Consider the following 57671-nt stretch of genomic DNA (forward strand, 5'->3'; position numbering starts at 1 on the left):
CCGTCAGAGCCCACCCCCGGTCCCGCTCGCACAGCTCCCCCACCAGGGCGCCGCTGACCCGCCAGGCCGCCCCTCGCCCGGCCAAGAGCGGGTACTCGTACCCGCCTGGAGCCTCTCCGTCACCGTCGTCTCCGAACCTGTCGTCGCGTCCCTCACCCAAGTGCCAACGCAACAAGGTGAGATCTTCGGGCGGAAGGGACGCAGGAAGATCGAGACTGAGCTGCAGCTCGTAGTAGTCACCCATGCCGGAAGGCTAAGAGGCAGGGGGAAAAGCCGCTGCCGCTGCCGCTGCCCTCAGGACTTGAACCCGATCACCCCGAACCCGGGTCGCGACGCCGCGTGCCGCAGCCACTGAAGGACCTGCATGACCGCCTCCACGACTTCCGGCTCCAGCGGCGGCGGCTCCGCGCCCGCCGCCTTCGTCGCTTCGAACTGCTCCAACGCCCGGAGACACTGCTCGTGCCTCCACTCACCGCAGCCGGGCATGTACGTCGACGGCAGCGGGGCCGGCAGACCGCCGTACCCGAACTCCTCCACGGACACCGCGGTGATCCCGAGTGCGCTCAACCCCTCGTCAACGACCGACAGCCAGTCGCCGCGATGCGGGGTGAAACAACTGTTGTCCAGGAACGACCCCGTGAGGGAACACAGGCGCTTGTACGCATACCCGTACTGAAAGGCATGCTCCTTGTCCTCACCCTCACCGAACGGCCCCCCGTGCACGACGGCCCGCAACGCCTCGTACGCCGTCGGCGCCCCGTCCTCGATCTCGGACGCGAACCACTCGTCGTCCCGCGCCAGGTCGTCCCCGAACTCGCTCCGCACGACATCCAACAACTGCTGGTCACCGGACCCGACCAGCGCCCGGGTGGCAGCCACGTCCAGCAGATACACACTCAGAGAAGAACTCATGCCCTCAACGTAGCCGTGGCCACTGACAACGCCTCAGACAGAACCCGTAGCGCGAACTCGCCTCACGGTGTCCATGTCACTCCCGCGGAGGGCGGGAAGTCGGGGTAGCCCTGTCCCGTCCATGCCGCACCCGTGACCTCGGTGCCGGGGTCGGCGAAAACCGGCGCGCACGTCTCGTACGAGGCTCCGGGCGGGAACTTCTTCGTCTTCGGATAGGAGTCGCAGGTGGCAAAGGTCCCGATGACCAGGAGCTGCCGGGCGGCGGTCCCGTCGTCGAGCAGTCCGCTGGGCGGATCGACAGCCGCGTGGGAGAGATCGTTCTTGCCCGCGTTCTTGATGGTCGCCCGCACGTAGTACGGCGTCATCTTCTTGGCGTCGTCCCCCAACCCCAGCGAGGCCACATCAGCCTTGCTGCCCTTCTCGATCCCGGTGACGGTGACCTCGAGAACGCCCGACTTCGTCCCTCCTTCGTAGCGGAGCAGGACCGGCTCCCCAAGCTTCGCCTTCGCCCCCGCCTTCGCCGTACCGTCCTCGTTCACGCTGGACGTGGGAGACGGCGAGGACTGAGGCGAAGCGGAAGAGGGGGCACTCTGCGCAGGCTTGTCGTCGGTGGGACCCGCCCCGTCGCCGGAACCACAGCCGACGAGGGTGAGCAGGAGAAGGGACGAGGCCGCGCGCGGCGCCGACGGACGACGAATGCGGGTAATCATGCCGGGGAGCGTATCTGTTGCGAGAATTGCCCCTGGCGGGGTGGTGCCACGTCGGCTCGCGCGCTCTCGGCGGTGCCGCCAACGATCGGCTCACATGTCGATCTCGCCCTCCCAGGCGAATTCCAGCAGCGCCTTGGGCAGATATTCGGACTCGACCTCGATGGGGATGCCGCGCTCGCGGGCGAAGCAGGCGATGGCGAGAGGGCCGAGGGCGACGAGACCGTCACTGTTGACCGCCCGTTCGTCGTCGGCGCTCCAGTACAGCTTGTGGTGTCGCAGGGCGTCCACCAGTGCCTCGTTGAACTGGTCGTGATCCCCTCGCAGCATGCGGTAGAAGAGAATGATCGGCGGGGACAGGAGATGCGTCATCACCTCTTGGTCGGCGTACCGGGCGGCATTCGGGCCGGTTCCGTCGACGGCCTCGACCAGCTTTGCGGAGACGTCTCCCTCGCGGAGCCAGTGACGTTGCAGGGTTTCCACCCAGGCATAGATGTAGTCGTCGAAGACCGCACCTGAGGCACGTAGCAGAGAAACCGGTACGTGGGCCAACTGCGTCAGACGCTCCTTGTCACGGCAGATCAGCGCCAGGTAGTACGAGTTGACCCAGGTTCCTGCGTTCAGATGGGACTGGGGGCCGGTGGCGGGGAGGCGCCAGTCCTTCTCCTTGATCCGACACACCACCGTGGTGCCCTCGTCAGCGACGGCGGCGGCGAACAGCGCGGATCCCAGTTGCATGGCCGTGACCCAGGCCTCCCAGGTCTCGAACATCGTCGCTTCGGCATCCGCGGCACACCGCGTCTCAGCCAGGATCAGCGTCGACTCCATCACCTGCGCCCGGGCGATGTCGGATTCCTCGATGACCTCCAAGAGCCAGGAGGCGGTCTCGTCGAGCGACCGGATACCCGAAGCCTTGTCGGCCATGGAGTGGTCGTGGCGAGGAATGCTCGTGACCACTGGTTTTCTCCCCATCAGTAAAGGTTGAAGTGCTCAAGCTTCGCACCAGCGTACGAGCCGGTGCTCTCGTTGGCCTTCACCATGACGTACTTGAGTTTGCGGCCCACAAGCGCTCGCAGGATGTCACCCGCGATGTCACCGTTGGTCACCGTCTCCCCGGCGCTGTTGCGCACCGGATTGCCGGCGCTGTCCCGCGCCGGCAGTTCCGAGTTCTTCTGCATCTCGCTGATGATGGTCAGGACGTAGTCCTGCGTCCCCTGTTTGACCATCCAGCCCTTTGCGGCACCGGCACCCTTTCGCCACATCAGCCCGCTCTGCGGTGCTTTCGCCTCCACGATCAGCAGACTTCCGTCGTCGAGCCGGTAGAGCTGGTCGAACATGTTGGCGCCGTTGGAGGTCTTGGGCAGGTCGATCCACTGGGCGTCCGGATACTTGTTCGGGATGACGTGCCGCGCGGCCGCTTCTTCGCCCAGCGCCTCAGATATGGAGCTGTTGTTCGGTCGGTCCGGCATCGCCTGCCGAAACGCTTCCTGCGCGTCGGCAAGAGCCTTGGCATTCGCCTTCGTGGGATGCGCCTCGTACGTCTTCTCGGCAGCCGTGAGGTCCTTGGACAGCTGACGGTTCCTCGCCGCGTCCTCAAGGTGGTCGATCTCATGGGCGGGGGCAGATCCCCAGTCGTACGTCCCGTCGTCCGCCCAGCTCCGCTCGCCCGGTTTGGACGGAAGGGAGTCCTTCGCGATCCAGTTGCCGTGCTCGTCCTTAGCCAGGATGGGCAGCGGATCGCCGTTCTCGTCGGTCGCCTTGGTGCTCCAACGGTGGCCGTCCGAACGGTAGTACTTGTCGAACCAGGTCTTATCGGGGTCGTTCGCCTTCCTGATCTGTTCCTCGACGATCTTCTTCGCCTCTTCCGGGGTCCGCTTCGGCGGCTGCTCTCCCTCGTCCGCGCCCCCGGCCCCGTCGTCAGCCGTATGCCCGGCCCCGGCAGCTTCATCACCGGTCCGGCCCCCATCCCCGAGCCCGTCGTCCCCGTTCCGCCCGAGATCGTCCAGGCCACCGCCACCGCCACCCCGGCCGCCACCTGTGCCGCCCGTATCACCGCGGCCCACCGGCGGGTTCTCGCCGGTACGGCCCCCGGAACCGCCGAGGCCGTCACCCCCGCGGCCCCCCACCGCCGCAGTGTCCCCCGCCCGTGTCCCGGCCCCGGCGCCCACCAGCTCATGCTCGCGGGCAGCCCTCGGTGCCCCGGCCTCCCCCGCCCGCTGCTCCGCCGTCCGCTCGTGCCGGATGGCATCCAGGGACTCCCGTACCGTCCCGTCCGCGTTGTGCATGACCAGGGTCTTGGTGTCGAGGTAGACGACCTCGCCCTCGGGGGTGGTCATGCGGACGGAGTTCTCGGGGGTGAGGCCGGCCGGGAGGTCGTCGGCGATGTTCGGCGGGTCGGCGATCTGGTACGTGCCCTCGCCCAGCCGGATGTGCGTGCCGTTCGTGATGCCCCGCAGCCCGGCCATGACGTCACTGATCTTGACGGCCGTTCCGCCGATGCCCTTGGCGATGTACGTCATCGGGTCGACGATCCGCCCCGCCTTGCCCGCGAAGGAGATGGCCTTCGCGATCGCACCGGCCTTGCCGGTCGCCGCGACCGCTCCGCCCGCCCCGCCCGTGAAGACGGTCGTCAGGACGTTGAAGGTGACCGCTCCCGCCGCCCGGGAGGGGTTCTTGCCCCACTCGTCGTAGGCGATCAGCGCCTTGCCGGTCTCCACGACGGCGGTGCGGGAGTCGCGCAGCCAGGAGGGGAGCTTGTCGGCCGGGGTCAGCCAGTACGCCGCGCCGAGCGGCGTTCCCGTGATCAGGATGCCGGTGGCGAGTTTGCCGAGGCCGACCCAGGCCTGGCCCGCCGCGTCCCAGCCGTTGAAGCCGACCAGCGTGCCCAGGCCCTTGATCGTGCCCCACACACCGTCGACGACGAAGCCGACCGTGAAGTCCCAGGCGTGCTCATGGAAGTAGTACCAGGGGTTGGACTCCTCGACGACGTCGCCCCACGGCAGGCCCGCGGCGTTGTTGAGGTCCTCGGCGCGGTAGCCGTACGTGTTCTCTTTGTCCGACCCGTCGCCGACGGCGAGCGGCTCGCCGCCGACCAGCGCGACGATCTTGTTGTAGCAGGCCCGCTCGGCGGCCTGGAAAGCGGTCCAGGCCGCGTTGACCGCGTTGCGTCGGGCGGTGTTCTCGTCGATGAGATCGCCGTCCGCGACCCAGTCCTCGTCGTCCGCGACGCGCCGCTCGAACGCCGCCGCCTCCTCGCGCAGCGAGTTCAGCCGGTCCACCAGCGGCCGGACCTCGGCCGCGTAGTCGAGCAGGGCCTTTGAGACGGTGCCCAGCTCGGTCTGCAGGTCCTGCCCGGCCACCGCGACCGGCGCCGTCGTCGCGAAGAGCTGGTCGGCCTCGGGAGCCTTGTAGAAAGGTTCCAGCAGATTGAAGTTGGCGTCGATCAGCAGCCCCGCCGCGCCGACCGCCATCCCGTCGAACGCGATGTCACCGGCGTCCTTCTCCAGTTGCTCCAGATTTCCCGTGAACTCCGGTATCTCGGCCGAGACAACGGGCCTGTCCTCGCTCACGCCTACCCCCGTGGACGCCTTAGCAGCAGATACGTTCCCTCAACCCGGCCTTCCGCCCGCACACCTGACGCCGCGACACCGGAACACCCAGTCGATCATTTGTACCAAAATTGCGATCGCGATCCCATGCACTTCTGGCCAAAGCTCGCCCTTCAGAGGCACCCCGGCCCCCACACACGACCCTTACGTCCCCATCAGGCACACTCGAACCCACGAAGAAGGGGTGAGCCAGGGTCGACATCCCGTCAGAAGCGGGACAGGCCCGGCCTCCTGAGGTCACAGAAGGGGAATAACGACGGAACCACACCACAGGTTCCGCTTGATCCTCATTGCCCGGCGTGACCTGCCGTGATACACAGAGTGACGATACGACCCTTCGTTTACCGTTCCGCGCCCCCCGTTAGGGTCCCGCGCGGGCCGGCGGCAAGGGATCCGTACGAAACCCGCCAATCAATGACGTCAAGTCGACATACGACAGCGTCATTGTCGGCGAGAATGGGCCCGACCTCTGCGCAACCGCGCGGAGGCGTGCGGAGCGGACGCCGAGGCGTACGTGCCGCACACAAAGCGCACAACCAGCACAGACACACAGACACACAGACACACAGAACTACCCACTAGGGGCGGTGACTTACATGTTCGTTGCGGCCGACAAGGGCGACATCACCACCATCATCGGCGGAATCGCCCCGGACTGGGGGCCTTTCGGCGACCTGGGCAACGAGGCGCGCGTGATGATCGAGGTCGTGATGGCGGTCGCCATCCTCCTCTGCCTCGGCATCGCGATCTGGGGTGCGGCCAAACAGCGCATCGGCGCGACCGCCCTGCGCGACACCTTCAGCGCCGAACAGGGCAAGGGCCTCATCATCGCCGGCCTCACCGGCGTCTTCATCATCGGCTCACTGGGCACGCTCTTCACCATCGTGTACGGCATGGCCGTGTAGCGCGGCCGCCGGCACCCGCCCCGGCCGGACCACCGGCCTCGCCCGGTTCCCCTCCCACCCCACCCGTCCGTCGTGCCCACCGGCTGAGGTTGCGTTTCCCTGATGTCGAGTCTCCACACCGCGCCCGCGCGGGAACCAGCGCGGCTACCGTCGTACTGCTACGCCTTTCGGTACGACGTCGAAGTTGAAGGGGCGACCGCGGCATGAGTCTCGGCGACGAGCACGGGTACCGCGAGTCCTCGCGCTCCGGGGACGACGGGGCGTACGGGGGGTACGCCGGCACCGGCCAGACCCGGACACGCCTCCCCGAGGGCGACGGCGCCCCCTATGGCGGCGCGCCACGCCGACCTCGCTCCTCCTCCAGAAGCCTCGTCACCGTCGTCGGCGTGGTCGTCCTCCTCATCGCCGCGATCGCCTTCGCGAACCGGGGCGGCGGAGGCTCCGACACGTCCGGAGGCTCCACCGCGGACAAGCCGGAAACGGCCCCTACGGCGGCTTCGGGGGAGCGGCCGGTCACCACGAAGACCGGCGGCATCCCCTCCGGCTTCGCCCACGACCAGCAGGGCGCCGAATCAGCGGCGGCCAACTACTCCGTCGTGCTGGTCTCGGCCGACATCCTCAAGCCAGAGCGGCGGAGCGAGATCGTGCGGCAGGTCTTCGTCGCCGAGAAGGTGGCCGACCTGGCGGACAAGCTCAACAGGGCCTACGACTCGAACTTCCTGGCCGACGTGGGCTTGGACGCGGAGGGCAACGCGCCGTCCGGTAGCACCTACGTCTCGCGCACCATGCCGGTCGGCACCAAGACCACCAGCTACTCGGACAGCACAGCGACCGTTGATGTCTGGTGCACTGGCGTGTTCGGCATGGCGTCGGAGGAGACCACCAGTCCCGTCACCAGCGACTGGTTCACCATGACCCTCAAGCTGCGCTGGGCCGACGGTGACTGGAAGGTCGACAGCTTCGCCCAGAAGGAAGGCCCCGCGCCGGTCAACGGTGACAACAAGGTCTCGACGGCTGACGAGATCTCGAAGGCCGTCGAGGAGTACGGAGGGTTCACTTATGCCCGGTAAGTCGCACCACGTACTCAAGGTCGCCGCAGTTCTCACCACCGTGCAAACCGCGGCCGTTCTGCTGGCCACCAAGGCAGCCGCCGCGCCCACACCTACGCCGTCGCCCTCACCCTCGGACGACCGCTGTGACCTCATTGTCGGCCCCGCCAAGGACTACTGCGAACGAGGCGCCGGCGAAAAAGCCGACACCAACACCCTCCCCAACGACGTAACCACCACCCTCGACCCCCTCTCCTCCCTCGCCCAAGGCTGTGCCGACGCCGCCTCCTGGACCGTCGACAAGCTCTCCGAAGCCGTCAACGAGACCGCGAACGTCGACTTCACGAACATGACGTTCCTGAAGCACTACGCGGTCGTGTTCGCCGCCTCCGCCATCCTCACGCTCGTGCTGTGGCTCCTCGCCGTCACCAAGCGGGCCGTCCGCGGCGTGCCGTTCACCACGGCCATCTCGGAGGCCATCGGCTTCCTCTGGCTGACCGTGCTGGCCTCCGCCTTCACCCCGCTCATCCTCTACACCATCGTCTCGGCCACCGACGGCGTCAGCGACATCATCGCCAAGACCACCGGCAACCAGACGGACACGTTCTTCGGCACGTTCTCCGAGGCCCTGAAGAAGGGCAACGACATCGGCGGCGGCCCCATCATGCTGATCCTGGTGTCGCTGGTCTCCATCGTCGCCGCCGGCGTGCTGTACCTGGAGCTGTACCTGAGGGCCGTCCTCCTCTACGTCGGCGCCCTCCTCGGCGTCGTCGTCTACGCCGGCCTCGTCGACAAGGACCTGTGGGGCCACGTCCGCCGCTGGGCGGGCATCATGATCGCGATCATCCTGGTCAAGCCCGTCATCGTCATCGTGCTCGGCCTCGCCGGCGCCCTGACCACCGAGGACGGCCCAGACTCCCTCGCCGCGGTCGTCTCCGGCCTCGCCATCATCCTGCTCGCCATCTTCGCCTCGGCGATGATCTACCGCTTCGTCCCGGGCTTCGGCGACGAGATCGCCAACTCCCGCAACAACCGGATCATGCGCGGCGCCGAGGGCAAGGCCGCCGCCGTCATCAGCTCCCCCGCCACCCTCGTCGCCCAGGGCATCAAGACCCACAGCTCCCGGGCCGACAACAACGGCGGAGGCGGCGGCAGCAGCACCCCCCGCCCGTCCAACCCCGCATCCGGCGGCGTGGCCGCCCACAGCTCGCGCAGCGCGAGCGGAGGCGGCGGAACTGTCCCCTCCGCCGCACCCCCGCCCCGTTCGAGCCCCATCAACACCCCGCACGCCGGCAACACCCGCAACAGCAGCAACAACCGCACCGGAGGTGAAGGGCGTTGACGACCGATTCCCACCTGTCCCACGCGATCACGCCCCGCCGTACCTATCTGATCGGCCGCGCCCGGCCGAACGCGATCATCGGCCGGAACCGCGAGTCCGGCGAGATCGCGCTGATCATCGCGGGCGCGTTCCTCGGCATGATGTGCGGCCTCCTCGTCCCGGTGCTCGTCCCGCGCATCGCCCTGCTGACCGGCTTCCCGATGCTGGCGCTGGCCGCCGTGTACATCCCGTACAAGCGGCGGACCTTCTACAAGTGGTTCGAGATCAACCGCAGTTACAAGCGCAGCCTGCGCAAGGGCACGACGTACCGTTCCGCCAACATGGAGGCCGGCACCCGCCTCGACGGCCGTGAGGTCGAGGTCGGCCCCCCGCCCGGCATCGGCCGCATCACCTGGCTCGCCGCCCCCTTCGGCCCCGACGAGATCGCCGTCCTGCTGCACGCCGACCGCCGGACCGTCACCGCCGCCATCGAGATCGAGGGCCCGGGCGTCGGGCTGCGCGACTCCGAGGACCAGGAAGCCCTCGTCGACCGCTTCGGCACCCTCCTCAAGCACGTGGCCAACGGCGACGGCTTCGTCACCCGCCTCCAGATGCTCGCCCGCACGCTCCCCGCCGACCCGGACGCCCACGCCAAGGACGTCGCCCAGCGCGGCGACGACCGCGCCCCCGGCTGGCTCCAGCAGTCGTACGACCAGCTGCAGTCCATGGTCTCCACCAGCAGCGAGCAGCACCGCGCGTACCTCGTCGCCTGTATGCACTACACCCGCGAACTGGCCGCCGAGGGCCACGCCATGGCCCGCGCCGCCCGCCCCCACGGCCGCAAGCTGGACAAGGACGCCGGCCTCGCCGTCGTCATGGCCCGCGAGCTGACCGACATCTGCTCGCGCCTGCAGGAGGCCGACATCCGCGTACGGCAGCCGCTCGGCCAGGGCCGCCTCGCCTCCCTCATCCACTCCATGTACGACCCGGACCACCCCATCGACCACATCCAGGCCATGACCAAGCGCAACGCCTGGCCGGCCGAACTGGACGCGATGGAGCCGGACTACCTCCAGGCCAAGACCCGCGAGTCCTCCACCCGCGCCCCCTGGTGCCACGCCACGGCCTGGGTCAAGGAGTGGCCGATGACCCCGGTCGGCGTCAACTTCCTGGCGCCCCTCCTGGTCCACACCCCGGACGTCATCCGCACCGTCGCCGTCACGATGGACCTCGAACCCACCGAGGTCGCCATCGAGCGCATGCTGACGGAGAAGACCAACGACGAGGCGGAGGCGTCCCGCGCCGCCAAGATGAACCGCACGGTCGACCCGCGTGACGTGGCCTCCCACTCCCGCCTCGACCAGCGCGGCGAGGACCTCGCGAGCGGCGCCGCCGGCGTCAACCTCGTCGGGTACATCACCGTCTCCTCCCGCTCCCCGGAGGCACTGGCCCGCGACAAGCGGACGATAAGGGCCTCGGCCGGCAAGTCGTACCTCAAGCTGGAGTGGTGCGACCGCGAACACCACCGGGCCTTCGTCAACACGCTCCCGTTCGCCACCGGAATCCGAAGGTAGGGCCATCGCGATGCGGGACCATCCGATCCAACCGCACCTGGAGGTGAAGCGCTGATGAGGGACCCGATCTCCGCCCTCACCGACGCCTTCACGTCCTTCCTCTTCGGCAAGGTCGAGACGACCCGCCTGCCGGTCCGCACCTCCACCGGACAGGCCCAGGCGGTCTACCTCCCGACCGCCGCCCCCGGCCTCGGCGACTCCGGCGTGATCATCGGCCGCGAGGTCTACTCCGGGAAGGGCTACATCTACGACCCCTTCCAGCTCTACGGCCAGCAGCTCCCGGCTCCGCACTGGCTCGTCCTCGGCGAGTCCGGCAACGGCAAGTCGGCCCTGGAGAAGACGTACGTCCTGCGGCAGCTGCGCTTCCGCGACCGCCAGGTCGTCGTCCTCGACGCCCAGGGCGAGGACGGCGTCGGCGAGTGGAACCTCATCGCGGAGGAGCTGGGAATAACTCCCATCCGCCTCGACCCGACGGCCGCCCTCGACATGGGCATCCGCCTCAACCCCCTCGACCCCTCGATCACCACGACGGGCCAGCTGGCCCTCCTGAGGACGATCATCGAGGTGGCGATGGGCCACGGACTGGACGAACGCTCCGGCTTCGCCCTCAAGGTCGCGCACGCCTACGTCAACGAGACGATCGTCGAACGCCAACCGGTGCTCACCGACATCGTCGAGCAACTCCGCCACCCCGAACCGGAGTCCGCGGAGGCGATGAACGTCGCCATAGACGACGTACGGGCCTGGGGCCTGGACGTGGCCCTGGTCCTGGACCGTCTCGTCGACGGTGACCTTCGCGGCATGTTCGACGGCCCCACCACGGTCGGCATCGACCTCGACGCGCCCCTCATCGTCTTCGACCTCTCCCACATCGACCGCAACTCCATCGCCATGCCCATCCTCATGGCGATCGTCGGCGTGTGGCTGGAGCACACCTGGATCCGCCCCGACCGGAAGAAGCGCATCTTCCTGGTCGAGGAGGCCTGGCACATCATCAACAGCCCGTTCGTCGCCCAGCTCTTCCAGCGCCTGCTGAAGTTCGGCCGCCGCCTCGGTCTGTCCTTCGTCGCGGTCGTCCACCACCTGTCCGACGTCATCGACGGCGCGGCGGCCAAGGAGGCCGCGGCCATCCTGAAGATGGCGTCCACACGGACGATCTACGCCCAGAAAGCGGACGAGGCCCGGGCGACGGGCCGCGTCCTTGGCCTGCCCCGCTGGGCGGTGGAGATCATCCCCACCCTCACCCCCGGCATCGCCGTCTGGGACGTCAACGGCAACGTCCAGGTGGTCAAGCACCTGATCACCGAGACCGAACGCCCCCTCGTCTTCACCGACCGCGCGATGACCGAATCCTCCGTCGACCACCTGCTGGACGACGACGCCCTGCACGCCGCCGAACTGGAGGCGGAGGAACGAGCGGCAGCGTTCGTCGAGCAACAACTGAGCGAGGTCGACGGATACGGCTCCTCCGAGTCGACGGTGGCCTGAGCGGAGCGGCAGGACAGCGATGAGCCGGAACGAGCAGGGCCAGGACGAGGAAACGGCGTGAACGACGGCGGAGCGTACGGCGCGAACGAGGGCCGCGTGTACGGCGACCGGGCGTACGGAGCGGACAACGGCCGGGCGTACGGCGTCCGGGCGTACGGCATCCTGCGCCACGGCGTGTACGGCGGCGTGCGGTGAGACCGGACGAGCGGCGCCCCCGGCAGGGCGGTGGCGGCATCCCCGACGGGCTGCTGATCGCCCTCCTGGGCTTCCTGGTGAGCGTGACCCTGCTGGTCTGGTCGGCCACCGGTCTGGCCGGCCTCTTCGCCCACGGCGCCTGGCCGGACTCCGTCACCTTCACCCGCACCCCCCTGGCCGTACGCAGCCTGATCTCCTCCCCCCAGGACCTCCCCGCCGCCTGGCCGGACACCCCCGCCGCCCAGCTCTCCGGCTACGGCCTCTTCTGGGGCCTCCTCATCAGCCAGCTCATGGTCCTCCTCGTCCTGGCCGTCTTCACGATGGGCACCCTGGCACGCTGGCGAGCCGTACGAGCGAGGGACAAGGCGGCACGGGCCCAGGCGCAGGGCACCCCGACGGTGGGACCACCGGCCCAGCACCCCGGCCACGCCGCACGACACGCCCCGAGCCACACCGCCCCACACGCCCCCGGCCACGCCCAGAACACGACCCCGACCGCCGCCCCTGTGGAACAGTCGTCCCCGCTCCAGCCGTACACGGGAGACCCCACCGCCCAGCACGGGGCCCCGCCCGCCGGCGCGTCCGCGCAGCCGCACACCGCCACCCCGCCGCACACCACCACCCCCAGCGGCGGCGGCCTCGCCCCACCCGCCGGATTCACCGGCCCGAACCCGAACCCGAACCCGACGCCGACCCCGATCGCCACTGCCGCTGTCCCCACCCCCTCCGCCCCGGCCGCCGAGGTCGGGGCGACACTCGACACCGACGCCACCTGGGCCAACCCGGCCCCCACGGTCGTCCTCGGCCCCACCGAGTCTCGTCGCCCGGTCGCCGCGCAGGCCGTACGGGACGCCGAAGGCCCCGCCCTCGTCGTCACCTCCGACCCCACCCTCTGGTCGGACACGAAGGACGCCCGCGCCAAATTGGGCCCGGTCCTCCTCTACGACCCCGCACACCGCTGCGACACCCCGGCCCGCCTCCACTGGTCGCCCATCTCCGGCTGCGAGGACAAGCCGACGGCGCTGGCCAGGGCCATCGCCCTGCTCGCCCCCATCCGCCCCACCGCCAGGATCGACCAAGCGGTGGCGGACACCGCCGAGACCCTCCTGCGCAGCTACCTCCACGCCGCCGCCATAGACACCCGCACCATCCGCCACCTGCACCGCTGGGCCCAGGGCAGCAACGTCCAGGAAGCGGTCCGCACCCTGCGGACGAACCCGAAGGCGGCCCCCGGCGCGGCGGGTGAGCTGGAGTCGGCGCTCACCTCGCACCCCGAACGCCGGGACATCGCACAGCAGTTGACGGCCCGAGCCCTCTCCGCCCTGTCCACGGTCAACGTCCGCGAGGCATGCGCCCCGAACCGAGCCGACTCACTGGCACTGGATTCCTTCGTGCACGAAGGGGGAACGCTCTATGTGGTCGGCGACCCCATCGAGGACCCCAAGGCGAACCCCTCCGCCATGCCTCTCCTGACGGCCCTCGTCTCAAGCGTGGTCGAGCGCGGCCGGCGCATGGCCGAACGGTCATCCTCCGGCCGCCTCGACCCACCACTCACGCTGGTCCTGGACGACGTGGCGGCCGTGGCCCCGCTCCCCCAGCTCCCCGTACTCCTGACCGGCGGCGCCGACCAGGGCCTCCCCACCCTGGCCCTCCTCCGCTCCCGCGAACAGGCCCGCTCCCGCTGGCCCAACGCCGAACTCCCGCTGCCCTGACTACGGTCGGGCGGTCGGACGGTCGGACGGTCAGGAAACGCCCTCGTCCGGCACCGCGTACCCGGCCACGGACGGCCACCGCACCGTCAGCACCACCGACTCCTCCTCGGCGACCCAGGAGTGGTCCACGCCGCGCCCCCAGACGACATAGTCGCCCTGCCGCTCCAACACGACGCTACGGCCGGGGAAGTCGACCCGGAAACGACCGCTGATCAACACCTGCAGAGCGGTTCGTTCCTCACCCTGGACCCACTGAGCGCGCGTGTCACCCCGCGGATGGACACCCCACTTGATCTCCACCGCCTCACTCCGCCGCGGATCCCCCTCCGCCTTGAAGTGCCCGAGCAGCCAACCCCGGTCCAGCGCCGCGTCCTTGCCCGCATTGCCCACATACACGCTGTCGTCCATGCCGCCGAACGCTAACACCCGTGCCGCACGCCGCCCGCCCCACGCCCTACACCTGCGCCCACTCCAGTACGTACTCCAACTCCCGCCCCTCGTCCCCCTCGACGGTCACTCCACTGCCCACGAACCCGACCCGCCGGTAGAACGCGGCGGCCCGCCCGTTGCCCTCGTTCACGAACAACCGCACCCGTTCGACCCCGGCCGACCGGGCCCACCCGACGGCGACCGCGAAGAGTGCCTCGCCCACGCCCTTGCCGCGATGTCCGTCCCGCAGGAACACGCCCACCAGATGCGCCTGCCGCCGCTCGACGACCCCACCGAAGAAGTCCCGCACCCCGGCCTCCTCCACGAGCACGGTCACCGTCCCGACCCACTCACCGGCCACGCTCTCCACCACGAACTGCCGGCGCTCCCGAACCCCCTCCGCAGCCCCCTCCGTCCGCTCCTTCCAGAAGCCGTCCGGCCGCGCCGCGGCCTCCTCGTACGTCTCCAAGAAAGCGAGATGAGCCACCGGGTCCCGCAGCGCTGCCAGCCGCAACTCCCGCACCTCATGCCATTCCTCGGCCCGGACGGACCGGATCCGGTACCCCTCGGGAAGAACGGGGCTCTCAGCACGCGCAGGCAGCTTCATGCGGGTCACGGTAGTACCGGGGTACTACACCCTTCATCGGATTTCCGGCCCCGGTCGCACGCCCCGAGCCCGCCCCACGTACGAGGATGCCCACGTGACGAGCGACGGCACCGAACGCGACACCAACACCGGCACCGAGACCGGCACCGGCAACACCTGGCAGCCGGCCGGCCCGCAACCCCTCACCCAGTACTTCCGCCGCCTCACCCAGCGAGCCCGGGACCTGGACCACCGCCGTCCCCTGCTCTGGGACCTGCTCGTCACCGGGTTCTTCGTGACCGCCGCCCTCATCGACTACACCAGCGGTGGGTGGCGGAACATCACCGACAACCCCACCCTCCCCGGCTGGCTGATCCTCACCCTCTCCCTCGGTTTCACCCTCCCGCTCCTCCAGCGCCGCACCCGCCCCTTCGCGGCCCTTCTGACGACGCTGCCGTTCGCCCTCGTCAACACCTGGACCGGTGCTTCCCTCCAAGCCGGGGAACTCTGTCTGCTCACCGTCTTCCACGTGGCCCTGCGCACCCGCCACCGCACCCTGCTCTGGTCCTACGCCCTGGCCGTCCTGCCCTACGTCGTAGGCGGCCTCCGCCACCCCGACGAACAGGGCCTCGACCAGAACATCGTTCCCGCGGCGACGGCCCTGGCCCTCGCCGCGGTCGCCGGCATAGCCGTGCGCACCCGCAGGGAGTACCTCGCCTCCCTCCTCGAACGCGCCCGCCAGCTGGAAGTCGAACGCGACCAGCAGCTACGTCTCGCCACCGCCGCCGAGCGCGCCCGGATCGCCCGCGAGATGCACGACATCATCGGCCACAACCTCTCCGTCATCACCGGCCTGGCCGACGGCGGCCGTTACGCGGCCCCGAAGGACCCCGCGCGCGCCACCGAGGCCCTCACCGCCATCTCCACCACGAGCCGCCAGGCCCTCGCGGAACTACGCCGCCTCCTGGACGTCCTGCGCGACGACCCCGAGGACTCCTCGGCCCCGGCCCCGTCGGCAGATCTGACCCCCCAGCCCTCCCTCACCGACCTCGACCGCCTGCTCACCGGCGTACGGTCCGCCGGCCTCCCCGTCCACAGCACCGTCCGCGGCGCCCCGGCCCTGTCGCCCGGCCGCCAACTCACCGTCTACCGCGTCATCCAGGAAGCCCTCACCAACACCCTGAAACACGCGGGCCCGGGCGCCACGTCCCGCCTCCTCATCTCCTACGAGGCTTCCGGCGCCGTCTCCCTCACCCTCACCGACACCGCGCGCACCGCCCCCGCCCAGCCCGCCTCCACGAACGGCGGCCGCGGCATCCCCGGCATGCGCGAGCGAACAGCCCTGTACGGCGGCACACTTGAGGCCGGCCCGCTCCCCCACCCGCGACGCGGCTGGCGAGTCCACCTACATCTCCCGGAGGAATCCCCGCAGTGACGACCGTCCTCATCGCCGACGACCAGCCCTTGCAGCGCCTCGGCTTCCGCATGCTCCTGGAGAGCCAGGACGACATGACGGTCGTCGGCGAGGCCCCGGGCGGCAGCGAGGCGGTCCGTCTCACGGCCGAGCTCCACCCCGACGTCGTCCTGATGGATGTCCGCATGCCCGGCCTCGACGGCATCGAGGCCACCCGCCGCATCGTCTCGGCGGGCGACCGCACCCGCGTCCTGATCCTCACCACGTTCGACCTCGACGAGTACGCCTACGCCGGTCTCCGCGCCGGCGCCTCCGGCTTCCTCGTCAAGGACGCCCTCCCCGAGGAGCTCCTCTCCGGCATCCGAGCCGTGGCCTCCGGTGACGCGGTGGTGGCGCCCAGCCTGACCCGCCGCCTCCTGGACACCTACGCCCGGCATCTGCCCAAGCCCGGAGAACCCATCGCCCCAGCGCCCACGGACCCCCGTCTCGCACCCCTCACCGACCGTGAAAGGGAGATCCTCTCGGTCATCGGCAAGGGCTGGACGAACGCCGAGATAGCCACCCGGCTCCATCTCGCGGAGTCGACGGTCAAAACCCACGTCGGCCGCATCCTCGCGAAGACCGGTTCACGGGACCGCATCCAGGCGGTGATCCTGGCGTACGACACGAAATTGGTGGAGCCGTCCGATTCCTGATTCCCGGAAAGGGCCCGTAAATGCAGAAAGCCCCCGCCGGGTCTCCCGGCAGGGGCTTTCTCAACAATTGTTCGGCGGCGTCCTACTCTCCCACAGGGTCCCCCCTGCAGTACCATCGGCGCTGTAAGGCTTAGCTTCCGGGTTCGGAATGTAACCGGGCGTTTCCCTCACGCTATGACCACCGAAACACTATGAAACTATGAATACCGCACCATCCCTCGTGACCATGAGAAATGGGGTTGTTCGTGGTTTCAGAACCAACACAGTGGACGCGAGCAACTGAGGACAAGCCCTCGGCCTATTAGTACCAGTCAACTCCACCCGTTACCAGGCTTCCATATCTGGCCTATCAACCCAGTCGTCTACTGGGAGCCTTACCCCATCAAGTGGGTGGGAATACTCATCTCGAAGCAGGCTTCCCGCTTAGATGCTTTCAGCGGTTATCCCTCCCGAACGTAGCCAACCAGCCATGCCCTTGGCAGAACAACTGGCACACCAGAGGTTCGTCCGTCCCGGTCCTCTCGTACTAGGGACAGCCCTTCTCAATATTCCTGCGCGCGCAGCGGATAGGGACCGAACTGTCTCACGACGTTCTAAACCCAGCTCGCGTACCGCTTTAATGGGCGAACAGCCCAACCCTTGGGACCGACTCCAGCCCCAGGATGCGACGAGCCGACATCGAGGTGCCAAACCATCCCGTCGATATGGACTCTTGGGGAAGATCAGCCTGTTATCCCCGGGGTACCTTTTATCCGTTGAGCGACGGCGCTTCCACAAGCCACCGCCGGATCACTAGTCCCGACTTTCGTCCCTGCTCGACCCGTCGGTCTCACAGTCAAGCTCCCTTGTGCACTTACACTCACCACCTGATTGCCAACCAGGCTGAGGGAACCTTTGGGCGCCTCCGTTACCCTTTGGGAGGCAACCGCCCCAGTTAAACTACCCATCAGACACTGTCCCCGATCCGGATCACGGACCCGGGTTAGACATCCAGCACGACCAGACTGGTATTTCAACGACGACTCCACCCGAACTGGCGTCCGAGCTTCACAGTCTCCCAGCTATCCTACACAAGCCGAACCGAACACCAATATCAAACTGTAGTAAAGGTCCCGGGGTCTTTCCGTCCTGCTGCGCGAAACGAGCATCTTTACTCGTAGTGCAATTTCACCGGGCCTATGGTTGAGACAGTCGAGAAGTCGTTACGCCATTCGTGCAGGTCGGAACTTACCCGACAAGGAATTTCGCTACCTTAGGATGGTTATAGTTACCACCGCCGTTTACTGGCGCTTAAGTTCTCAGCTTCGCCACCCCGAAGAGTGACTAACCGGTCCCCTTAACGTTCCAGCACCGGGCAGGCGTCAGTCCGTATACATCGCCTTACGGCTTCGCACGGACCTGTGTTTTTAGTAAACAGTCGCTTCTCGCTGGTCTCTGCGGCCACCCCCAGCTCAAGCAGCAAGTGCTATCACCAGGTGTGGCCCCCCTTCTCCCGAAGTTACGGGGGCATTTTGCCGAGTTCCTTAACCATAGTTCACCCGAACGCCTCGGTATTCTCTACCAGACCACCTGAGTCGGTTTAGGGTACGGGCCGCCATGAAACTCGCTAGAGGCTTTTCTCGACAGCATAGGATCATCCACTTCACCACAATCGGCTCGGCATCAGGTCTCAGCCACAAGTGCGACGGATTTACCTATCGCACGGCCTACACCCTTACCCCGGGACAACCACCGCCCGGGATGGACTACCTTCCTGCGTCACCCCATCACTCACCTACTGCAAGTCTGGTTCGTCGGCTCCACCACTCCCCTTCACCCGAAGGATCCGGGACGGCTTCACGGACTTAGCATCGCCTGGTTCGATGTTTGACGCTTCACAGCGGGTACCGGAATATCAACCGGTTATCCATCGACTACGCCTGTCGGCCTCGCCTTAGGTCCCGACTTACCCTGGGCAGATCAGCTTGACCCAGGAACCCTTGGTCAATCGGCGCAAACGTTTCTCACGTTTGTATCGCTACTCATGCCTGCATTCTCACTCGTGAACCGTCCACAACTCGCTTACACGGCTGCTTCACCCGGCACACGACGCTCCCCTACCCATCACGATCCCCGTTGGGGGTATATATCGCAATGACACGACTTCGGCGGTACGCTTGAGCCCCGCTACATTGTCGGCGCGGAATCACTAGACCAGTGAGCTATTACGCACTCTTTCAAGGGTGGCTGCTTCTAAGCCAACCTCCTGGTTGTCTCTGCGACTCCACATCCTTTCCCACTTAGCGTACGCTTAGGGGCCTTAGTCGATGCTCTGGGCTGTTTCCCTCTCGACCATGGAGCTTATCCCCCACAGTCTCACTGCCGCGCTCTCACTTACCGGCATTCGGAGTTTGGCTAAGGTCAGTAACCCGGTAGGGCCCATCGCCTATCCAGTGCTCTACCTCCGGCAAGAAACACACGACGCTGCACCTAAATGCATTTCGGGGAGAACCAGCTATCACGGAGTTTGATTGGCCTTTCACCCCTAACCACAGGTCATCCCCCAGGTTTTCAACCCTGGTGGGTTCGGTCCTCCACGAAGTCTTACCTCCGCTTCAACCTGCCCATGGCTAGATCACTCCGCTTCGGGTCTTGAGCGTGCTACTAAAGTCGCCCTATTCGGACTCGCTTTCGCTACGGCTACCCCACCCGGGTTAACCTCGCAACACACCGCAAACTCGCAGGCTCATTCTTCAAAAGGCACGCAGTCACGAGACACCAAGCAAGCTTGATGTCCGACGCTCCCACGGCTTGTAGGCACACGGTTTCAGGTACTATTTCACTCCGCTCCCGCGGTACTTTTCACCATTCCCTCACGGTACTATCCGCTATCGGTCACCAGGGAATATTTAGGCTTAGCGGGTGGTCCCGCCAGATTCACACGGGATTTCTCGGGCCCCGTGCTACTTGGGTGTCTCTCAAACGAGCCGTACAGATTTCAGCTACGGGGGTCTTACCCTCTACGCCGGACCTTTCGCATGTCCTTCGCCTATCCATACGGTTTCTGACTCGTCCTGTTGCCGGCAGACAACAGAAGAGAGATCCCACAACCCCGTATACGCAACCCCTGCCGGGTCTCACACGCATACGGTTTGGCCTCATCCAGTTTCGCTCGCCACTACTCCCGGAATCACGGTTGTTTTCTCTTCCTGCGGGTACTGAGATGTTTCACTTCCCCGCGTTCCCTCCACACTGCCTATGTGTTCAGCAGTGGGTGACAGCCCATGACGACTGCCGGGTTTCCCCATTCGGAAACCCCCGGATCAAAGCCTGGTTGACGACTCCCCGGGGACTATCGTGGCCTCCCACGTCCTTCATCGGTTCCTGGTGCCAAGGCATCCACCGTGCGCCCTTAAAAACTTGGCCACAGATGCTCGCGTCCACTGTGCAGTTCTCAAACAACGACCAACCACCCGTCACACACCACCTACATGGTGCTTCACCGGGGCCGGCAACTGAAGGAAAGTTCATTCCCTCAGACACCCAACAGCGTGCCCGACCAGATTCCGTCCGGAGATCATGTTTTCCACGCTCTTGCGAGCAGTACTAACAGCCTCCGGCCCGTGAAACCGGCCGAATAATCAACGTTCCACCCATGAGCAACCACCGTCGGACGTTCGCCGACGTTGTGGCCCTGGATCTCTTGCGAGATCTAGATGCTCCTTAGAAAGGAGGTGATCCAGCCGCACCTTCCGGTACGGCTACCTTGTTACGACTTCGTCCCAATCGCCAGTCCCACCTTCGACAGCTCCCTCCCTTGCGGGTTGGGCCACCGGCTTCGGGTGTTACCGACTTTCGTGACGTGACGGGCGGTGTGTACAAGGCCCGGGAACGTATTCACCGCAGCACTGCTGATCTGCGATTACTAGCAACTCCGACTTCATGGGGTCGAGTTGCAGACCCCAATCCGAACTGAGACAGGCTTTTTGAGATTCGCTCCGCCTCACGGCTTCGCAGCTCATTGTACCTGCCATTGTAGCACGTGTGCAGCCCAAGACATAAGGGGCATGATGACTTGACGTCGTCCCCACCTTCCTCCGAGTTGACCCCGGCAGTCTCCTGTGAGTCCCCATCACCCCGAAGGGCATGCTGGCAACACAGAACAAGGGTTGCGCTCGTTGCGGGACTTAACCCAACATCTCACGACACGAGCTGACGACAGCCATGCACCACCTGTACACCGACCACAAGGGGGCGACCATCTCTGGCCGTTTCCGGTGTATGTCAAGCCTTGGTAAGGTTCTTCGCGTTGCGTCGAATTAAGCCACATGCTCCGCTGCTTGTGCGGGCCCCCGTCAATTCCTTTGAGTTTTAGCCTTGCGGCCGTACTCCCCAGGCGGGGAACTTAATGCGTTAGCTGCGGCACCGACGACGTGGAATGTCGCCAACACCTAGTTCCCACCGTTTACGGCGTGGACTACCAGGGTATCTAATCCTGTTCGCTCCCCACGCTTTCGCTCCTCAGCGTCAGTAATGGCCCAGAGATCCGCCTTCGCCACCGGTGTTCCTCCTGATATCTGCGCATTTCACCGCTACACCAGGAATTCCGATCTCCCCTACCACACTCTAGTCTGCCCGTATCGAATGCAGACCCGGGGTTAAGCCCCGGGCTTTCACATCCGACGCGACAGACCGCCTACGAGCTCTTTACGCCCAATAATTCCGGACAACGCTCGCGCCCTACGTATTACCGCGGCTGCTGGCACGTAGTTAGCCGGCGCTTCTTCTGCAGGTACCGTCACTTTCGCTTCTTCCCTGCTGAAAGAGGTTTACAACCCGAAGGCCGTCATCCCTCACGCGGCGTCGCTGCATCAGGCTTTCGCCCATTGTGCAATATTCCCCACTGCTGCCTCCCGTAGGAGTCTGGGCCGTGTCTCAGTCCCAGTGTGGCCGGTCGCCCTCTCAGGCCGGCTACCCGTCGTCGCCTTGGTGAGCCGTTACCTCACCAACAAGCTGATAGGCCGCGGGCTCATCCTTCACCGCCGGAGCTTTCCACCACCAAGAGATGCCCCTAGTGGTTGTATCCGGTATTAGACCCCGTTTCCAGGGCTTGTCCCAGAGTGAAGGGCAGATTGCCCACGTGTTACTCACCCGTTCGCCACTAATCCCCACCGAAGTGGTTCATCGTTCGACTTGCATGTGTTAAGCACGCCGCCAGCGTTCGTCCTGAGCCAGGATCAAACTCTCCGTGAATGTGTACCCGTAATCGGGTGCAAACCACGAGAGCGGAACCACCGGAGGAATAGTCCGATGGTTCACAGCGTCCTCGCTGTGTTTGTTTCAAAGGAACCTCGTCCCAGCTGATGCTGGAGACGGGGTATCAACATATCTGGCGTTGATTTTTGGCACGCTGTTGAGTTCTCAAGGAACGGACGCTTCCTTTGTACTCACCCGAGTTGCTCTCGGGCTTTCCTCCGGGCAGTTTCCCTTCGGTCTTGCTGTCTTGCGTTTCCGACTCTATCAGACCGTTTCCGGTTCCGATTTCCTCGGTGCTTTCCAGGTTTCCGCTTCCGCGTTTCCCTTTCCGGCGGTTCCGACTCTATCAGATCCTTTCGGGCCTGATTCCCAGTCAGCGGGAGTTGTCTTCGCGGCTGTTGGGCCGTTCCGACGTCCCAAACCTTAGCGGATCTGTCCGGCAGTTCCCAATCGGGCCTGTCGAACTCATCCGAACCCAAATCGAATTGAATTCGGGCACACCGAATTCGCCCCGGTTGGGAGATCGAGCTGGTTGGTTTGGGTGCCGCTCGAAGCGGCGGAGGTGCTGTCGCAGAACCGTTACGGCTCCGCGGCAACCCGAAGAACTCTACGGATCACGGGGTGGACTGTCAAGCTTCCCCCAGGTGACCCACGGCCAAACCTCGGCCGCCCCCAAGCGTACGGCCTCAGTCGAGGTCGGTGAGACGTCCGCCGGCGTCCGGCTGGGCGTGCTCGACGCGGCGGAGGAGTCGGGTCAGGACCTCGCCGAGGACGGTGCGTTCCAGCGGTGAGAGGTCCTGGAGGAGGTCCTCCTCGAAGACGGAGGCGAGGCGCATGGCCGCCAGCCACTTCTCGCGACCGTCGGGGGTGAGCTCGACGATGACGCGGACGCGGTTGTTCTCGTCGCGCTCCCTCGTCACCAAACCCTCCGCGACCATGCGGTCGATGCGGTGGGTCATGGCGGCCGGCGTCAGACCGAGTCGCTTGGCCAGCTCGCTCGGGCCCATCCGGTACGGGGCGCCGGAGAGGACGAGAGCCTTCAGGACCTCCCACTCGGCGTTGCTGATGCCGAGCTCCGAGGTCTGGCGGCCGTAGGCGACGTTCATACGGCGGTGGAGCCGGGAGAGGGCCGAGACGATCTTCTCGACCTGGGGGTCGAGGTCCTGAAACTCGCGCTGGTAGGCGGCGATCTGCTCTTCGAGTGTCGGCTCGGCGCTGCCGGAGGTGCCTGGGGTGTCGCCCATGGGACCGCAGTATGGCACGCCTCGCTTGGCATCGAAGTCCTTCGGAGTGTAGTGTTTAGGTTCTAAGTTTTAGCTTCGAAGTCTTCACTGCTAACGCCTGTTCGGGCGGGCGGGGGGCTTCCCTTACCTAGACAGGTGAATGTGACCAGGGGAATGGGCGCAGCGATGCGCCGGATTCATGTGGGCAACGCGCTCGGCGCGTTCGGACTCGGCTTCACCGTCCCGTATCTGTACGTCTATGTGGCGCAGGTGCGGGACCTCGGCGCCATGACGGCGGGGCTGGTGCTGGCGGTCTTCGCCGTCGCCGCGCTGATGGTGCTGCCCTTCGCAGGGCGGGCCATAGTCCGGCGCGGGCCTCTTCCGGTGCTGCTCACCGCCCTGGCCACCGCCGCCGTCGGGTCGCTGGGCCTCGGCCTGGCCGCCAGTGCGACGACCGTGCTGTCGTCCGCGGCGGTGCTCGGAGCGGGGCAGGCCGTGGTGCAGCCGGCGCTCGCGACGATGATCGTCGACTGTTCCGGTCCGGAGGACCGGTCGCGGGCCTTCGCCACCCAGTTCTTCCTGCAGAACCTCGGGCTCGGGGTCGGCGGACTGATGGGCGGGCACCTCGTCGACGCCACGCGGGCGAGCTCCTTCATCCTGCTGTTCTCCATACAGGCGGCGATGTTCCTGCTGCTCGTGGGTGTGATGGCGACCGTGCGGATGCCGCGTGCGCCCAAGGTCGAGGACGTGCCCGCGGGCGTGTCGGCCAAGGGGAGCTGGAAGCAGTTGCTCGGCAACCGGGCCATGGTCCAACTGTGTGTGCTGGGCTTCGTGCTGTTCTTCGCCTGCTACGGGCAGTTCGAGTCGGGGCTGAGCGCGTACGGAGTGGAGGCGGCCGGCATATCGACCTCCGCGCTCGGTACGGCGCTGGCGGCCAACACGGCGGTGATCGTGATCGCACAGTTCGCCGTGCTGCGGTTCGTGACGCGGCGCAGGCGGTCGCGGGTGATCGCGGCCGTGGGGCTGATCTGGGCCGTGGCTTGGGCTGTCGCGGGCTTCGCGGGCCTGGGGCACGGGAGCCAGGAGATGGCCGTGGCCGCGTTCGTGTCGACGTACGCGCTGTTCGGGCTGGGGGAGGCGATGCTGTCGCCGACCGTCGCTCCGCTGGTCGCGGATCTCGCTCCGGCCGGGCTGGCGGGGCAGTACAACTCGGCCTTCGCGCTGGTGAAGCAGCTCGCGCTCGCGGTCGGTCCGGCGGTGGGCGGGCCGATGGCCGCCTCGCTGCACGCGCCGTACATCGTGGCGTTCCTGCTGTGTTCGCTGGGCATCAGTGTGCTGGCGCTGCGGCTCGGGCGGCAGCTCACGGCCGTGCAGGATCAGCCCGCGCTCGCGAGCAGCCGCGTGGTCGCCGGGAGCGGGGCCGGTGCCGGGGAGCCGGTGGTGGCCCGGGCCTGACGCCCCGGCCGTGAGGACGTCGTGCGCGGCGCCCCTCAGCTGCCCCGGGCTTCGGCCACGCGGAGCTTGTGGGCGGAGAGGACGGCGGCGAGCAGTGCCGCGGTGTAGGTCGCCGCGGCGAGTACGCCCAGTTGCCACCAGGGGACGCTGAGGACGAATCCTGAGATCTGGGAGGCCAGCACCACGGTGGGGACCACGGCGATGAGCAGACCGAGGAGGGTGCTCACCGCGATGAGGATGCCGTGCTGGCAGAGCAGCACCTGGCGGGCCCAGCTCGGTGGGATGCCCACGGCGATCAGTCGGGCGAGATAGCGGCGCAGGATGCGGGTCTGGCTGCGGGTCGCGGCCAGTACGGCGGCGAGGGCCAGCAGCACCAGACCCACGGCGGTGGCCAGGAGCGCGGCCGGGGGCACCGGGTCGTCGGGTTCCACGTGGATCAGGACGGCGCCGGCGTCCATGCCGGCGTCGACGACGGCCTGCTGCAGGGCCCGCGCCTCGGTGTCGGGGACGCCGGTGACCATGATCGGGCCGTGGGCCTGGATCGGCAGGTCGAGGGCGTCGGCGGTGGCGCGCAGCATGATGCCGTCGGAGCCGGTGCGCCATTCGGCCGGGCGGACCTCGACGGCGGTCTCGGGCAGTTCGGCGGTGCTGCCGAGGACCTTGTCGCCCTGGCGGACGACGAGGGAGGTGCGCGCGTCCGGGCCGGTGGGGGCATCGGGGGTGTGGGCCCAGACGAGCAGGCCGCCGTTTCGCAGGACGGAGGTCTGGGCCGGGTCGAGTCGACGGCCGATCAGCCGTTCGACATCAGCGGGTGTGTCCGCGGCGAGCAGGCTGCCGTCGTCGCCTTCCCGGCTGGCCATGCGGGGGTTGTCGGGGTCGTCGTCCATCAGGTAGCGCGGTTCCGTGCGGCGCAGCCCGTCGAGTACCCCGGAGGCTTCGACGGTGCGGAGCAGGGCCTCGCCGGGCGGGAAGGTGTCGCTCTCGTGGCCGGCCAGCAGGACCTGGCCCGGCAGCACCGACGGGTAGGACTGCTTCTCGGCTGTGCGGATCAGAGTGTCCAGAAGGGTGACATAGCCGAGGGACGCGCCGAAGAGCACGGTGAGGACGGCCAGGGCGGCACAGGCCCGGGACCGGTCGGCGGCGAGCTGCCGGCGGACGAGCCGGCGGCGGGGCCCGCCTTCCGGGAGGAGTCTGAGCACCCCGGAGAACACCTCAGGGATGATCAGCAGCACGGCGGCGATCAGGATGCCGGTGAGGATCATGGCCTGCGGGGGCGAGTCGACCCAGGTGACGTACACGACCGTGGCGCACCAGGCGGCGACGGCCAGCAGATGCCGGGCGTCACGGGCACGGCGGGCGCCCGGGCGCTCCTCGGCCCGAGCGGCCTCGTCGTCGGTGTGCGGGCGGGCGGGTGCGTCACGCCGGGTCCGGGCGAGTACGGCGCCGGCGATCAGGCCGGTCACGAGGACCACGGCGAGGAGGCGCAGCGCGGGCGAGGCGAGGTCGTCGAGCGGGCCCGCCGGGCTGTCGCGCAGGTGGGAGATGAGCAGACGGGCGCCGAGGCCCACGAGGACACCGGCCACGGCTCCGCACGCGGCCGCGGCCAGGGACCAGGCCAGTGCGGCCAGCGCGGGGGCCAGCGCCGCCGTCGTACGGGGGACACCCACGGAGGTCAGGGAGGCGGTGGTGCGGCGGAAGCGGCGGCCGTTGAGGCCGAACACGAGGAGGACGGCCGCGGCGGGAACCAGGATCGACGGGACGGTGTAGCCGGCGGGGGTCTTCTCGATCCAGGTCTTCTGCGGACGGGCCACCAGTTGGTCCCTGGTCACCAGGGTGGCGGCCACGGCGTTCTGCCCGTCCTCCCGGATCGCGGCGGCCTCGGGGCTGTCGCCGCCCTCGGCCCAGGTGCGGGCCGCGGCCGTGAAGGCGTCGACGACCTCCTGCTGCCTGTCCCCCGCCCACATCACGTCCATCTGGGCGGTCAGCACGGGGAATCCCTCGCTGAGCGCGGGGTCCAGCGCGGCCCAGGTGCCCGGTCCCAGCAGCAGGTTGGTGGTGTCGGCGGCCCGGTCGTCGACAGTGGCCACGACCTTGAGCCGTACGTCGCCCAGCACGGTGAGTGTCGTGCCCACCGGGGTGCGTACGTCGTCCGGCTCGGTGACGGCCACCTCGCCGGGGCGGCTCGGCCACTCGCCGGTCAGCAGCTCGTACCGCTCGGGGTAGGGCCGTGCGGACCAGTCGCTCTCCAGCGCCGTCACATTGCGGGCCGGTGTGGTGTTCAGCTGGACGTCGGTGGCGCTGAGCACGATCTCGGCGTCCGTGGCGTCGGCGTCGCGCATCCGGGAGCGGAGGTCGGTGAGGAAGGTGTCGTCGCCCGGTGGCAGGGACACGCCGCTGCCGTAGCCGACCTTGGCTCCGAAGCGGCCCAGTTCGTTCTGCGCGACCTGCTCGCCGGACAGGGACAGGGTCCGCAGGGTGACGAACATGCCCATCACCAGCAGTCCGGCGACGAACACGATCGCCACCGACCGGGCCAGCGCACGCGAGCGGGCCAGCCGCCGGGCCAGCCGGGTGGTCAGCCGGGCCCGGTCGGCGAACGCCATGCGGCCGTGGACCGTGGGGCCGGGCGCGGTGCGCGCGGAAGCCGTACGGTCCCGAGCCGAGCGATCGCCGACCGCGGCGTCACCGGAAGCACCGGCGGCCGAGCGGTCGTCGGTCGTGTCTTCGTCGGCCGAGCGGTCATCGGTCGTACTGTCGTGGGTCATGCGGCGCCGGGCCCCCGTGTCGTCTCCATGGTGGTCACGAGCGGGGTTCCAGACGGCCGTCGACGACCTCGTAGACGGTGTCGGCGAAGTCGCGGCAGCGGGGGTCGTGCGAGCAGATCACGGCGAGTACGCCGTCGTCGCACAGGGTCCGGAACAGCTCGAACAGTTCGCGTGTGGTCGTCGAGTCCAGGGCACCGGTCGGCTCGTCCGCGAGCAGGACGGAACGCTGTCCGGTGAGCGCCCGGGCGACGCCGACCCGCTGGCGCTGCCCGCCGGACATCTGCCACGGCATGCGGTCCTCCAGCCCGGCCAGGCCGACGCGGGCCAGTTGGGCCAGCGCCTGCTCACGCGCTTCGGCGACCGGGACACCGCATGCCTCCAGGGGCAGCGCGACGTTCTCCACCGCGCTGAACTCCTCGATCAGGTTGTGCTCCTGGAAGACCACCCCGACGGTGCGCAGCCGGAGCTCCGCTCGCCGGGCCTCGTCGGCCGTGCTCACGTCCACACCGCCGACCTGGATCTCGCCGGAGTCGGCGAGATCCAGGCCGGCGAGCAGATTGAGCAGCGTCGACTTGCCGGAGCCGCTGGCGCCGTAGATGCACACGAACTCCCCCGCCCGGGCGGTGAAGTCCACGTCCCTCGCGGCCCAGACCGTCTCGGCCGCGGAGTGGTAGGCCTTGCACACTGCGCTCGTCCGGACGAGCGGTGCGCCAGCGGCTGTCGTCAACTCAGCATCCGTTCCGTGTACGCCACGACGTGATCTCGTCGCTGTTCCAGGGGGCGACGTTGTCGTCGGTGTCGTTCCTGTGCATGTCCTGCTTGTCGCCCGAGCCGTTGGAGTGCTGGGCCATACAACCGGTGTGGGTGGCCGAGCGGTTGGCCCACGAGTCCATCTCGTCGTTGCGGTCTCCACTCAGGTTGGTCCAGGTGGTGGAGCCGTGGGCGCGCTCGCCGATCAGCCAGTGGAAGTCGTTGTTGCCCCACATGCACATGTTGTTCGTGTTGCACTCGCTCAGCGACGCGTGGGCCACGCCTCCCGTGGTGAACAGGGTCGCTCCCACGAACATCGTCGCCGCTATCGCTGTCTTGATTCTCATTGTTTCGTTCCCCCATCGTGTGCGGTCTGTTCGCTTCACAACCCTGGGGCACCAGCCGTCACCGCTGTACCCCACAGGTGGGGGAGTCCTCGTCACCGCCCACCCGGCCGGGGAGTTGACACCGGGGCCTCCTCCCCGTAGAGGCACTTTGCGCTTGACCGACCCCATCCCAAGTGTGAAGCTGCACGCGTTTGTTGAGGTCTTAACAACGCGCTCTTGACCACAGCGCGTCTTTCGTGTCCAACCAGCCTGACCTGACGGGGGAACAGATGGTTCGTGTCGCGTTGGTGGCTCCCATGCTTTCCGCACGTATCGCGGTTCGCACGGTATTGGAGGAAGTACAGCAGTTCACTCTCGTCGCCGAGGGTGCTCCCGGCACTCTGGCCGACATCGTTCGCTGGTCCCGGCCCGACGTCGTGGTGATCAGCCACGCGGCGGAGAGCGAGGCCCTGCACACGCTTCTCCGGCTCGGCGGACCCGCCGGTGTCGTTCTGTGCGAGCAGCTCACCGGCCACGGCACACGCCAACTGCTCCGGCACGGCGCGACGGGCATCCTGCGCCGTGCCACCGCCGCCCTGCACCTGCCCTGGGCGGTGACCGCGGCAGCCCACGGCGGTCTCGCGCTGGACCCCTGTCTGACGGAGACCATGAGGCGCGCCTACACCAGACCCGCCTCGCCCGACCGGGAGCACGCCCCGGCAGCGGCGCTGGTGTCCGCGCTCACACCGCGTGAGAGGGAGATCCTCGCGCTCGTCGGCGACGGGCTCCCCAACCGGGAGATCGCCGACCGTCTCAGACTGAGCCCCGACACCGTCAAGGACCACCTTCGGCGCATCTACACCAAACTCGGTGTCGAGACCCGCCTGCACGCGGCCCGTGTCGCCTGGCGCGCCGAGATCGACACCGCCCGCCGGGCGGACGCGCAGGTGCCCGAATCCGTGTGAGGGCCGCCTCTCAGGCCGTCCCGGGCAGGGCGAACTCGCACCACACCGCCTTGCCGCCGCCCGGTGCCCGGCGGCTGCCCCAGTTGGAGGCGATGGTGGCGACGATGGCGATGCCGCGGCCGGACTCGTCGGCGGGGTCGGCGCGCCGGCGCCGGGGCAGGTGGTCGTTCCCGTCGGTGACCTCGACGATGAGGCGGCGGTCGGTGCGGCGCAGCCTCAGCCGCATGGGCGGGGTGCCGTGCTGGAGGGAGTTGGCGACGAGTTCGCTGGCGGCCAGGACGCCCAGGTCGTGGAGTTCCGGTGGGAAGCGCCAGCTGGTGAGGACGCCGGAGGCGAACGCGCGGGCGCGGGGCGCCGCTTCGACGCCGCCGAGGAGTTCCAGCGCGGCGTTGCGGAAGAGTTCGCTGTCGGGGCCGGTGCGGGCGGGGTGCTGGAGGACGAGGACGGCCACGTCGTCGTCGTGGTCGGCGGTGACGCCGGTGGAGCGCACCAGTCGGTCGCAGACGACCTGCGGGGTGCCCGTGGCACCGGACAGGGCGCGTTCCAGGGCGGCGATGCCCTCGTCCAGGTCCTCGTTGCGGCGCTCCACGAGGCCGTCCGTGTAGAAGACGGCCGTGGAGCCGGGGCCGAGGGGGATCGAGCCGGAGGAGTGGGTCCAGCCGCCGGTGCCGAGCGGCGGGCCGGTCGGTTCGTCGGCGCGCAGGACCGTGCCGCTCTCGTCGCGGACGAGGATGGGGAGGTGGCCCGCGGAGGCGTAGACGAGACGGCCCTCGTTGGGGTCGTGCACGGCGTAGGCGCAGGTGGCGATCTGGTTGGGGTCGATCTCCGTGGCCAGGCCGTCGAGCAGTTGCAGGACCTCGTGGGGCGGGAGGTCCAGGCGGGCGTAGGCGCGGACGGCCGTACGGAGCTGGCCCATGACCGCGGCGGCGCGCACGCCCCGGCCCATGACGTCGCCGATGACGAGGGCGGTGCGGCCGCCGCCGAGGGTGATCACGTCGTACCAGTCGCCGCCGACGGCGGTCTCGGTGCCGCCGGGGTGGTAGACGGCGGCGATGCGCAGGTCGTCGGGCTGTTCCAGTTCCTGCGGGAGGAGCGAGCGCTGGAGGGTGACGGCGGTCTCGCGCTGGCGGCGCTCGCTGGCGCGCAGGCGTTCGGCGGCCTCGGCGTGGTCGGTGACGTCGGCGGCGAAGATCAGTACGCCGCCCTCGCTCCGCTCGGCACCGCTCGGTACGGCGACGGGGGTGCAGGTGATCGTGTAGCTGCGGCCGCCGGGCGCCTTGCGGGACTTGACCGTGCGGGGTCTGGAGCTGCGCAGGACCTGGTCGAGGAGCGGGAGGAGGCCGAGGGCGTCCAGCTCGGGCAGGGACGCGCGGGCCGGTTCGCCGAGGGGGCGGGCGCCGAAGGCCGCGGTGTAGGCGTCGTTGACGTAGGCCGTGCGGTGGTCGGGGCCGTGGACGAGGGCGACGAGGGCCGGGATGCGGTCGAGGATCTCGCGGGTGGGGAGGTCGTCGACGGCGGGCACGGTCGGGTGGTCGTCCGGAGGGTCGTCGCTCTGCCGTTCGACGCGGGCCGCGGGCACGGAGCCTTCGCCGCGCCGGTCCGGGGTGACCGTGTGTTCGGTCCGCGCTGCGGCGCGGCGCTGCGTACCGGGGAGCCGGGCGCTCCAGCGCGTGAAGTTCACCGAATCCTTGCCTCGTGCCTCGTGTGGTCGTCTGTGGCCGGCTCCGGATCCGGCCGGTGGCCCGAGGGGTTGCCCCGGGTGCGGCGGTGGGGGACGCCTGGTCGTGGGTACGTGTGGGCGAGGGGGTGGCCCCGCCCGGGATCATGGATCACGTCGCGGACCAGTCTGGCCGACCGGACCGACATCCGTCAGACGTCGGCCGGAACGGTGGAGTTCCTGGATCCGGTCAGGACGACCCCTTCGGGTTCTCAGGAGGCTTTCCACCGGCCGCGAGTTCGAACTCCGCACGGGGATGTTCGAGTGATCCGAGCGAGACGATCTCCCGTTTGAAGAGCCCGGAGAGGGTCCATTCGGCGAGGACGCGGGCCTTGCGGTTGAAGGTGGGGACCCTGCTGAGGTGGTACACGCGGTGCATGAACCAGGCCGGGTAGCCCTTCAGCTTCCGCCCGTACACGTGGGCGACGCCCTTGTGCAGGCCCAGGGAGGCGACCGAGCCCACGTATTTGTGCGAGTACGTCTCCAGCGGTTCGCCGCGCAGGGAGTGGGCGATGTTGTCGCCGAGGGTGCGGGCCTGGCGGACGGCGTGCTGGGCGTTGGGCGCGGTCTCCCTGCCGGCCTCGGCGGTGACGTCGGGAACGGCGGCCGCGTCACCGGCCGCCCAGGCGTGCGCGACGCCCTCCACCGACAGCTCGGCGGTGCACTTCAGCCGCCCGCGCTCGTTCAGCGGCAGGTCGGTGGCGGCGAGGACCGGGTGCGGTTTCACCCCGGCCGTCCAGACGACCGTACGGGTCGGGAAGCGGGCTCCGTCACTGAGGACGGCGACGCGGTCGGCACACGATTCGAGGCGGGTGTGCAGCCGTACGTCGATGTTGCGGCGGCGCAGTTCGGTGACCGTGTAACGGCCCATCTCCTCGCCGACCTCCGGGAGGATGCGGTCGGAGGCCTCCACGAGGATCCACTTCATGTCCTCGGGCTTGACGTTGTGGTAGTACCGCGCGGTGTAGCGGGCCATGTCCTCCAGCTCGCCGAGCGCCTCCACGCCGGCGTAGCCGCCGCCCACGAAGACGAAGGTCAGGGCCGCGTCGCGGATCGCGGGATCGCGGGTGGAGGAGGCGATGTCCATCTGTTCGATGACGTGGTTGCGCAGGCCGATGGCCTCTTCGACGGTCTTGAAGCCGATGCCGTGGTCCGCGAGTCCGGGGACGGGCAGGGTGCGCGAGATCGATCCGGGGGCGAGGACCAGTTCGTCGTACGTCAGCTGCTCGGCGACCGAGCCCTCCTCCTCGGTGGCGAGGGTGGTGACGGTCGCGACGCGCTTGGCGTGGTTGATCGCGGTGGCCTCGCCGACGACGACCTTGCACTTGTCGAGGACCCGGCGCAGCGGCACGACGACGTGGCGGGGCGAGATGGAGCCCGCGGCCGCCTCCGGAAGGAAGGGTTGATACGTCATATAGGGGTCGGGGGACACGACGACGATCTCGACGTCCCCGCGTCCGAGTTCCGGTTTCAGCTGTCGCTGCAAGCGCAGCGCTGTGTACAGCCCGACGTATCCGCCGCCGACGATAAGGATGCGCATCGGTTCCTTCACCATCCCATGACGCACCTTGCTCGCTGGTTTGTCCACAGGCCCGGCAATTTGTGTGACTGGTCTCCGTGGGGGCGCGGGCTTGGCCGATTCACCGGCGCATGCGGCAGGTGCGCAGGTCAGGTGGTGTGAGACCGGTTGCGGGAGGGGGCGCAAACCGGACGTAAACCGCCCGTACTCCGATCGAGGGGCGCTCCGTGCGGAACGTGCCCCTTCTGAATTGACTCCCTCTCAACTATGTTCGTGTGTCGACGGGGTGTAGGGGGATGCGTTCAAGAGGTTCGGTCGGGTCCGGGACCGGGGTTGTCGGTTTCGGGTTCGGGTCCGGATTCCGGGTGGTCCGCGACGGGCGGATCGGCCCGGGGCCGGTCGGGTCTCCGGCGAAGGTGATCGGTGACCGCCGAGGACCTTGGACGCTCGTTCCGCCGCTCCGGCTTCCGATGACGGGGAGAGTCTCCGGGGGGAGACGTCATTACCGGGGGAACACGTATGCATATTCAGGAGTCCCATTGGTCGTCCGCGTCCACCATCGCACCCGGCGGTGCGATCGGCTCGGCGGGCGGCAACGGACGCGGTGACGGAGTGCGTTCCACTCCGCTCCGCGTGGACGCACAGCGCAACCTCGAGCACGTGCTGCGCGCGGCGCGCGAGGTCTTCGGCGAGCTGGGGTACGGCGCGCCGATGGAGGACGTGGCCCGCCGCGCGCGGGTCGGTGTCGGCACGGTGTACCGGCGCTTCCCGAGCAAGGACGTCCTGGTCCGCCGGATAGCCGAGGAGGAGACGTCCCGGCTCACCGAACAGGCCAGGGTGGCGCTCGGGCAGGAGGAGGATCCGTGGCAGGCGCTGTCGCGGTTCCTGCGGACGTCGGTGGCCTCCGGCGCCGGGCGGCTGCTGCCGCCGCAGGTGCTGCGGGTCGGCGTCGCCGAGGACGGGTCCGACGCGGTCGGCGGGATCGGCGGGATCGACCCCGACGAGGCGCGGGTGCCGCAGCAGCGGATACAGCCGACGGCCGAGCTTCGGCTGGTGTCGGCGGATTCCGGTGCGGGTGGCTCCGTCGGTGGCCTTGGTGGGCCGGTGGACGACGCCGGGGCTTCCGCGCTGCTCGAGGTCGTGGGGCAGTTGGTGGAGCGGGCTCGGGCCGCGGGCGAGTTGCGGGAGGACGTGACTGTGGCGGATGTGTTGCTCGTGATCGCCACGGGGGCGCCTTCGCTGCCGGATGCCGCGCAGCAGGCTGCGGCGTCGGCTCGGTTGCTCGACATTCTGCTGGAGGGATTGCGGTCCCGGCCGGCCTGATCGTGGGCGGGTGAGAGGCGTTCGCGGTTCGCGGTTCGCGGTTCGCGGTTCGTTCAGGGGCGGTGTGGGGTGAGTTTTCGCCCCACACCGCCCCTACCCATTCCCATCACCAGGGGCGCTGCCCCTTCGACCCCGTGGGGTGCGTGGGGTGCGTTGTCGGTGCGGGTTCGGTGGGGGTTCTCGCGCAGTTCCCCGCGCCCCTTACCGGGCGCTTCTGACCGGCGGCCCGACGGGACCGTTCTGACGGGGTGCCGCCCTATTCGTGTTGCTCATATGAGTGAATCCGCGTACTGCGGTCTGGGAAGTGACCTCGGACGAGTGGTATGCCCGTAGTGCTAGGGACTGAACAAAAGCCAATATGGCACGCTGCCCTGGTGTTCGGGACTGGGTCGGCTGGCGGCGGGGGCTTCCGCGATGGGTGTTGACGGGCGGGACGAGCCGAAGTCGGCGGACGGGGCGGAGGCCGAGGCGGAGCCCCAGGTTCCGAGGCAAGGGGGGCGCGGTGTTCCCGCGCAGTGGGACCGTTCCGACTCCGGGGTGCTGCCGCCGCGGGCGCCTTCCGACGCCGATCTGATCGAGTGGATGCGGTCGGGGGACGACTCGGCGTACGAGGAGCTGTACCGGCGGCACGCGCAGGCGGTGCGCCGTTATGCCCGGACCTGCTGCCGCGACACCCACACCGCCGACGACCTGACGGCCGAGGTCTTCGCCCGGATGCTGCAGGCGGTACGGGGCGGCTCCGGACCGGAGCACGCCGTACGGGCCTATCTGCTGACGTCGGTGCGCCGGGTCGCCGCGACGTGGACGAGTTCCGCGAAGCGGGAGCAACTGGTCGACGACTTCGCGGTGTTCGCTGCCCAGGCGTCGCGCGGGGCCCAGGGGTCGGACAGCGACACGCTGGACCTGGGGGCCGATGTGCGGGCGATGCACGAGGCCGAGCAGTCGCTGGCGATGCGGGCGTTCCGTTCGCTGCCGGAGCGGTGGCAGGCCGTGCTCTGGCACACGGAGGTCGAGGACGAGTCGCCGAGCGAGGTCGCCACGCTCTTCGGGCTGGACGCCAACGGCACCCGGGTGCTGGCCAGCCGGGCTCGGGAGGGCCTCAAGCAGGCGTATCTGCAGGCCCATGTGAGCGCCACGCTCGCCGGGAACTCGGCGGAGTGCGGGCGCTACGCCGACCGGCTCGGCGCGTACGCCCGTGGCAGCCTGCGGACCCGGGCCGAGCGCGGGCTGCGCGCCCATCTGGAGGAGTGCGCGGCGTGCCGGCTGGCAGCCGGGCAGATCAAGGAAGTCGCGAGCGGGATCCCCGCCGTCGTACCCGTCGCGGTCATCGGGTGGTTCGGCGCGGCCGGGTACGCGAAGGTGGCCGCCCTCGTCGCCGGTGGCGCGGGGGCCGGTGCGGCCGGGGCCGCGGCCGCGGCAGGCGGGGCAGGTGGTGGGTCCGGCGGCGCGGGCGCGGGCATCGGTGGCGGGGCCGCCGCGGAAGGGCTCGGCGCGCCGGCGAAGGCCGGGATCGCGGTGAGCGTGGCCGGGATGGTCGCCGCGGCGGTGGCGCTCGCGCTGGCCAACGACGAGGTGGAACCCCGGGAGCCGTTGGCCAAGCCGCCCGCCTCGCAACCCGTCGAGGCCGCTCCGCAGCCCGCTCCCCCGACGCCGCCGGAGTCACGGCCCGCGCCGGACGCGCCCGCGCGGATGGCTCCGGTGTCCAAGCCGTTGCCGACGCCGAAGTCCTCGCCGTCGCGGGCCCCGGGTCCGGCCCCGTCCGCGAAGCCGGCGCCCGCTCCCGATCCCACGCCCACACCGACCGCCACTCCGCCCCCCGCGCCGCCGAAGCCGTCGCCCACACCGCCCTCGACGCCCGCTCCCCCGCCCCCGCCGCCTCCCTCGGCCGTCTACCGGTGGAACGAGCTGCGGTACGGCGTCCTCGGCGACGGCAGCGAGCCCGAGATGCGCCTCGGCGAGAGCAGCTGGGTCTGGCAGCGGTACGGGGTGGCGATCGCGGGGAAGCGGTACGCGAACGGGGTGACCGTGCACGGCCGCTCCTCCGTGACCATCGACCTCAACCGCCGGTGCGCCTCGTACAGCGCGCTCCTCGGTGTCGACGACCTGTCGCACGGCCTCGGCCGGGTCTACTTCTCCGTCTACGGCGACGGGGTCCGGCTGTGGAAGTCCGGGTTGGTGCGGGGCGGGGATCCGGCGGTCCCGGTCCGGGTGAACCTGAGCGGGCGGGAGACGGTACGACTGGTCGTCGAGCCGGACGGCCCGCACGACCTGGCGGTGCTGGCGGACTGGGCCGAGTCGTCGTTCAGGTGTGAGTGACGGCTCGGCCCCGGCGCCTCCTTCTCCGTCACCGAGTCGCCCTGCGCCGTCGCTCCGCTCGTCGTGGAGGTCGAGGCGGCCTTCCAGCGCACATCTGTCCGATCCAGAGGGAGGCCATCGACGGGAGACCGTCGATGGGAGACCGTCGGCGCACCCGAGGGTCGATCGCATCCGGATGCCGGGATTCCGATACGCCGGCCGAGCAGATCCGCTACGCCCGGCGGGCCGTCGCTCCCGTGCCCAGGGCGCCCCGCTGGGGGGTGATCCCGGCCGGGACCGCGCGCTGTCTGGCCGGGGTGCCGGTCCAGCAGGTGCCCCGGCGGGAGAGGAGGCGGCGGAGCCACAGTTCGAGGGCGACGAGGTCGGCGAGGCCGTCGAGCGGGAGGGGTTCGCCCTCGGCGGCGGCGCGCAGGGCCTTGCGGACCACCCGGGCCTCCACCAGCCCCGCCTGGGCGAGGAGCGGGGTGTCGAAGAGGGTGATCAGCGTGTCGGCGGACGTCCGCAGGCCGGTGCGGGCGGCCGCGGTGGAGGTCGCGTGCGACGGGGCGCCCCAGCCGGGCGGAAGGTCGGTGACGCCGGCGCCCTCGAGGACCGTACGCAGGATCGCGGCGCGGGCGCCCGGCTGGACGCGGAGGGCCTCGGGGAGGGCGCGGCAGGCGCGGACGACCTGGTTGTCGAGGAAGGGAATGTGGAGCCGCTGGGAGCGGATCTCCGCCGCCTGTTCGAGGACTCTGAGGTCGGCCGCGTGGCGGGCGAGGGCCGCGCGGGCACGGAAGTCGCCGGGGCGCTGGCCGGGGCCGACGGTGGGGCGGCCGGTCGTCGCACCCAGGCGAATCGATACTTCTGCCAGGGCCTCCCCGGTCAGCCAGCGGGCGGCGGGGCCGGGTCTGGCCCAGGTGAGCGCCGCCAGGGAGGCGCCCACCGCGCCTCCGGGCTCCTCGAAGCGGCGCTGCATCAGACGGGTGGCGAGGACTTCGACGCCGGAGCGGTACGGGGTGCGGGACAGCTTGCGGGCGGCGCTGTAGACGCGCGCGGGGACCATCACCGAGCCGTCGGCCTTGGCGAGGGCGGCGACCGGGCGCACCAGGTGGCGGCGTTTGCGGTCCATCAGGAGGTCGGCCAGCCGGGCCGGGTGGGCGTCCAGGACCTGACGGGCGCCGTAGCCGGTGAAGTGGTCGGCGCTGCCGGAGGCCAGGCGGGCGCGGTGCCGGGCGGCGGTCACCAGGGAGGGGCCCGGCTCGTCGGTGAGGGGGACGTCGAGGTCGGCGTACGGGAGGACCTCCTCGCCGCCGGTGACGACGACATGGTGGAGGCGGGGGTTGGCGGCCAGGGTGCCCGCGCGTTCCAGTTCGGTCTCGCGGCCGGAGGTGACCAGGTCGTTGAAGGTGACGGCCAGCAGGCGCTCGCCGGCGCCGGTGCCGTGGCCGAGGACCGTGCCGGGGGCGCCGGGCAGGCCGGCGGCGAGCAGGGCCAGGGTGCCGGAGGCGGGGCCGCCGGAGACGTCGGCTCCTATGCCGGGCACGGGCATGCCCCGGGCGGCGCGGCGCTCGGCCGGGCCCATGCCGGGGACCGGGCCGGGATCGACGTCCGGCACGTGCCGGGGGGCGGCGAGGCGGACCCGTACGGACTCCACGAGGGCGTCGCGGACGGCGTCCACCGCGCTGGCCGGGTCGGCGGAGGGGGCTGCCACGGCGAGGGAGGCGACCGGCTCGTAGCCCGCGATCTCACGCGCCCCGGCGCGCAGGATCAGTGCGTGCCCCGGAGGAATGCGGCGCACGCCGTCGTACGGCGTGGAGTCCTGGAGGGCGTCCGGCACGTCGGGGGCGGCCAGCAGGGCGGCCAGGTACCCGAAGTCGAGGTTGGCCTCGACGAGGTCGGCCAGCGGCAGGGCCGCGGTCGCGTAGGCCGTGCCGCCCGCCCAGGGGGTGTGGAAGACCGGGCGCGCGCCCGCGAGGTCGCCGCAGACGGTCACCCGGCGGCCGACCTGGACGACGGCGGTGTAGCTGCCGGGCCAGGCGGTGAGATGGCGCAGGGCGCCGCCGCGGGCGGCGAACAGGCCCACGCGCAGCTGCTCGTCGGAGGCTCCGCAGATACCGAGGACGGCGATCCGCGTCTGGGCGTCGGCCTGCACCACCCGTACCTCGTCGGGGCGCCAGTCGCCGACGGCCCACAGCGGGTCGGGGTCGCCCCAGAGCAGGTGCGAGCCGACCGGGTGCACGGTCTCGCCGTCGTGTCCGGTGGCGCCGGCGGAGCCGTGGGCGGGCGCGCCAGCGGCGGTACTGCTCCATCCCACCAACCACCGCATCGACGCCTCCACAGGCTGTGGACAACCGGTGCACCGTACGAACGGGTCCCATGCTGCCACGAAGGAGGCCCCTCGGAGGGCGCGCGGCACGGCTTGCACACCGGCAAGTGCGCCCCTGGGGAGCCTTGAGCGCTCCCCCGTCACACCCTCAAGTCGCCCTGGAGAAGGGGCGGTCGACAAAGGAGGACCCCGGGTCTACGACGTGAATGCGCCCCCGGTACGCTCCCCCAAAACACCTAACGCGCCCTCAAGAGACGTGGTCGGGGCGGTATTCACCCTCGACGACCAGCGTCGATTTTCGGCCAAATCGGCCGCGAAGGGCGGAGTTCACCCGATCCTCCCGCCACCCCCGATGGCGACTCAGCGTCAACGCACAGTCCGGGAGGCGGAGTTCGCCCCCCGGACCGGTCCGCCGCCCGCGGGGATGTAGGCGACGGTGTCCCCCAGCCCACTGGATCCAGTACAGCGGGCCGACCCACGCACGACCATGGAACCGCTCCCCCGGTGGCCGGAGAAGAGCGCACGGACGGGCGCACGGCCACACAGCGGGAGCACGTGACAACACTCCGTACTTCGTCCGCACTTTCGTACGGACCACATTCCCGCCATCCGGATTTGGGCCCCTTAACGCTTGGGATGCGGCGAACTACGCTGGGTTTACGAATGCCGCGTGCCTATGCCGCCGCGGCAGCCGTCTGTTCGAGGGGTGGCGCAATGTCCAGGGAGCAACGCGGGCCGAACGAAAAACTCGGCGCCGTTCTCGCCCTCGCGGGAATCAGCAACGCAGGACTCGCGCGTCGCGTCAACGATCTTGGCGCTCAACGCGGGTTGACACTTCGCTACGACAAGACCTCGGTGGCGCGGTGGGTCTCCAAGGGCATGGTCCCCCAGGGTGCCGCGCCGCATCTCATCGCGGCCGCGATCGGGCAGAAGCTCGGCCGCCCGGTGCCGCTGCACGAGATCGGCCTGGCGGACGCGGATCCCGCCCCCGAAGTGGGCCTCGCCTTCCCCCGTGACGTCGGACAGGCGGTGCGCGCGGCGACGGAGCTCTACCGCCTCGACCTGGCCGGCCGCCGCGCGGGCACCGGCGGCATCTGGCAGTCCCTCGCCGGCTCGTTCGCGGTGAGCGCGTACGCGACGCCCGCGTCACGCTGGCTCATAACCCCGGCCGACAGTTCGGTGGCGCGCGAAGCGGGCTCCGTGGAGGGCTCCGGGTCGCCGCTGAAGGTCGGCCACAGCGATGTGCAGAAGCTGCGGGAGGCCGCCGAGGACGCCAGGCGCTGGGACTCCAAGTACGGAGGCGGCGACTGGCGTTCGTCGATGGTGCCGGAGTGCCTGCGGGTCGAGGCGGCGCCGCTGCTGCTCGGCTCGTACTCCGACGAAGTCGGCCGCGCCCTCTTCGGAGCGTCCGCCGAACTCACCCGCCTCGCCGGTTGGATGGCCTTTGACACGGGTCAACAGGAGGCCGCGCAGCGGTACTACATCCAGGCGCTGCGGCTGGCGCGGGCCGCGGCCGACGTGCCGCTCGGCGGGTACGTCCTGGCGACGATGTCGCTGCAGGCGACCTACCGAGGCTTCGGGGACGAGGGCGTCGACCTCGCGCAGGCCGCGCTGGAACGCAACCGGGGGCTCGCCACCGCGCGCACGATGAGCTTCTTCCGGCTCGTCGAGGCGCGGGCGCACGCCCGTGCGGGCGACGCGGCCGCCGCCGGTGCGGCGCTCAAGGCCGCCGAGGGGTGGCTGGAGCGGGCCCGGGACGGCGACCACGACCCGAGCTGGCTCGGGTTCTACGGCTACGACCGGTTCGCCGCGGACGCGGCCGAGTGCTACCGCGACCTCAAGGCACCGCGCCAGGTGCGCCGCTTCACCGAGCAGGCGCTGTCGCGGCCGACGGAGGAGTTCGTACGCTCGCACGGGCTGCGGCTCGTCGTCTCCGCGGTCGCGGAGCTGGAGTCCGGCAACCTCGACGCGGCGTGCGAGCAGGGGGTACGGGCGGTGGAGGTCGCGGGGCGCATCTCCTCGGCGCGCACCACCGAGTACGTGAAGGATCTGCTGCACCGGCTGGAGCCGTACGGGGACGAGCCGCGGGTCATCGAGCTGCGGGAGAGGGCGCGGCCTCTTCTGATGACGCCGGCGTAGGGATCGGGGCGCCTGATCGTCTGCCGGGCCGCTCCTCGGTCGGCGGCCGCGGGTCGTTCGTGGCTTGTCGCGCAGTTCCCCGCGCCTCTGACGGGGCGCGGGGCTTTGGTCGCCCGGTGTCCGGACGTGACCGAGGCCATGAAGACGTCTTCCGGGTTTGAGGGCATTGTCAGTGGTGCAGTGCACTATCGGAGTCGGGAGGTGGGGCGCGTGCGGAGGCAGGGCGCTTACGACTGTGATGTGCTCGTCGTCGGCGGTGGGATCGTCGGGCTGTCGACGGCGTACGCGATCACGCGGGCGGCGCCGGGCACGCGGGTCACCGTGCTGGAGAAGGAACCGGGACCGGCCCGGCACCAGACCGGGCGGAACAGCGGCGTCATCCACAGCGGGATCTACTACCGGCCGGGCTCGCTGAAGGCGCGGTACGCGGTCAAGGGCGCCGCCGAGATGGTGAAGTTCTGCGCCGAGTACGGCATCGACCACGCCGTCACCGGGAAACTGATCGTCGCCACCGAGCGCTCCGAGCTGCCCCGGCTGCACGCCCTGGTGCAGCGCGGCCGGGAGAACGGGATTCCGGTGCGGGAGCTGGGCGCCGCGCAGATCTCCGAGTACGAGCCGGAGGTGCGCGGCCTCGCGGCCATACACGTCGGCACCACCGGGATCTGTGACTTCGTGGGCGTAGCCCGGCAGCTCGCCCGTGCCTCAGGCGCCGAGATCCGCTACGGCGCCGAGGTCGAGCGGATCGACCGGCGGGCATCCCTGGGCGTCGCCGTACGGGTACGGGGCGGCGACGTCGTACGGGGGCGGGTGCTGGTGAACTGCGCCGGGCTGCACTGCGACGAGGTGGCCCGGCTGACCGGCGACGACCCCGGGATGCGGATCGTGCCGTTCCGGGGGGAGTACTACGAGCTGGCGCGGCCCGAGCTGGTGCGCGGACTCGTGTATCCGGTGCCCGACCCCGCGTTCCCGTTCCTCGGGGTGCATCTGACCCGGGGGATCGACGGGGGCGTCCACATCGGGCCCAACGCCGTGCCCGCGCTGGCCCGCGAGGGGTACGGGTGGGGGACCGTACGGCCGCGGGAACTGGCGGCGACGCTGGCGTGGCCCGGCTCCTGGCGGATAGCGCGGCGGCACTGGCGGTACGGGGCGGGGGAGCTTCGGCGCTCGGTGTCGAAGAAGGCTTTCACCGGGGCGGTGCGGCGGCTGCTGCCCGCGGTCTCGGAGGGGGATCTCGTGCCGGCCGCGGCCGGGGTACGGGCCCAGGCCGTGCTGCGGGACGGGACGCTGGTGGACGACTTCCTGATCCGGGAGGGAGCGCGGGCGGTCCACGTGCTGAACGCGCCGTCACCGGCGGCCACGGCTTCACTGCCGATCGGGCGGGAGGTGGGGAGGCGGGCGCTGGAGGCGTTGGCTCGGGTGTGAGGGAGTGCCTTCGCCGGGGCTTGTGGGGGGCAATCGCCGGTCCTGGTGGATCGCCGCCGGCGTTTACTCGTCCCTTCCCCAGGGGCGCTGCCCCTTCGGCCTCGGCCGTGGGGCCCCGGGCACGTCCGCCGGCTGCTCGGCACCGTAAAATTGGGGCACTGTGTCTGACTTCGTCGATTCTCCCGAGCCTCGCACCACCGGTGCCTCCCTTCGGCACACCCGTGCCAAGGGGGAGCCGCGTTTCCCCGACGGGCCCAAGGCGGATCCCGCCGGGTCGCACTTCGAGCGGCGGATCCGGAGTTTCCAGCCGCGACGGAGCCGGGTCACCGCCGGGCAGGCGGACGCCCTTCAGCGGCTGTGGCCCAAGTGGGGGCTCGACATCGACGGGCGGTCCCTGGACCTCGTCGAGCTGTTCGGGAACGACCGGCCCGTCGTCCTGGAGATCGGCTTCGGCATGGGCGAGGCGACCGCGCAAATGGCCGCCGCCGACCCCGAGACCAATGTCCTCGCCGTGGACGTGCACACACCGGGCCAGGGCAACCTGCTGAACCTCGCCGACCAGGGCGGTCTGTCCAACGTCCGGGTCGCCAACGGCGACGCGATCATCCTGCTGCGCGAGATGCTCCCGCCCGACTCGCTGGACGGGCTGCGGGTCTACTTCCCCGACCCCTGGCCCAAGAAGCGGCACCACAAGCGACGCATCATCCAACCGGAATTCCTCACCCTCGTCGCGTCCCGGCTCAGGCCGGGGGCGATCGTGCACTGCGCGACGGACTGGGAACCGTACGCCGAGCAGATGCTGGAAGTGCTCACCGCGCACCCCGATTTCGAGAACACCCGGGCCGACGGCGGGTTCGCGCCACGTCCCGGCTTCCGGCCGCTGACCCGTTTCGAGGGGCAGGGACTGGACAAGGGTCATGTGGTGAACGATCTGCTCTTCCGCCGCGTACAGCAGCGTGAGCAGGAGCGGAATCCGAAGCGGAAGCAGGACCAGGAGCAGAAGCAGCAGTCCGAACTGCCCCCCACAGGCGCCTGACGACTTGCCTTCACCGCCCGGCGGGGCGTACCACGCGCCGTCGCGGGCGGCGCCCGTCCCTCGTTAGGGTCAATGCAATGGCCACCAGTTCCCCCTACCCGACGCACCCCAGCGGCTCCACCGGTGGGTATGCGTTCAGGCCCACTCGCTGGTGGCAGCGGAAGAGCGTCAGATACGGGGCGCTGATAGCACTGCTCGCGGTCTCCGGGCTCGTCATCCTCGCGCTCGTCCGGGAACAGACCGGCACGGAGGGGTTCCTCGTCGGGCTGGGGCTCGCGGTGCTGCCCGTACCTCTGCTGATGGCGGCGTTCCGGTGGCTGGACCGGGTGGAGCCCGGGCCCTGGCGGAACCTGGTGTTCGCGTTCGCCTGGGGGGCGTGCGCGGCGGCGCTGATAGCCATCGTGGCGAACAGCTTCGCGACGCGGTGGATAGCGACGGCCACGGCCGATCCCTCGCACGCCGACACCCTGGGCGCCACCGTCATAGCTCCCGTGGTCGAGGAGACCGCCAAGGCAGCCGCCGTCTTACTCGTGTTCCTGTTCAGGAGACGGGACTTCACCGGGGTCGTGGACGGGGTGGTGATCGCGGGCTTCACCGCGACGGGGTTCGCCTTCACCGAGAACATCCTGTACCTGGGGACCGCGTTCGGGACGGACCAGCTCAGCGGGGGGAGCGGTCTCGCGTCGGTCACCGCGGCCACGTTCTTCGTGCGGGTGATCATGTCGCCGTTCGCGCATCCCCTGTTCACCGTGCTGACGGGGATCGGGTTCGGGGTGGCGGCGTTCTCCGCGGAGTGGCAGCGGGCGCGGCGGGTGCTCGTACCGGCGGGCGGGCTGCTGCTCGCCATGGGGATGCACGCGGTCTGGAACGGGTCGGCGACGTTCGGGGAGTACGGGTTCTTCGCCGTGTACGCCGGGTTCATGGTGCCGGCGTTCGGGCTGCTGACGTGGTGGGTGATCTGGGCTCGGCAGCGAGAGTTGCGGACCGTGCGGGAGGCGTTGCCGGCGTATGCGGCCGCGGGGTGGCTGACGCCGGTCGAGCCGTATGTGCTGGGGTCGATGCGGGGGCGCCGGGTGGCGCGGGAGTATGCGGCGCACCACTTCGGGAAGGCGGGGGCTCGGTCGGTCGCGGAGTACGAGGTGTTCGCGACGAAGCTGGCCTTCCATCGGTATCGGGGGTTGCGGGGGCGGGCCGGGGGCGACTTCTCGCTGCGGGAGCGGGAGTTGTTGTTCGAGCTGTGGCGCAGGCGGGAGTTGGCTCGGCCGGCCATGGGGTATGCGGGGCGGGAGGTGGGGGCGAAGCACGGGTACGGCTACGGATACGGATACGGCTACGGGCACGGGCTCGGGTACGAGTACAGCCATGAGTGCGGGGCGTACGGGGCGTGCGGGGGGCACGGAGCGGCGTATGGGGTCTACGGGACGGCGGCGTACCCCGCGTACAACCCCTACCGGTTCTAGCCGCGCGGACCTTGCCGGCCTTCACCGGGTAGTCCAGGGCGGTGATGACTACCGGCGCGACGCGATGGCTGTGAGCCAGTCCTCGATCGTCAGGACTTCGGCCCACTGCGGGAACAGTTTCTCGGTGAGCATCGTGTGGACCACGGGATCGGTGTCGAGGCAGCCGTCCGATAGGACGGTGACGCCGAAGTCCAGGTCGATGGCGCGCCACAGGGTGGACAGCACCACGGCGCTGGTGGCGATGCCGGTGAGGACGAGGCTGTCGATGTCGCGCGCCCTGAGCACCAGGTCGAGGTCGCTGCCCGAGAACGCGCTTCCCCGTCTCTTGGTGACCACGACCTCGCCCTGGCGGGGCACGACCTCGTCATGAATCTCGGTGCCGGGCTCGCCCTCGGTGAACAGGCCGGCCCGCACCACGTTCGCCATCACCTTGTTGCGCGGGCTGATCTCCGGAGCGCCCGGCCGTAACCCCATCACGACGTAGATCACGGGGATCTCGGCGGCCCGTGCTCCGTCGATCGCCCTGCGCAGGCGCGGCAGATAGCCGGACCCGTCGTCCGCGATGGCCACGACGTCGCGTTGGACGTCCATCACGAGAAGTGCGCTCTTCGCCATGTCTGCCGACCCTTCTGCGGGGGAGTTCTCGGGGAGCCGAGGGGAGCCGAGGGGACCCGGGGAGGTCCAGGGAGGTCCGGGGAGGTCCAGGGAGATCCAGGGAGGTCGGGGGCGTCACAGGGGACAAGACGAACGCCGCGTAGGCCCATGGGCGTACGCGGCGTCGTTGCTTCGGGGTGAGGCCGGCGGTTACGGGTTGAGGCCCTTGCTGCGGAGCCAGGCCGCCGGGTCGATGCCGCTGCTGGAGCCGCCGGGGTGAACCTCCATGTGGAGGTGGGCGCCCGTGACGTTGCCGGTGGCGCCGACGCGGCCGATGACGTCGCCGGTGGCGACCTTCTGGCCGACGCTCACGCCGATGGAGGACTGGTGGGCGTACCAGATCTCGGTGCCGTCATCGAGGGTGAGAACGGTCTTGTAGCCGTAGGAGCCCTCGTAGCCGGCCTGCGTGATGGTGCCGCTGTGGACGGCCTTGATGAGGGTGCCGGTGGGGGCCGCGAAGTCGAGGCCGGTGTGGTAGCCGGAGGACCAGTACGGGCCGGCCTGACCGAAGGTGGAGGTGAGCGTGTACGAGGAGGTGGGAAGGGCGAACTGCTTGGCCAGTGCGGCGAGACGCTCGGCTTCCTTCTTCGCCGCGGCCTCCTCCTCCGCCTTCTTCTTGGCGGCGGCCTCCTTGGCCTCGGCTTCCTTCTTCTCCTTGGCGGCCTGCTCGGCGGCCTTCTCCGCGGCGGCGGTCTGCGCGGCCTCGGCGGCAGCCTTGTCGAAGGCGTCCTGCTGGGACTCGGCCTGCGCCATGATGCGGGCGCGCAGCGCCTCTCCGGCGTCCGCGGTGCCCTGCTCGGTGTCGGCGGCGATCAGACCCGCGCTGCTGAGGGGGGAGGTGGAGCCCTCGGGCTCCGGCTCGTCGGCCTCGTCCTCGAAGACCGAGCCGACGTTCGGCATGTCGGGCATCGATATGGAGACGGGGGCCTTGCCGGACTGCGCGCTCGCCATCCCGGCACCGCTGACGGCGGCTATGACACCGACGCCGAGAACCGTGGAGCTACGGGCGAGTCCGTTACGGGCGAGTACGCCGGTCTTCTTGGCCACGCGGTGCCGACCGCGAACGGGGCGAAGGGAATCCTCGCTGGGGTTCCACTCCTGCCAGGGGCCCTCGTTGTCGCTGTTGTAGCTGCCGTAGCCGAACGTCTGGCTCTCGCCTTCACGTTGGGCCGGCACGAACGGGGCTTCGGTCGCGGACCGGTTCGACGCCACGTGGGCGTACTCCTTCCTTCCTTCTCGCCTACCGGGTTAGCTGACGGGTTCGGAGCAGGAAGGTCTCCTACGCGCGTAAACCGTCGTGCCTACTGCCACGGCGGTTTCCGTGCGATTCACCCCAGGGTGGTGGTTCCCCGGTTCCCTTGCGGGATTCGGCGCGTGAGCACGGAGCCGTCTCTTGTGACGGCTGGGACGACCGCGCTGCGTTATCGAACGTTAATAGACGCGAGCACTCCATTCCAAGCTGTTCTGCATGATCGTTCCGTTCTCCGCGCTGGACTTTACGGGTCATGAGGGGCCGAAAACGGGCGAGTTGACCTTGACTTGCGAGTAACAGTTGCCCTGACGTGACGTCAGTTCTTATACGGAGAACGGCGGGCCGGACACGCTCGGTGACATCTCCACCTCACGAACGTCGGACGATCACACCTCACGGACTTCGGGCGGCCACAGCTCACGGGCGGCGGACCGCCACAGCTCACGGGCGGCGGACCGCCAAGAGGGCCATGTCGTCCGTGGTGCGGTCGCCCGTGTGCCGGCGCACCTCCTCCGCGAGCGTCGTCAGCAGGGCGCCCGGGGCGGTGAACACCCGGCCAGAAAGGCGCGCGGCCGGGTCGTAGAAGACACCGTGCGCGTCGCGCGCCTCGGACAGACCGTCGGTGTAGAAGAGCAGCGTGGCGCCGGGCGGGAACCCGGTCTCCTCCGCGCGGTCCGGCCAGGTGCCCAGGTCGTCCATGCCGAGCGGCAGCGCGGGCTGCGGGGTGTCCAGGATGCACAGCGTGCCGTCGGCGTGCAGCAGCAGGGGCGAGGGGTGGCCCCGGTTGACGATCCGGGCGCGGACCGCGCCGTGCGGGAACTCCGCGAGCACGGCCGTCACGAACCCCTCGCGCTCCACCGCCACGTCCCTCCGTGCGGCCTCCCGCCGCGTCCCCTCCCGGGCCAGCGCCCGTTCCAGCCGTTGGGCCACCGCTTCGAGCGTCGCCTCCTGCTCGGCCGCCTCCCGGAACGCCCCGATCAGCACCGCCACCGCCGACACCGCTCCCAGTCCCTTGCCGCGTACGTCGCCGACGATGAGCCGTACGCCGTGGGGTGAGTCCTGCACCGCGTACAGATCGCCGCCGATCGACGCCCCGGCCTGCGCGGCCTCGTACCGCGCGGCGATCTCCAGCCCGCCGATCCGCTCCTGCGGCACCGGGAGCACGGCCCGCTGCGCCGCCTCGGCGATCTCCCGGGCGGTGGCGAGCCGGGCGTCGCTGCGGCGGACGAGGCGGTTGATCAGTACGGCCAGTACGGCGACGGTGGCCACCGTGGTGATCTCGGTGATCGCGTCTTCATGGCCCGCGTCGTCGTAGTAGAGGCGTACGCCGGTGATCCCGACCCCCGACGCGGCGCCGATAACCACCGTGCCGAACAGCGAGAAGAGCGGGGCCGCCACCAGGGGCGCGGCGGTGAAGAAGGGGACCGCGGTGAACTCGCGCGGCGTGAAGTGGTCGTAGAAGAGGCCGACGGCGATCAGCAGCACGGGAAGCGCACGGGCGAGCGTGCGGGCGTACGAGAACCGCCGCCCACCCGGCTCCCGCATGCCCTCCGCGTCCTCTCGCTGCCCCACGGCTACAGGGTTTCGGGGGGCGGCCGACACGGCGAGTCGGCGGGGCCGAGTGGGCTAGCGGGGAGACGGGGGGAGGGGCGCGGAGGGCGGGAAGGGGGCGGCGGGCGGGAAGGGGGCGGCGGGCGGGCGGGGCTCAGCCCGCCGAGAGGCCGGTCAGTCCTGTCGCGCCCGTCAGCTCGTGCAGGGGGAGCGTGTGCTGGGTCTGGAGGACCTTGGCGCGCAGGTAGCGGACGTTGTGGGCGGTGGTGAAGACGCCCGTGGGCACACGGTCGCGCACGGCCACGCCGAGGTCGCGCAACTGCTGCGCCTTGTCGGGGTTGTTGGAGAGCAGGTCCAGCTCGTCGATGCCGAGGGCACCCAGCATCTGGGCCGCCGCCGTGTAGTCGCGGGCGTCCTCCGGCAGCCCGAGCGCCGCGTTCGCCTCGTAGGTGTCGAGGCCCTGGTCCTGGAGGGCGTACGCGTCGAGCTTGTTGTACAGGCCGATGCCCCGGCCCTCCTGGCGGAGGTAGAGGAGGACGCCGCCGCGGTCGGCGATCCGCTCCACCGCCTCGCGCAGCTGCGGACCGCAGTCGCAGCGGGCCGAGCCGAACACGTCGCCGGTCAGGCACTCGGAGTGCAGCCGGACCAGCGGGGCCGTGCCGGGGGCGGGGTCGCCAAGGACGATCGCCAGGTGCTCCCGGCCGTCGACGAGGTCGTGGAAGGTGACCAGTTCGGCGTCGACGCCGTAGCCGTCGTGGAAGCGCAGCGGTACCCGGACGCGGGCACGCGGGGTGGCAGCGGGAAAGTCGGGCATGCGGGTTCTCCGGTCCTGGTGCGGGCGTCGCTGTGCTTCAGTTTTGAAGCACAGCGCTCGCAGCGACTCTAACCCGTGCTTCAAATTTAAAGCAACAGGATTGGGGATACGTCACATTCCCGTCACGCGAGCCCTTGGCCGCCCGTCACGCAAGCCCCTTGCTCGCCTGTCACACGCGTGACCCTGTTCGCCCGTCAGGCACGCGTGACCCTTGCTCGCCGTCACGCGCAACCCCCTCGGCCGTCACACGCGATTGCCCTCGTCCTGCTGGCCCGACGAGCAGGCGCGGCGGCGCCACGGAAGGTCGTCCGAGGCGGGGGCCGTCCGGGGATCCCCGCCCTGGATCGCCGTCGCGATGGTCGCGCAGATCTCCTCGAACTGGCCGATCTGCTCGGGGCTGAGATGGTCGAAGACGGCACGCCGCACCGTCTCGACATGGCCCGGCGCAGCGCGCTCCAGCAGGCTCATGCCCTCGTCGGTGAGGACGGCGACACTGCCGCGCCTGTCCCACTGGCAGTCCTCGCGCCGCACCACGCCGTCCTTCTCCAGCCTGGTCACGACGTACGTCAGCCGGCTGCGCGTGATCTTCAGCCGCTCGGCGAGCTCGGTCATCCGCATCCGGCGCTCCGGCGCTTCGGAGAGGCCGGCCAGTACCGAGTAGTAGAGGTGCGGCAGGCCGGCCTCCTGCTGGAGCTGCCGATCGAGCGCGTCCTCCAGGAGGGAACTCGCGGCGACGTAGGCGCGCCAGGCACGCTGTTCGTCGGGGGTGAGCCAGCGGGTCGTCATACGTACAGTGTAGTTATTGTTTAAAACTTGAACCAAGGGAGCGCGTTCATGCCCCAGCCCTACGTCCTGTTGTCCGCCGCCGTCTCCCTCGACGGCTTCCTGGACGACACCGGACCCGAGCGGCTGCTGCTCTCCGGCCCGGCCGACTTCGACCGGGTCGACGAGGTGCGCGCGGCCAGCGACGCCATCCTGATCGGGGCCGGCACCCTGCGTACCGACAACCCCCGGCTGCTGGTCAACTCCCCCGAGCGACGCGCGGCCCGGATCGCCGCGGGGCTCCCCGAGTACCCGTTGAAGGTCACGGTCAGCGCCTCCGGCGAACTCGATCCGGCGGCCCAGTTCTGGCACACCGGCGGCGAAAAGATCGTGTACACGACCGACAAGGGCGCGGCACGGCTGCACGGACTGGGCCTGCCGACGGGGCCGAACGGCGTGGCCGTGGTCTCCCTCGGCCCCGAGCTGGAGTGGACGGCCGTCCTCGACCACCTCGGAGACGTACGCGGTGTGCGCCGCCTCATGGTGGAGGGCGGCGGCCGGGTCCACACCCAGCTCCTGCAGCAGGGGCTCGCGGACGAGGTGCAGCTGGCCGTCGCACCGCTCTTCGTGGGCGAGGCGGACGCGCCCCGGCTGTTCGGGACGGGCGCCTACCCCGGAGGGCCGACGAGCCGGCTGCGGCTGCTGGAGACTCGGCCCGTCGGCGACATCGTCCTCATCCGCTACGCCCCCACCGTCCCCGGCACCGGCCCGGCCGTCTCCCCCGCCGACCGGCACTGGCTCGACCTCGCCTGCACCCTGGCCGCCGCCTGCCCGCCCTCGCGGACCGCGTTCAGCGTGGGGGCGGTCGTGGTCGCGGCCGACGGTACGGAACTGGCCCGCGGCCACTCCCGCGAGGGTGACGACCCCGTGGTCCACGCCGAGGAGGCCGCCCTCGCCAAGCTCGACCCCGCGGACCCGCGCCTCGCCACGGCCACGGTCTACAGCAGCCTCGAACCGTGCGCCCGCCGCGCCTCCCGGCCCGCGCCCTGCGCCCGGCTGATCCTCGACGCGGGCGTCCGCCGCGTCGTCACGGCCTGGCGCGAGCCGGACACGTTCGTCGAGGACGCGGCCGCGGGCAACGCGGTGCTGTCGGCGGAGGGGGCCGAGGTGGTCGTGGTGCCGGAGTACGAGGAGCGGGCGAAGGCACCGAACGGGCATCTGCTGGGCTGAGGCGAAGCCGGGACGGTACGGCCTGCATGGCCTGCATGGCCTGGTGATTTAACCCGTGTGCTCGGGGTCCGCCGGATGGCGTACACTGGTCTCAACGACGCGGGGTGGAGCAGCTCGGTAGCTCGCTGGGCTCATAACCCAGAGGTCGCAGGTTCAAATCCTGTCCCCGCTACTGAAGGCCTGAGGCCCAGAATCCGACAAGGATTCCGGGCCTCAGGTGTTTGTCCCCGTCCCGGTCCCGGTCCCCGTCCCAGTCCTGCTTCTGGTCTCGGGCCCGGAGGTACGGCGGGCGGCCGTGGAGGTACAGCGGGCCGCCGCCACCGCCTCCGTGTAGAGCTCGCGCGTGAGGTCCTCGGGGGAGACGCCCAGCTCCTCCAACACCGCGCGAAGGTCGTCGAGGGCAGCACCGACCTCGGCCTCCTCCACCAGGGTCTCGATCTCCAGGAAGGTGCCGTCCAGTTCGGGGACCCGGACGAGGGTCGCCAGCATCGGCCGGCCGTACGCCTCGAACGCGTGGCTGCGGCAGCGCTTCTCGAACACGATCGCCGGTATGTACCCGAGGTGCTCCAGGATGGCGTGCGCGTTCTGCGAGTCGCCGACCCTCGTCTCGTACTCCGGCTTGGAACCGGACGCGTCGTCCACGGCCGCCGCCTTGAAGGTGAGCAGGGTTCGCCGGTCCCCCGTGCCGTGATCGGCGAGGTACCGCAGCCGCAGCTCCTCGTCCCGCGCGGCCAGAGTGCCGTCCGGCAGGTCGTAGTACGTGTCCTGATAGGTCTCGGACCGGCCCTCGCCCCGCTCGTCGAGCGCCCGCGCGACCGCCTCCGGCGCCCGCACCCGGGCCTTCAACTCCGCCTCGATCACGCCAGTCCCTCCGGTACCCCGGTTTCCCCCGGTCCCCTGGTCTCCTGGTCTCCTCCGGCCTCTCCCCCTTTCCTCTTCCTCCCTACCCACTGTCCCCTGCGAGGCAGCAGCGGGGTTCAGCGGTCGGCCGTGAGGTCCATCCCGTTGTCGTCGCCGACGGGGACCGGGCCCTCAGGCGTGCGCCCGAGCGGTGAGGTAGGGGTCCCTGCTCAGGACTTCGCGGCTGCCGAGGAGGGTGCCGGTGGCCAGGCCGACGGCGGGCAGCAGCAGCGCGGCCGCGGCCCAGGCCGGCCCGGGGAGGGCACCTGCGGCGGTGATGGGCAGACCGAGCAGATCGCTGAGCGGACCGGCCGACGCCACGGACGCGCCCGTACCGATGAGCACGCCCACCACCCCGGCCGCCCCACCCGAGAGCAGGGCCTCCCCGAGCAGGATCCGCCGCAGCTCCGGGCGCCCGGACCCGAGGATCCGCAGGACGGCGAACTGTCCGACCCGGGCCCGCGTACTGTCAGCCGCTCGAACCGCCCCGAGTACGACCGCCCCCACCGCCAGGACCAGTACCCCCACCCGCATCGCGAGGTCGGCCACCCCGAAGAGTCCCGGCAGGTTGCGGACACGATCGGACACCGGCGAGGCCGAGAACCCGTCCCGTTGGAGCGACTCGGTCGCGGCGGCCACCTGCCGCTGGTGCCCGACCAGGACCACGGCGGACTGCGCACCCTCCCGCTCCCGGAAGGTCTCCGGCGTCAGCCCGGCGCGCGCCGCCGCCAGCAACGCTGCCGTGTTCTCCGACAGATAGGCGACGTCAGGGCCGTCGGCCTGCCAGGCGGGGTCGTAGAGGGCGGCAACCCTCAGCCTGATGACGGCGGTGGTGCCGGACGCGGCGCCCGTCGCCTTCGTGTATCCGAAGGCGACGGTACGGCCGAGGAGCGGGGCGAAGTCGGTCCCCTGCGCGGCGGCCGGCAGCACCACCTCGTCCCGGCCGAGTGGGGTGGAGGCCTCCGGGATCCTCCCCTTCACCAGCGGCAGGTCGTCGCCCGGCGTCAGGGTGTGGCCGGCCAGGTCGTACGTTCCGTCCTCCTCGGCGTACAGCACGGAGGGGTAGTCGGCGACGACCCGCCGGACACCCGTCACGTGCGCGGCGTCCCGCAACGCGGAGGTGGTGAGCGGCCGGACCGACGTGTCGCCCTCGAACGACGAGAGCTCGATCTGGGTGAGCCCGCCCGACCCCAGGACGTCCCTCTCGACCGCACCGGCAGCCCCGGCCGCCACCCCCGCGGACGTGGTCAGCAGCGCGGCCAGCACCGTGAGCGTCGGCAACGCCCTGCGCAGCGAACGGCCGTCCCGCGTCCATGTGTACAGACTCCATCGGCTCATCCGAGGCTCCCCTCAGGGGTGTTGCGTGGCGCGACGGCAGACAGCACTCCCTCGTCGAGGACATGACGCCGGTCGCAGCTCCCGGCGACCGCCGGATCATGCGTGACGAGCAGCACGGCCGCGCCCCGTTGCGCGCACGAACGCAACGCGTCCATCACGGACTTCGCCGACCTGGGGTCGAGACCCGAGGTCGGCTCGTCCGCCAGAATGAGCACCGGCTGCTTCACAGCCGCGCGTGCGACGGCGATACGTTGCCGCTGCCCACCGGAGAGCTCGGTGACCCGGGCTTCGGCCAGGTCCCCCATGCCCAGGTCGCCGAGGAGCGCCCTGGCCGCCGTGCGGTGCCGGACGAGCCTGGGGCCGAAGGCGGCGGCCACGTTCTCCCAGGCGTTGAGGAACGGCAGCAGCCCGAGATCCTGCAGCACGATGCCGATCGACCTCAGCCTCATCACGTCCCGGTCGGCGGGGGCCAGCGCGCCCGTGTCCGTCCCAGTGATGTGCAGGGAGCCCGCCGTCGGGGACAGGATCAGCCCGAGCAGGGCGAGCAGCGTGCTCTTGCCAGAACCGGACGGACCCTCAACGGCGGCCGTGGTTCCCGCGCCGAGCGTGAGATCGGCGCGGACCAGACCGCCGCCGGACGCGTAGCCGAAGGCCAGGCCCTCGGCTACGACGGCGGGTGGGGAGGCGGTGTTCATGGGGCAGCGGCGTCCTTCCGGTGTGGGTATGTGTGGGGGGAGGGCTGCGGGTTGTCACGTGAGGTGGTTCAGGCGAGGAGGTAGTACGCCGCCCTGGTCGCGTCCGCCGAGGCGCTCCCGCCGGGCGAGGCTGCGTACAGGTCGGGGAACTTGGTGTCGCGGTAGCGGCTGACGAGCCGGGGCAGGTCGTCCCACAGCTCCTGCGGAACGCTCTGATCCGAGGCGAGCGCCGCCTGTACGGCGTCCGAGGCGGTCACCAGGTCGCCCTCTCGCAGCCACTTCCGGGCCTGGGCGACGAGGTCGGTCCCTTCTGTGAGCCGCTGCGCCGTCGCCGTGCACCCGGCGTGCGCGAGCACGACCACGATGCGCAGCGAGCGGGCGGACAGCGGCGCACCGTCACCCTTGCCCTCGCCGTCCGGCAGCTCCACGGCCGTACGCCCGCACCCGAGCCCGAACTCCGCCCGGGCCGACATGACGCCGTACCAACGGCGCTCGTTCTTCGTCGTCAGACGGGCGGGCACCTCAAGTCGGGCCGCCTCCGCCGCCCCCTTCTCCGCCTGCGGCCCGCACCTCAGGGCCAGCCGATGACACGTCATGGCGAGCAACAGCCGATCGGACGGTTCGAGACCACCCCCGGCGTCCGAACCCATGCGCGTCAACCGTCGCGCGAGCCACGACGGCGTGTGCTCCTGCCGCGCAGCGGCCGTCAAAGCCCTCGCCGCGTTGTACGTGGCGGTCAACGTGCCCAGTTGGTCCGGTGACTTCGCCACGAGACCGTCGGGCCGCACGTGCCCGACCGGCTCGGGGAGCGGGCCGGCGAGGCGGCCCGCCCCGTCGTCGCCGAGAGAGAGGGCTCGCCGTACCAGCCATCGCGTCTGTGTGTCGGAGTCCCCCAGGTACGGCAGCAGACAGTCGTGCGTCTACCGGGTCAGCCGATGCCTCAGCAAGGTCAGGGCCGCCCGTTGGATGGGGTCGAGTCCGGTACAACCGGCCGCCAATCGCGCGTCCGCGCGCCGAAGGGCACGCGCCGCCCGCGCTCGTACGCCGACTCCGCGCAACGCCTCCACCGCGTAGAGCACGGGCACGGCCCGCTCGGCGCGAGCGGTGTCCGCCGCGAGGGTGTTCAACGTGGCCCGCGACACGTCGTCTCTCTGCCCCAGGCAGGTCAGGGTCCGCAGGAAGGCGGCCCGTGTGGCGAGCGAGGTCAGGGCGTCGTCCTCCTCGTCCGGCACCCTCAGGTATCCGAGCGCCTCATCCACGGCCCGCTTCCGCAGCCCGGCCCGCTCCAGGACCGTTGCCGCACGACGGCTCTCGCCAGTAAGACGCTTGTCAGTACGGCCCTCGTCCGGCTCCGCGCTCTCCAGGGAGAGGCACACGTAGTGGGCCCGCCAGGCCGGAGTGTCGAGGGCGTCCGTACGGGCGAGTGCGGCGAGCCGGGCGGGCCGCACATCCGGTACACCGCCCGCCTCCATGCCTCCTCGATGGCGCGCGGCAAGGGTGGCCTCCAGCCGCCCGTACGCGGTCGGGTACAGCGCGGGGTCACGCCCGACGTCGGTACGCGTGGCCCGTACGAGGTCGTTGGCGCCGCGCAGGGCGTCGAGTTGCCCGGCCAGCTCACCACCGGGCGGCGCGGGCCGCTCCACGGGTCCGCCGCCGAGGACCGAGGCGCTGAGCGCGGCGGCGACGACAGTCACCCCCAGGGCCAGGAGGACCCGTCCGCGACGATCCACACGCTCCCTCTGCTTTCCCGCGTCTCCGCGCCTCCCCTTTTCGCCCTTCCGCCGCTTCGCCCCTCTCACCGATCGTTCCCGCCGACTCAGTCGTTGGCGCACGCCGAGGCGAAGGCCTTGACGCCGGACTGGAAGGCGCCGCCATCGGAACACGTGGTGATGCTCGTGTTCAGCGACCCTCCCGGGTCGGCGATGCCACTGACGTCGGCGATCCAGGTGTTCTTGTTCGTCCAGCTGACCTGCCGGGTGCTCTCGCTCACCTGGGTGCCGCTCGGACTCAGCGCGAGGGTCGCCTGCCAGCCGTTTGCCTTCACCGTCGCCGTGTTGCTGATCTTGCTGACCCGGTACCTGGCCCCGCCTCTCATGGTCTTCGTCGACGTCTTGAAGGAGCACTTGTCGGCGTAGGCGTTGCACTGCCACGCACTCACCTCGATCCGAGCCCCCGTACCGGGCAACGGAGTCGCCCCGGAATCCGAGATGGCCACGGTCGGCACGGCCGCCCCCACCACCAGCGCCCCGGCGAGCCCCGCCGTCAACAGGATCCTCTTCATCCGCCCCTCCCCGCGTTCCCGGCGCACACAAACAGACATGTCGCCCCAACCAGGCGATGAACTGTATATGTCGCGCAAATTCCAAGGAGTGACCGAAAAGCGACGCGCGAACGGCTCGCCCGACCCAGCAGAAACCATCAAGCAGAAGAGCCGCCGCCCCGGACAGGCGCCAGGCGGCCCCAGCTGGCTCCAGCCGAACGGCCGGATGACCAAAATCAGCCACCAGACAGTCGGCATTGTTCACACCTGAGCGTGACGACGGCGGTCATCGAAATGCCGGTCGAAGACCGGCATGCCACGCTCAAAATCGTGCCGCTCGCGTCAGGTGGCCGCGCCGGAAGGCAACGCGACGAGGCGATGCGAGGAGGTGGAGCGCATGCCGGTCGACCCGACCGGGGCCGGGGCCGTGAAGCCGCCGGATCCGATGGCGCTTCTCCGGAGCCGCGCCTACCTGGTGCTTCTGGCGATGGCCGCCCTGATCGGCGTACCCGTGTCCGTGGCGGCGTTCGGGTTTCTCGCAATGGTCGGGGAGGTCCAGCCGTTGATCTACAGGGATCTGCCGGAGGCGCTCGGGTTCGACGGCACGCCGCTGTGGTGGCCGTTGCCGCTGCTCGCCGTCGGGGGCCTGCTGGTGGGGCTGACGGTCCGTTACCTGCCGGGGCACGGCGGGCATGAACCGACCGCTGGTTTTCAGGCCACCGGCGCGCCCCCGCCCGTCGAACTGCCCGGCATCTTCCTCGCCGCCCTGGCGACGCTCTGCTTCGCCGCCGTCCTCGGGCCCGAGGCACCCCTCCTGGCGCTCGGCAGCGGGCTCGCCGCCGGCGCCGTACGGCTGGTCAGACACGATCCGCCGGAACAGATGAGCGCGGTGCTGGGTGCGGCGGGCAGTTTCGCGGCCGTCAGCTCGCTGCTGGGGTCGCCTCTGCTCGGGGCGTTCCTCCTGATGGAGGCCTCGGGGTTGGGCGGGGTGATGATGACGACGGTACTGGTGCCCGGCCTGCTGGCCGCCGGGGTCGGCGCGCTGGTCTTCGTCGGGCTGGGTTCCTGGACCGGGCTCGGCACCTACTCCCTGACCCTGCGCGACGTGCCCGAAGCCGTACGCCCGACAGCGGCGGAGTTCGGCTGGGCCCTGCTCATCGGGCTGTCGGCCGCGCTGGCGGCCGCGGGCATCCGATGGCTCGCCGTCCGGCTCAGGGCGCGCGTCGAGCGGCGACGGGTCGCGGCCTCGGTCGTCGTCGGCCTGGTCGTGGCGGGACTGGCGATCGCCTACGCGGAGAGCACCGGCAAACCGGCGACCGACGTGCTGTACTCGGGACAGACCGCGCTGGACCCCTTCCTCACGCACAGCGCCACGTACTCGGTGGGCGCGCTGGCACTGCTGGTGCTGTGCAAGGGCCTCGCCTACTGCGGGTCGCTCAGCGCCTTCCGCGGCGGCCCGATCTTCCCCGCGATGTTCGTCGGAGCGGCGGGCGGCATCCTCTGCTCCCATCTGCCGGGGCTGAGCCTGGTCGCGGGGTTCGCGATGGGGATCGGGGCGATGAGCGCCGCGATGCTGCGACTCCCGCTGGTCTCCGTCCTGCTGGCCACGCTGCTGATCGGCTCCCAGGGGATCACCGTCATGCCGCTGGTGATCGTGGCGGTGG

General features: G+C 70.0%; 44 protein-coding genes, 1 tRNA gene, 3 rRNA genes, 1 pseudogene and 1 riboswitch (1 of these 50 running past the window's edge). Of the genes and pseudogenes, 21 read left to right on the forward strand and 28 right to left on the reverse strand.

The genetic code is table 11. The annotated features are described in order from the left end of the window. The 5 genes and pseudogenes from GWK25_RS40515 to GWK25_RS40535 form a co-directional block, all read right to left on the reverse strand. A pseudogene (locus GWK25_RS40515) lies at positions 1–244 on the reverse strand (hypothetical protein); the annotation flags it as partial. Positions 245–294: 50 nt separating this feature from the next. Then, the gene (locus tag GWK25_RS40520) at positions 295–912 is read right to left on the reverse strand and encodes a hypothetical protein (RefSeq protein WP_215456528.1); all 618 of its coding nucleotides are present in this window, start codon (positions 910–912) and stop codon (positions 295–297) included. A 62-nt stretch (positions 913–974) separates the two neighbouring features. Continuing rightward, a complete protein-coding gene (locus GWK25_RS40525; protein WP_215456531.1) occupies positions 975–1451 on the reverse strand; it encodes a hypothetical protein in 477 nt (158 codons plus the stop codon). Between the two features lie 261 nt (positions 1452–1712). Next, entirely contained in the window at positions 1713–2543 is an 831-nt protein-coding gene (locus GWK25_RS40530; protein ID WP_215456533.1) for an immunity 49 family protein, read from the reverse strand. A gap of 47 nt (positions 2544–2590) precedes the next feature. Further along, on the reverse strand, positions 2591–5188 hold the full coding sequence (locus GWK25_RS40535; protein ID WP_215457984.1) for a hypothetical protein: 2598 nt from the start codon (positions 5186–5188) through the stop codon (positions 2591–2593). Between the two features lie 635 nt (positions 5189–5823). Between GWK25_RS40535 and GWK25_RS40540 the strand changes: the two genes are divergently transcribed. The 7 genes from GWK25_RS40540 (at position 5824) to GWK25_RS40570 (ending at position 13471) form a co-directional block, all read left to right on the forward strand. Continuing rightward, complete coding sequence (locus GWK25_RS40540) at positions 5824–6132, forward strand: hypothetical protein (protein WP_033525053.1); 309 nt, start codon at positions 5824–5826, stop codon at positions 6130–6132. 203 nt (positions 6133–6335) lie between these two features. Continuing rightward, positions 6336–7202 (forward strand): hypothetical protein, encoded by an 867-nt coding sequence (locus GWK25_RS40545; RefSeq protein ID WP_215456538.1) that lies wholly within the window; start codon positions 6336–6338, stop codon positions 7200–7202. Continuing rightward, on the forward strand, positions 7192–8523 hold the full coding sequence (locus GWK25_RS40550) for an energy-coupling factor transporter transmembrane protein EcfT (RefSeq protein ID WP_215456540.1): 1332 nt from the start codon (positions 7192–7194) through the stop codon (positions 8521–8523). Before GWK25_RS40545 ends, GWK25_RS40550 begins: the two co-directional genes overlap by 11 nt. Next, positions 8520–10076, forward strand: a complete 1557-nt coding sequence (locus GWK25_RS40555; RefSeq protein ID WP_215456543.1) for an SCO6880 family protein — start codon at positions 8520–8522, stop codon at positions 10074–10076. The genes GWK25_RS40550 and GWK25_RS40555 overlap by 4 nt, the downstream gene beginning before the upstream one ends. 54 nt (positions 10077–10130) lie before the next feature. Continuing rightward, positions 10131–11564, forward strand: a complete 1434-nt coding sequence (locus GWK25_RS40560; RefSeq protein WP_033525049.1) for an ATP-binding protein — start codon at positions 10131–10133, stop codon at positions 11562–11564. A 57-nt stretch (positions 11565–11621) separates the two neighbouring features. Next, entirely contained in the window at positions 11622–11759 is a 138-nt protein-coding gene (locus GWK25_RS40565; RefSeq protein ID WP_215456545.1) for a hypothetical protein, read from the forward strand. Next, a complete protein-coding gene (locus tag GWK25_RS40570; protein WP_215456547.1) occupies positions 11756–13471 on the forward strand; it encodes a type VI secretion protein in 1716 nt (571 codons plus the stop codon). Before GWK25_RS40565 ends, GWK25_RS40570 begins: the two co-directional genes overlap by 4 nt. Before the next feature lie 30 nt (positions 13472–13501). Here the strand turns inward: GWK25_RS40570 and GWK25_RS40575 are convergent, their stop codons facing one another. Together GWK25_RS40575 and GWK25_RS40580 are read right to left on the reverse strand one after the other, a co-directional pair. Then, positions 13502–13879: a signal peptidase I gene (locus GWK25_RS40575; protein ID WP_215456550.1), complete on the reverse strand. Its 378-nt coding sequence runs from the start codon at positions 13877–13879 to the stop codon at positions 13502–13504. Positions 13880–13925: 46 nt separating this feature from the next. After that, a complete protein-coding gene (locus GWK25_RS40580; RefSeq protein WP_215456552.1) occupies positions 13926–14507 on the reverse strand; it encodes a GNAT family N-acetyltransferase in 582 nt (193 codons plus the stop codon). 94 nt (positions 14508–14601) lie between these two features. On the opposite strand from GWK25_RS40580, the gene GWK25_RS40585 reads away from it, so the two are divergent. Continuing rightward, a complete protein-coding gene (locus tag GWK25_RS40585) occupies positions 14602–15921 on the forward strand; it encodes a histidine kinase (protein ID WP_308404446.1) in 1320 nt (439 codons plus the stop codon). Then, a complete protein-coding gene (locus tag GWK25_RS40590) occupies positions 15918–16595 on the forward strand; it encodes a response regulator transcription factor (RefSeq protein WP_215456556.1) in 678 nt (225 codons plus the stop codon). Before GWK25_RS40585 ends, GWK25_RS40590 begins: the two co-directional genes overlap by 4 nt. A 69-nt stretch (positions 16596–16664) precedes the next feature. On the opposite strand, the gene rrf is transcribed toward GWK25_RS40590, so the two are convergent. The 4 genes from rrf to GWK25_RS40610 form a co-directional block, all read right to left on the reverse strand. Further along, positions 16665–16781 (reverse strand): 5S ribosomal RNA (rrf, locus tag GWK25_RS40595). Positions 16782–16876: 95 nt separating this feature from the next. Next, positions 16877–20000 (reverse strand): 23S ribosomal RNA (locus GWK25_RS40600). A gap of 301 nt (positions 20001–20301) precedes the next feature. Continuing rightward, positions 20302–21827, reverse strand: a 16S ribosomal RNA gene (locus GWK25_RS40605). Together the 16S, 23S and 5S rRNA genes form the textbook arrangement of a ribosomal RNA operon. 689 nt (positions 21828–22516) lie before the next feature. Beyond that, the gene (locus tag GWK25_RS40610; protein ID WP_215456558.1) at positions 22517–23074 is read right to left on the reverse strand and encodes a MarR family winged helix-turn-helix transcriptional regulator; all 558 of its coding nucleotides are present in this window, start codon (positions 23072–23074) and stop codon (positions 22517–22519) included. Positions 23075–23239: 165 nt separating this feature from the next. On the opposite strand from GWK25_RS40610, the gene GWK25_RS40615 reads away from it, so the two are divergent. Next, entirely contained in the window at positions 23240–24508 is a 1269-nt protein-coding gene (locus GWK25_RS40615) for an MFS transporter (protein ID WP_251829255.1), read from the forward strand. Between the two features lie 35 nt (positions 24509–24543). On the opposite strand, the gene GWK25_RS40620 is transcribed toward GWK25_RS40615, so the two are convergent. The 3 genes from GWK25_RS40620 to GWK25_RS40630 are packed head-to-tail and all read right to left on the reverse strand — an operon-like array spanning position 24544 to position 28370. After that, complete coding sequence (locus GWK25_RS40620) at positions 24544–27273, reverse strand: hypothetical protein (protein WP_215456560.1); 2730 nt, start codon at positions 27271–27273, stop codon at positions 24544–24546. A gap of 34 nt (positions 27274–27307) precedes the next feature. Then, a complete protein-coding gene (locus GWK25_RS40625; RefSeq protein ID WP_251829256.1) occupies positions 27308–28000 on the reverse strand; it encodes an ABC transporter ATP-binding protein in 693 nt (230 codons plus the stop codon). A 1-nt stretch (position 28001) separates the two neighbouring features. Then, positions 28002–28370: a peptidase inhibitor family I36 protein gene (locus tag GWK25_RS40630; RefSeq protein WP_215456562.1), complete on the reverse strand. Its 369-nt coding sequence runs from the start codon at positions 28368–28370 to the stop codon at positions 28002–28004. Between the two features lie 296 nt (positions 28371–28666). On the opposite strand from GWK25_RS40630, the gene GWK25_RS40635 reads away from it, so the two are divergent. Next, on the forward strand, positions 28667–29314 hold the full coding sequence (locus GWK25_RS40635) for a response regulator transcription factor (protein ID WP_215456564.1): 648 nt from the start codon (positions 28667–28669) through the stop codon (positions 29312–29314). Positions 29315–29324: 10 nt separating this feature from the next. On the opposite strand, the gene GWK25_RS40640 is transcribed toward GWK25_RS40635, so the two are convergent. Next, positions 29325–30995, reverse strand: coding sequence for a SpoIIE family protein phosphatase (locus tag GWK25_RS40640; RefSeq protein WP_215456567.1), 1671 nt, complete (start codon positions 30993–30995; stop codon positions 29325–29327). 226 nt (positions 30996–31221) lie between these two features. Further along, a complete protein-coding gene (locus GWK25_RS40645) occupies positions 31222–32586 on the reverse strand; it encodes an NAD(P)/FAD-dependent oxidoreductase (RefSeq protein WP_215456569.1) in 1365 nt (454 codons plus the stop codon). 483 nt (positions 32587–33069) lie between these two features. Between GWK25_RS40645 and GWK25_RS40650 the strand changes: the two genes are divergently transcribed. Then, a complete protein-coding gene (locus tag GWK25_RS40650) occupies positions 33070–33873 on the forward strand; it encodes a TetR/AcrR family transcriptional regulator (protein WP_215456575.1) in 804 nt (267 codons plus the stop codon). A 414-nt stretch (positions 33874–34287) separates the two neighbouring features. Beyond that, positions 34288–36189, forward strand: coding sequence for a sigma-70 family RNA polymerase sigma factor (locus tag GWK25_RS40655; RefSeq protein ID WP_215456577.1), 1902 nt, complete (start codon positions 34288–34290; stop codon positions 36187–36189). 211 nt (positions 36190–36400) lie between these two features. Here the strand turns inward: GWK25_RS40655 and GWK25_RS40660 are convergent, their stop codons facing one another. Further along, on the reverse strand, positions 36401–38494 hold the full coding sequence (locus GWK25_RS40660) for an asparagine synthase-related protein (RefSeq protein WP_215456579.1): 2094 nt from the start codon (positions 38492–38494) through the stop codon (positions 36401–36403). A 714-nt stretch (positions 38495–39208) separates the two neighbouring features. On the opposite strand from GWK25_RS40660, the gene GWK25_RS40665 reads away from it, so the two are divergent. The 4 genes from GWK25_RS40665 (at position 39209) to GWK25_RS40680 (ending at position 44551) form a co-directional block, all read left to right on the forward strand. Beyond that, positions 39209–40633 carry an MFS transporter gene (locus GWK25_RS40665; protein ID WP_184892229.1) on the forward strand — a complete coding sequence of 475 codons (1425 nt, stop codon included), beginning with the start codon at positions 39209–39211 and terminating at the stop codon, positions 40631–40633. Positions 40634–40843: 210 nt separating this feature from the next. Continuing rightward, positions 40844–42055 (forward strand): L-2-hydroxyglutarate oxidase, encoded by a 1212-nt coding sequence (lhgO, locus tag GWK25_RS40670; protein ID WP_308404448.1) that lies wholly within the window; start codon positions 40844–40846, stop codon positions 42053–42055. Between the two features lie 160 nt (positions 42056–42215). Continuing rightward, on the forward strand, positions 42216–43091 hold the full coding sequence (gene trmB, locus GWK25_RS40675) for a tRNA (guanosine(46)-N7)-methyltransferase TrmB (RefSeq protein ID WP_215456586.1): 876 nt from the start codon (positions 42216–42218) through the stop codon (positions 43089–43091). A gap of 77 nt (positions 43092–43168) precedes the next feature. Continuing rightward, a complete protein-coding gene (locus GWK25_RS40680) occupies positions 43169–44551 on the forward strand; it encodes a PrsW family intramembrane metalloprotease (protein ID WP_215456588.1) in 1383 nt (460 codons plus the stop codon). 48 nt (positions 44552–44599) lie between these two features. Here the strand turns inward: GWK25_RS40680 and GWK25_RS40685 are convergent, their stop codons facing one another. From GWK25_RS40685 to GWK25_RS40705, 5 genes are all read right to left on the reverse strand, one after another. Next, on the reverse strand, positions 44600–45166 hold the full coding sequence (locus tag GWK25_RS40685) for a cysteine hydrolase family protein (RefSeq protein WP_215456590.1): 567 nt from the start codon (positions 45164–45166) through the stop codon (positions 44600–44602). Positions 45167–45355: 189 nt separating this feature from the next. Next, positions 45356–46417 (reverse strand): M23 family metallopeptidase, encoded by a 1062-nt coding sequence (locus tag GWK25_RS40690; RefSeq protein WP_215456592.1) that lies wholly within the window; start codon positions 46415–46417, stop codon positions 45356–45358. A 10-nt stretch (positions 46418–46427) separates the two neighbouring features. Further along, positions 46428–46588, reverse strand: a riboswitch (cyclic di-AMP (ydaO/yuaA leader). A gap of 310 nt (positions 46589–46898) precedes the next feature. After that, on the reverse strand, positions 46899–48002 hold the full coding sequence (locus GWK25_RS40695; protein ID WP_215457923.1) for a PP2C family protein-serine/threonine phosphatase: 1104 nt from the start codon (positions 48000–48002) through the stop codon (positions 46899–46901). 160 nt (positions 48003–48162) lie between these two features. Further along, positions 48163–48822 (reverse strand): GTP cyclohydrolase II, encoded by a 660-nt coding sequence (ribA, locus tag GWK25_RS40700; RefSeq protein ID WP_215456595.1) that lies wholly within the window; start codon positions 48820–48822, stop codon positions 48163–48165. Positions 48823–49065: 243 nt separating this feature from the next. Continuing rightward, positions 49066–49608, reverse strand: coding sequence for a MarR family winged helix-turn-helix transcriptional regulator (locus tag GWK25_RS40705; protein WP_215456597.1), 543 nt, complete (start codon positions 49606–49608; stop codon positions 49066–49068). A gap of 48 nt (positions 49609–49656) precedes the next feature. On the opposite strand from GWK25_RS40705, the gene GWK25_RS40710 reads away from it, so the two are divergent. Both GWK25_RS40710 and GWK25_RS40715 read left to right on the forward strand, forming a co-directional pair. Then, positions 49657–50814 (forward strand): dihydrofolate reductase family protein, encoded by a 1158-nt coding sequence (locus GWK25_RS40710; RefSeq protein ID WP_215456599.1) that lies wholly within the window; start codon positions 49657–49659, stop codon positions 50812–50814. A gap of 98 nt (positions 50815–50912) precedes the next feature. Next, positions 50913–50986 (forward strand) — tRNA-Met (locus GWK25_RS40715). Positions 50987–51027: 41 nt separating this feature from the next. Here the strand turns inward: GWK25_RS40715 and GWK25_RS40720 are convergent. From GWK25_RS40720 to GWK25_RS40740, 6 genes are all read right to left on the reverse strand, one after another. After that, positions 51028–51675 (reverse strand): class IV adenylate cyclase, encoded by a 648-nt coding sequence (locus GWK25_RS40720; protein WP_215456601.1) that lies wholly within the window; start codon positions 51673–51675, stop codon positions 51028–51030. Positions 51676–51846: 171 nt separating this feature from the next. Then, complete coding sequence (locus tag GWK25_RS40725; protein ID WP_215456603.1) at positions 51847–53052, reverse strand: FtsX-like permease family protein; 1206 nt, start codon at positions 53050–53052, stop codon at positions 51847–51849. Next, the gene (locus tag GWK25_RS40730; protein ID WP_215456604.1) at positions 53049–53747 is read right to left on the reverse strand and encodes an ABC transporter ATP-binding protein; all 699 of its coding nucleotides are present in this window, start codon (positions 53745–53747) and stop codon (positions 53049–53051) included. The genes GWK25_RS40725 and GWK25_RS40730 overlap by 4 nt, the downstream gene beginning before the upstream one ends. A gap of 68 nt (positions 53748–53815) precedes the next feature. Continuing rightward, the gene (locus tag GWK25_RS44120) at positions 53816–54517 is read right to left on the reverse strand and encodes a hypothetical protein (protein WP_251829257.1); all 702 of its coding nucleotides are present in this window, start codon (positions 54515–54517) and stop codon (positions 53816–53818) included. 150 nt (positions 54518–54667) lie between these two features. After that, positions 54668–55477, reverse strand: coding sequence for a hypothetical protein (locus GWK25_RS44125; protein WP_251829258.1), 810 nt, complete (start codon positions 55475–55477; stop codon positions 54668–54670). Positions 55478–55563: 86 nt separating this feature from the next. Next, positions 55564–56028 (reverse strand): hypothetical protein, encoded by a 465-nt coding sequence (locus GWK25_RS40740; RefSeq protein WP_215456606.1) that lies wholly within the window; start codon positions 56026–56028, stop codon positions 55564–55566. An 88-nt stretch (positions 56029–56116) separates the two neighbouring features. Here GWK25_RS40740 and GWK25_RS40745 point away from each other — a divergent pair, with 88 nt between their 5' ends. Together GWK25_RS40745 and GWK25_RS40750 are read left to right on the forward strand one after the other, a co-directional pair. Further along, positions 56117–56278, forward strand: coding sequence for a hypothetical protein (locus GWK25_RS40745; RefSeq protein WP_215456608.1), 162 nt, complete (start codon positions 56117–56119; stop codon positions 56276–56278). 126 nt (positions 56279–56404) lie between these two features. Beyond that, positions 56405–57671, forward strand: the 5' portion of a protein-coding gene (locus GWK25_RS40750) for a chloride channel protein (protein ID WP_215456610.1). It continues 95 nt past the right edge of the window; 1267 of the gene's 1362 nt are visible here — the first part of the coding sequence; the start codon lies at positions 56405–56407; the stop codon falls past the right edge of the window.

Source organism: Streptomyces sp. ATCC 21386 (assembly GCF_018728545.1).
Taxonomy (GTDB): domain Bacteria; phylum Actinomycetota; class Actinomycetes; order Streptomycetales; family Streptomycetaceae; genus Streptomyces.

What these genes read in the sequence shown, in the direction of transcription:
- GWK25_RS40520 (WP_215456528.1), bottom strand. Translation starts at nt 912, where the DNA reads ATGAGTTCTTCTCTGAGTGTGTATCTGCTGGACGTGGCTGCCACCCGG.
- GWK25_RS40530 (WP_215456533.1), bottom strand. Translation starts at nt 2,543, where the DNA reads ATGGCCGACAAGGCTTCGGGTATCCGGTCGCTCGACGAGACCGCCTCC.
- GWK25_RS40540 (WP_033525053.1), top strand. Translation starts at nt 5,824, where the DNA reads ATGTTCGTTGCGGCCGACAAGGGCGACATCACCACCATCATCGGCGGA.
- GWK25_RS40545 (WP_215456538.1), top strand. Translation starts at nt 6,336, where the DNA reads ATGAGTCTCGGCGACGAGCACGGGTACCGCGAGTCCTCGCGCTCCGGG.
- GWK25_RS40550 (WP_215456540.1), top strand. Translation starts at nt 7,192, where the DNA reads ATGCCCGGTAAGTCGCACCACGTACTCAAGGTCGCCGCAGTTCTCACC.
- GWK25_RS40560 (WP_033525049.1), top strand. Translation starts at nt 10,131, where the DNA reads ATGAGGGACCCGATCTCCGCCCTCACCGACGCCTTCACGTCCTTCCTC.
- GWK25_RS40575 (WP_215456550.1), bottom strand. Translation starts at nt 13,879, where the DNA reads ATGGACGACAGCGTGTATGTGGGCAATGCGGGCAAGGACGCGGCGCTG.
- GWK25_RS40580 (WP_215456552.1), bottom strand. Translation starts at nt 14,507, where the DNA reads ATGAAGCTGCCTGCGCGTGCTGAGAGCCCCGTTCTTCCCGAGGGGTAC.
- GWK25_RS40610 (WP_215456558.1), bottom strand. Translation starts at nt 23,074, where the DNA reads ATGGGCGACACCCCAGGCACCTCCGGCAGCGCCGAGCCGACACTCGAA.
- GWK25_RS40615 (WP_251829255.1), top strand. Translation starts at nt 23,240, where the DNA reads ATGCGCCGGATTCATGTGGGCAACGCGCTCGGCGCGTTCGGACTCGGC.
- GWK25_RS40620 (WP_215456560.1), bottom strand. Translation starts at nt 27,273, where the DNA reads ATGACCCACGACAGTACGACCGATGACCGCTCGGCCGACGAAGACACG.
- GWK25_RS40630 (WP_215456562.1), bottom strand. Translation starts at nt 28,370, where the DNA reads ATGAGAATCAAGACAGCGATAGCGGCGACGATGTTCGTGGGAGCGACC.
- GWK25_RS40635 (WP_215456564.1), top strand. Translation starts at nt 28,667, where the DNA reads ATGCTTTCCGCACGTATCGCGGTTCGCACGGTATTGGAGGAAGTACAG.
- GWK25_RS40645 (WP_215456569.1), bottom strand. Translation starts at nt 32,586, where the DNA reads ATGGTGAAGGAACCGATGCGCATCCTTATCGTCGGCGGCGGATACGTC.
- GWK25_RS40650 (WP_215456575.1), top strand. Translation starts at nt 33,070, where the DNA reads ATGCATATTCAGGAGTCCCATTGGTCGTCCGCGTCCACCATCGCACCC.
- GWK25_RS40655 (WP_215456577.1), top strand. Translation starts at nt 34,288, where the DNA reads ATGGGTGTTGACGGGCGGGACGAGCCGAAGTCGGCGGACGGGGCGGAG.
- GWK25_RS40660 (WP_215456579.1), bottom strand. Translation starts at nt 38,494, where the DNA reads ATGCGGTGGTTGGTGGGATGGAGCAGTACCGCCGCTGGCGCGCCCGCC.
- GWK25_RS40665 (WP_184892229.1), top strand. Translation starts at nt 39,209, where the DNA reads ATGTCCAGGGAGCAACGCGGGCCGAACGAAAAACTCGGCGCCGTTCTC.
- GWK25_RS40680 (WP_215456588.1), top strand. Translation starts at nt 43,169, where the DNA reads ATGGCCACCAGTTCCCCCTACCCGACGCACCCCAGCGGCTCCACCGGT.
- GWK25_RS40685 (WP_215456590.1), bottom strand. Translation starts at nt 45,166, where the DNA reads ATGGCGAAGAGCGCACTTCTCGTGATGGACGTCCAACGCGACGTCGTG.
- GWK25_RS40695 (WP_215457923.1), bottom strand. Translation starts at nt 48,002, where the DNA reads ATGCGGGAGCCGGGTGGGCGGCGGTTCTCGTACGCCCGCACGCTCGCC.
- ribA (WP_215456595.1), bottom strand. Translation starts at nt 48,822, where the DNA reads ATGCCCGACTTTCCCGCTGCCACCCCGCGTGCCCGCGTCCGGGTACCG.
- GWK25_RS40705 (WP_215456597.1), bottom strand. Translation starts at nt 49,608, where the DNA reads ATGACGACCCGCTGGCTCACCCCCGACGAACAGCGTGCCTGGCGCGCC.
- GWK25_RS40710 (WP_215456599.1), top strand. Translation starts at nt 49,657, where the DNA reads ATGCCCCAGCCCTACGTCCTGTTGTCCGCCGCCGTCTCCCTCGACGGC.
- GWK25_RS40725 (WP_215456603.1), bottom strand. Translation starts at nt 53,052, where the DNA reads ATGAGCCGATGGAGTCTGTACACATGGACGCGGGACGGCCGTTCGCTG.
- GWK25_RS40730 (WP_215456604.1), bottom strand. Translation starts at nt 53,747, where the DNA reads ATGAACACCGCCTCCCCACCCGCCGTCGTAGCCGAGGGCCTGGCCTTC.
- GWK25_RS40740 (WP_215456606.1), bottom strand. Translation starts at nt 56,028, where the DNA reads ATGAAGAGGATCCTGTTGACGGCGGGGCTCGCCGGGGCGCTGGTGGTG.